Source organism: Pseudomonas sp. fls2-241-TYG-175 (assembly GCF_030209155.1).
GTDB lineage: Bacteria > Pseudomonadota > Gammaproteobacteria > Pseudomonadales > Pseudomonadaceae > Aquipseudomonas > Aquipseudomonas viridiflava.
Map to the genome: position 1 here is coordinate 1 of NZ_JARVSO010000001.1, position 57039 is coordinate 57039.

General features: G+C 59.7%; 52 protein-coding genes (1 of these 52 only partly in view). 22 read left to right on the plus strand and 30 right to left on the minus strand.

The window, feature by feature from the left end; all coding sequences use genetic code 11:
* Nucleotides 1–141: 141 nt before the first annotated feature.
* Nucleotides 142–408, minus strand: coding sequence for a hypothetical protein (locus QRN20_RS00005; RefSeq protein WP_004879734.1), 267 nt, complete (start codon nt 406–408; stop codon nt 142–144).
* A gap of 309 nt (nt 409–717) precedes the next feature.
* Here QRN20_RS00005 and QRN20_RS00010 point away from each other — a divergent pair, with 309 nt between their 5' ends.
* Complete coding sequence (locus tag QRN20_RS00010; RefSeq protein WP_025993662.1) at nt 718–2043, plus strand: sigma-54 dependent transcriptional regulator; 1326 nt, start codon at nt 718–720, stop codon at nt 2041–2043.
* Here the strand turns inward: QRN20_RS00010 and QRN20_RS00015 are convergent.
* The gene (locus tag QRN20_RS00015) at nt 1987–2565 is read right to left on the minus strand and encodes an AAA family ATPase (protein WP_058432678.1); all 579 of its coding nucleotides are present in this window, start codon (nt 2563–2565) and stop codon (nt 1987–1989) included. The genes QRN20_RS00010 and QRN20_RS00015 overlap by 57 nt on opposite strands.
* Complete coding sequence (gene pnuC / locus QRN20_RS00020) at nt 2562–3125, minus strand: nicotinamide riboside transporter PnuC (RefSeq protein ID WP_088235404.1); 564 nt, start codon at nt 3123–3125, stop codon at nt 2562–2564. Before pnuC ends, QRN20_RS00015 begins: the two co-directional genes overlap by 4 nt.
* Nucleotides 3126–3366: 241 nt before the next feature.
* Here pnuC and QRN20_RS00025 point away from each other — a divergent pair, with 241 nt between their 5' ends.
* Nucleotides 3367–4197: an undecaprenyl-diphosphate phosphatase gene (locus QRN20_RS00025; RefSeq protein ID WP_043303878.1), complete on the plus strand. Its 831-nt coding sequence runs from the start codon at nt 3367–3369 to the stop codon at nt 4195–4197.
* Complete coding sequence (locus QRN20_RS00030) at nt 4194–4634, plus strand: DUF1294 domain-containing protein (RefSeq protein WP_122605875.1); 441 nt, start codon at nt 4194–4196, stop codon at nt 4632–4634. Before QRN20_RS00025 ends, QRN20_RS00030 begins: the two co-directional genes overlap by 4 nt.
* Here QRN20_RS00030 and QRN20_RS00035 read toward each other — a convergent pair.
* Complete coding sequence (locus tag QRN20_RS00035) at nt 4629–4973, minus strand: MmcQ/YjbR family DNA-binding protein (protein WP_057408975.1); 345 nt, start codon at nt 4971–4973, stop codon at nt 4629–4631. The genes QRN20_RS00030 and QRN20_RS00035 overlap by 6 nt on opposite strands.
* Nucleotides 4974–5099: 126 nt before the next feature.
* Between QRN20_RS00035 and pcaD the strand changes: the two genes are divergently transcribed.
* The 4 genes from pcaD to QRN20_RS00055 all read left to right on the plus strand — a co-directional run bounded on the left by pcaD (nt 5100) and on the right by QRN20_RS00055 (nt 8983).
* Complete coding sequence (pcaD, locus tag QRN20_RS00040) at nt 5100–5894, plus strand: 3-oxoadipate enol-lactonase (protein WP_122414560.1); 795 nt, start codon at nt 5100–5102, stop codon at nt 5892–5894.
* A 39-nt stretch (nt 5895–5933) separates the two neighbouring features.
* Nucleotides 5934–6893 (plus strand): LysR substrate-binding domain-containing protein, encoded by a 960-nt coding sequence (locus tag QRN20_RS00045; protein ID WP_122491259.1) that lies wholly within the window; start codon nt 5934–5936, stop codon nt 6891–6893.
* Nucleotides 6894–6965: 72 nt separating this feature from the next.
* Nucleotides 6966–7574, plus strand: a complete 609-nt coding sequence (locus tag QRN20_RS00050; protein ID WP_122491258.1) for an FMN-dependent NADH-azoreductase — start codon at nt 6966–6968, stop codon at nt 7572–7574.
* A gap of 338 nt (nt 7575–7912) precedes the next feature.
* Nucleotides 7913–8983 (plus strand): alpha/beta hydrolase family protein, encoded by a 1071-nt coding sequence (locus tag QRN20_RS00055; protein ID WP_096766969.1) that lies wholly within the window; start codon nt 7913–7915, stop codon nt 8981–8983.
* A gap of 33 nt (nt 8984–9016) precedes the next feature.
* Here QRN20_RS00055 and QRN20_RS00060 read toward each other — a convergent pair whose 3' ends face one another.
* The 10 genes from QRN20_RS00060 to glgA all read right to left on the minus strand — a co-directional run bounded on the left by QRN20_RS00060 (nt 9017) and on the right by glgA (nt 23089).
* A complete protein-coding gene (locus tag QRN20_RS00060; protein ID WP_122605873.1) occupies nt 9017–9670 on the minus strand; it encodes a glycosyltransferase family 2 protein in 654 nt (217 codons plus the stop codon).
* Nucleotides 9642–10265, minus strand: a complete 624-nt coding sequence (locus QRN20_RS00065; protein WP_122491257.1) for an SAM-dependent methyltransferase — start codon at nt 10263–10265, stop codon at nt 9642–9644. The genes QRN20_RS00060 and QRN20_RS00065 overlap by 29 nt, the downstream gene beginning before the upstream one ends.
* Nucleotides 10262–11035, minus strand: a complete 774-nt coding sequence (locus QRN20_RS00070; RefSeq protein WP_122491256.1) for a PIG-L deacetylase family protein — start codon at nt 11033–11035, stop codon at nt 10262–10264. Before QRN20_RS00070 ends, QRN20_RS00065 begins: the two co-directional genes overlap by 4 nt.
* Nucleotides 11028–12065: an acyl-CoA dehydrogenase family protein gene (locus tag QRN20_RS00075; RefSeq protein WP_122428732.1), complete on the minus strand. Its 1038-nt coding sequence runs from the start codon at nt 12063–12065 to the stop codon at nt 11028–11030. The genes QRN20_RS00070 and QRN20_RS00075 overlap by 8 nt, the downstream gene beginning before the upstream one ends.
* Nucleotides 12062–14245, minus strand: a complete 2184-nt coding sequence (gene glgX / locus QRN20_RS00080; RefSeq protein WP_122436999.1) for a glycogen debranching protein GlgX — start codon at nt 14243–14245, stop codon at nt 12062–12064. The genes QRN20_RS00075 and glgX overlap by 4 nt, the downstream gene beginning before the upstream one ends.
* 157 nt (nt 14246–14402) lie before the next feature.
* A complete protein-coding gene (locus QRN20_RS00085) occupies nt 14403–14795 on the minus strand; it encodes a DUF2934 domain-containing protein (RefSeq protein WP_004879703.1) in 393 nt (130 codons plus the stop codon).
* A gap of 17 nt (nt 14796–14812) precedes the next feature.
* The gene (locus QRN20_RS00090; RefSeq protein WP_122491255.1) at nt 14813–17596 is read right to left on the minus strand and encodes a malto-oligosyltrehalose synthase; all 2784 of its coding nucleotides are present in this window, start codon (nt 17594–17596) and stop codon (nt 14813–14815) included.
* On the minus strand, nt 17593–19671 hold the full coding sequence (gene malQ / locus QRN20_RS00095; protein WP_004879698.1) for a 4-alpha-glucanotransferase: 2079 nt from the start codon (nt 19669–19671) through the stop codon (nt 17593–17595). The genes QRN20_RS00090 and malQ overlap by 4 nt, the downstream gene beginning before the upstream one ends.
* Nucleotides 19661–21478: a malto-oligosyltrehalose trehalohydrolase gene (gene treZ, locus QRN20_RS00100; RefSeq protein WP_122605869.1), complete on the minus strand. Its 1818-nt coding sequence runs from the start codon at nt 21476–21478 to the stop codon at nt 19661–19663. Before treZ ends, malQ begins: the two co-directional genes overlap by 11 nt.
* Nucleotides 21479–21496: 18 nt before the next feature.
* Nucleotides 21497–23089: a glycogen synthase GlgA gene (gene glgA, locus QRN20_RS00105; RefSeq protein WP_004879695.1), complete on the minus strand. Its 1593-nt coding sequence runs from the start codon at nt 23087–23089 to the stop codon at nt 21497–21499.
* 594 nt (nt 23090–23683) lie between these two features.
* Here glgA and QRN20_RS00110 point away from each other — a divergent pair.
* Nucleotides 23684–24175, plus strand: a complete 492-nt coding sequence (locus QRN20_RS00110) for a GNAT family N-acetyltransferase (protein WP_004879694.1) — start codon at nt 23684–23686, stop codon at nt 24173–24175.
* A 258-nt stretch (nt 24176–24433) separates the two neighbouring features.
* Here QRN20_RS00110 and QRN20_RS00115 read toward each other — a convergent pair whose 3' ends face one another.
* The gene (locus QRN20_RS00115) at nt 24434–24607 is read right to left on the minus strand and encodes a DUF6026 family protein (protein WP_004879692.1); all 174 of its coding nucleotides are present in this window, start codon (nt 24605–24607) and stop codon (nt 24434–24436) included.
* Nucleotides 24608–24918: 311 nt separating this feature from the next.
* On the opposite strand from QRN20_RS00115, the gene gnd reads away from it, so the two are divergent.
* From gnd to QRN20_RS00135, 4 genes are all read left to right on the plus strand, one after another.
* The gene (gene gnd / locus QRN20_RS00120) at nt 24919–25893 is read left to right on the plus strand and encodes a phosphogluconate dehydrogenase (NAD(+)-dependent, decarboxylating) (protein WP_029244568.1); all 975 of its coding nucleotides are present in this window, start codon (nt 24919–24921) and stop codon (nt 25891–25893) included.
* Nucleotides 25893–27425: a glucose-6-phosphate dehydrogenase gene (zwf, locus tag QRN20_RS00125; protein WP_122428734.1), complete on the plus strand. Its 1533-nt coding sequence runs from the start codon at nt 25893–25895 to the stop codon at nt 27423–27425. The genes gnd and zwf overlap by 1 nt, the downstream gene beginning before the upstream one ends.
* The gene (locus QRN20_RS00130) at nt 27418–28248 is read left to right on the plus strand and encodes an HAD family hydrolase (protein WP_162864261.1); all 831 of its coding nucleotides are present in this window, start codon (nt 27418–27420) and stop codon (nt 28246–28248) included. Before zwf ends, QRN20_RS00130 begins: the two co-directional genes overlap by 8 nt.
* 147 nt (nt 28249–28395) lie before the next feature.
* Nucleotides 28396–30216 (plus strand): glycoside hydrolase family 15 protein, encoded by a 1821-nt coding sequence (locus tag QRN20_RS00135; protein ID WP_285359750.1) that lies wholly within the window; start codon nt 28396–28398, stop codon nt 30214–30216.
* Nucleotides 30217–30233: 17 nt separating this feature from the next.
* Here QRN20_RS00135 and alkB read toward each other — a convergent pair whose 3' ends face one another.
* Genes alkB through QRN20_RS00150 form a run of 3 tightly spaced genes read right to left on the minus strand, consistent with a single transcriptional unit; the run spans nt 30234 to nt 31444 of the window.
* On the minus strand, nt 30234–30911 hold the full coding sequence (gene alkB, locus QRN20_RS00140; RefSeq protein WP_122605867.1) for a DNA oxidative demethylase AlkB: 678 nt from the start codon (nt 30909–30911) through the stop codon (nt 30234–30236).
* A 25-nt stretch (nt 30912–30936) separates the two neighbouring features.
* On the minus strand, nt 30937–31116 hold the full coding sequence (locus tag QRN20_RS00145) for a hypothetical protein (protein ID WP_029244573.1): 180 nt from the start codon (nt 31114–31116) through the stop codon (nt 30937–30939).
* Between the two features lie 22 nt (nt 31117–31138).
* Nucleotides 31139–31444: a DUF1883 domain-containing protein gene (locus QRN20_RS00150; protein WP_004879678.1), complete on the minus strand. Its 306-nt coding sequence runs from the start codon at nt 31442–31444 to the stop codon at nt 31139–31141.
* A gap of 167 nt (nt 31445–31611) precedes the next feature.
* On the opposite strand from QRN20_RS00150, the gene QRN20_RS00155 reads away from it, so the two are divergent.
* A complete protein-coding gene (locus QRN20_RS00155) occupies nt 31612–31962 on the plus strand; it encodes a hypothetical protein (protein WP_029244574.1) in 351 nt (116 codons plus the stop codon).
* A gap of 48 nt (nt 31963–32010) precedes the next feature.
* On the opposite strand, the gene QRN20_RS00160 is transcribed toward QRN20_RS00155, so the two are convergent.
* The gene (locus QRN20_RS00160; protein WP_004879674.1) at nt 32011–32292 is read right to left on the minus strand and encodes a hypothetical protein; all 282 of its coding nucleotides are present in this window, start codon (nt 32290–32292) and stop codon (nt 32011–32013) included.
* 455 nt (nt 32293–32747) lie between these two features.
* Between QRN20_RS00160 and galU the strand changes: the two genes are divergently transcribed.
* The 3 genes from galU to QRN20_RS00175 all read left to right on the plus strand — a co-directional run bounded on the left by galU (nt 32748) and on the right by QRN20_RS00175 (nt 36418).
* Entirely contained in the window at nt 32748–33587 is an 840-nt protein-coding gene (gene galU, locus QRN20_RS00165; RefSeq protein WP_122414570.1) for a UTP--glucose-1-phosphate uridylyltransferase GalU, read from the plus strand.
* Nucleotides 33588–33691: 104 nt separating this feature from the next.
* The gene (gene gorA / locus QRN20_RS00170; protein WP_122605865.1) at nt 33692–35050 is read left to right on the plus strand and encodes a glutathione-disulfide reductase; all 1359 of its coding nucleotides are present in this window, start codon (nt 33692–33694) and stop codon (nt 35048–35050) included.
* Between the two features lie 66 nt (nt 35051–35116).
* The gene (locus tag QRN20_RS00175) at nt 35117–36418 is read left to right on the plus strand and encodes a hybrid sensor histidine kinase/response regulator (protein ID WP_029244577.1); all 1302 of its coding nucleotides are present in this window, start codon (nt 35117–35119) and stop codon (nt 36416–36418) included.
* 15 nt (nt 36419–36433) lie between these two features.
* Here QRN20_RS00175 and QRN20_RS00180 read toward each other — a convergent pair whose 3' ends face one another.
* The gene (locus tag QRN20_RS00180; protein WP_058432690.1) at nt 36434–37441 is read right to left on the minus strand and encodes a DNA-binding protein; all 1008 of its coding nucleotides are present in this window, start codon (nt 37439–37441) and stop codon (nt 36434–36436) included.
* A 176-nt stretch (nt 37442–37617) separates the two neighbouring features.
* Here QRN20_RS00180 and QRN20_RS00185 point away from each other — a divergent pair, with 176 nt between their 5' ends.
* The 3 genes from QRN20_RS00185 to ahpF all read left to right on the plus strand — a co-directional run bounded on the left by QRN20_RS00185 (nt 37618) and on the right by ahpF (nt 40937).
* Nucleotides 37618–38577: a site-specific integrase gene (locus tag QRN20_RS00185; RefSeq protein WP_122605863.1), complete on the plus strand. Its 960-nt coding sequence runs from the start codon at nt 37618–37620 to the stop codon at nt 38575–38577.
* Nucleotides 38578–38678: 101 nt separating this feature from the next.
* A complete protein-coding gene (gene ahpC / locus QRN20_RS00190; RefSeq protein ID WP_004879663.1) occupies nt 38679–39242 on the plus strand; it encodes an alkyl hydroperoxide reductase subunit C in 564 nt (187 codons plus the stop codon).
* 132 nt (nt 39243–39374) lie between these two features.
* The gene (gene ahpF / locus QRN20_RS00195) at nt 39375–40937 is read left to right on the plus strand and encodes an alkyl hydroperoxide reductase subunit F (RefSeq protein WP_122605861.1); all 1563 of its coding nucleotides are present in this window, start codon (nt 39375–39377) and stop codon (nt 40935–40937) included.
* Nucleotides 40938–41001: 64 nt separating this feature from the next.
* On the opposite strand, the gene gloA is transcribed toward ahpF, so the two are convergent.
* Entirely contained in the window at nt 41002–41523 is a 522-nt protein-coding gene (gene gloA / locus QRN20_RS00200; RefSeq protein WP_004879659.1) for a lactoylglutathione lyase, read from the minus strand.
* Between the two features lie 154 nt (nt 41524–41677).
* On the opposite strand from gloA, the gene QRN20_RS00205 reads away from it, so the two are divergent.
* Complete coding sequence (locus QRN20_RS00205; RefSeq protein WP_029244582.1) at nt 41678–42229, plus strand: DUF4946 domain-containing protein; 552 nt, start codon at nt 41678–41680, stop codon at nt 42227–42229.
* A gap of 488 nt (nt 42230–42717) precedes the next feature.
* Here QRN20_RS00205 and QRN20_RS00210 read toward each other — a convergent pair whose 3' ends face one another.
* The 9 genes from QRN20_RS00210 to QRN20_RS00250 form a co-directional block, all read right to left on the minus strand.
* Complete coding sequence (locus tag QRN20_RS00210; RefSeq protein ID WP_029244583.1) at nt 42718–43080, minus strand: histone-like nucleoid-structuring protein, MvaT/MvaU family; 363 nt, start codon at nt 43078–43080, stop codon at nt 42718–42720.
* Between the two features lie 483 nt (nt 43081–43563).
* Nucleotides 43564–44649 carry a tetratricopeptide repeat protein gene (locus tag QRN20_RS00215; protein ID WP_162999690.1) on the minus strand — a complete coding sequence of 362 codons (1086 nt, stop codon included), beginning with the start codon at nt 44647–44649 and terminating at the stop codon, nt 43564–43566.
* A 134-nt stretch (nt 44650–44783) separates the two neighbouring features.
* Complete coding sequence (locus QRN20_RS00220; protein ID WP_029244585.1) at nt 44784–46181, minus strand: efflux transporter outer membrane subunit; 1398 nt, start codon at nt 46179–46181, stop codon at nt 44784–44786.
* Nucleotides 46181–49372, minus strand: coding sequence for an efflux RND transporter permease subunit (locus tag QRN20_RS00225; RefSeq protein ID WP_029244586.1), 3192 nt, complete (start codon nt 49370–49372; stop codon nt 46181–46183). Before QRN20_RS00225 ends, QRN20_RS00220 begins: the two co-directional genes overlap by 1 nt.
* A gap of 12 nt (nt 49373–49384) precedes the next feature.
* Nucleotides 49385–50626 carry a multidrug efflux RND transporter periplasmic adaptor subunit MexE gene (mexE, locus tag QRN20_RS00230; RefSeq protein ID WP_058432694.1) on the minus strand — a complete coding sequence of 414 codons (1242 nt, stop codon included), beginning with the start codon at nt 50624–50626 and terminating at the stop codon, nt 49385–49387.
* A gap of 144 nt (nt 50627–50770) precedes the next feature.
* A complete protein-coding gene (locus QRN20_RS00235; RefSeq protein WP_025993700.1) occupies nt 50771–51763 on the minus strand; it encodes an energy transducer TonB in 993 nt (330 codons plus the stop codon).
* Nucleotides 51760–52206: a protein TolR gene (gene tolR / locus QRN20_RS00240; protein WP_122605860.1), complete on the minus strand. Its 447-nt coding sequence runs from the start codon at nt 52204–52206 to the stop codon at nt 51760–51762. The genes QRN20_RS00235 and tolR overlap by 4 nt, the downstream gene beginning before the upstream one ends.
* Nucleotides 52203–52901, minus strand: coding sequence for a protein TolQ (tolQ, locus tag QRN20_RS00245; RefSeq protein WP_029244590.1), 699 nt, complete (start codon nt 52899–52901; stop codon nt 52203–52205). The genes tolR and tolQ overlap by 4 nt, the downstream gene beginning before the upstream one ends.
* A 52-nt stretch (nt 52902–52953) precedes the next feature.
* Nucleotides 52954–55497, minus strand: a complete 2544-nt coding sequence (locus QRN20_RS00250; protein ID WP_285359768.1) for a TonB-dependent receptor — start codon at nt 55495–55497, stop codon at nt 52954–52956.
* Between the two features lie 266 nt (nt 55498–55763).
* Here QRN20_RS00250 and QRN20_RS00255 point away from each other — a divergent pair, with 266 nt between their 5' ends.
* Together QRN20_RS00255 and QRN20_RS00260 are read left to right on the plus strand one after the other, a co-directional pair.
* The gene (locus tag QRN20_RS00255) at nt 55764–56894 is read left to right on the plus strand and encodes an ROK family protein (RefSeq protein ID WP_285359770.1); all 1131 of its coding nucleotides are present in this window, start codon (nt 55764–55766) and stop codon (nt 56892–56894) included.
* A gap of 36 nt (nt 56895–56930) precedes the next feature.
* Nucleotides 56931–57039, plus strand: the beginning of a protein-coding gene (locus tag QRN20_RS00260; protein WP_122428741.1) for a DUF6528 family protein. The gene runs 773 nt beyond the window's last position; the window shows 109 of its 882 coding nt (coding positions 1–109); the start codon lies at nt 56931–56933; the stop codon falls past the right edge of the window.

Consider the following 57039-nt stretch of genomic DNA (forward strand, 5'->3'; position numbering starts at 1 on the left):
CAAAGGTGACCTGAGCCGGGCGCTCGGCTCACTGAGTCCGCAATCTGTGCCATTTCGGAGCGTCTCGGGCGGCATGCCCACGCAGAGCGGTGGGCGCGATCGGTGTCGAGCGCAGCTCGACAGGCCCGATCAAGCAGCGACTCAGGCTGGCATAGTCCAGGGCTTGAGGTCGTACCCTTCGTTACTGATCTCAGCGCGGGCCTGCTCCAGGGCGCTGGCCAACTGCTGCTTGTCCGAGTAGGTGCTGCTCGGAATCTGCTTGCGGCCAATGCGAGTGCTGGTGCGGTCGATAACGGTCAGGCTCAGTTCGCCGTTCCCGTCCTGTGGTGCCCAGGCAACACACTGGAAGGGTTCAAAAGCGTGTCCAGCGATCAGAAGTGCATCGTTGAAGCGCAGTGGGGCGTTCATGGTCAATTCCTCAAAGTGCCCATATCAATTCAGTCACGTCGGCGGGCTTACCGTCCGGCTGGTTACTTGTGTTGATGAACGGGAGGGGCATATGAGTCACACACATTTTTGAAATTTTTTTAATTCCGTTACGGATCACAGTCGTTAAAACAGCGTTACAGCACTAATGACATTTGGTTATTGCCATTAGATGCAAACGGTACAAGGCAGTGTCAAATATTTGCTAATGTAAGGATCGGGCTCGCCAACATACTGTTTATAAAACATTTTTCATAACCTTAATTTGACGCCGGGCGCCAAGGAACCTCTATGCATGAATCGGCCCCAACGCGACGTCTGTTAATTGTTGACCCCTGTGATGATTGTCATCAATTGATCCCTGTCCTGCACGCTGCCGGATGGGCGGTGGACAGCAGTACGCTCGAGTCGGCGCTCAATCTCAGCTGCGATGTCGGTTTGATCCGCCTGATGCCTGACCATTTCGAGCATCCCGAGATGGTCAAGGAACTCATTACTCGCACCAATACCCAATGGATCGCGGTGCTGGCACCGGATGACCTGCGCCGGGAAAAGATCGGGGATTTCGTCTGCGAGTGGTTTTTCGATTTCCATACCCTGCCGTTCGATGTCGCCCGCATGCAGGTCACGCTGGGCCGGGCCTATGGCATGGCCCGGTTGCGGGCGCAGGGTGCGGCCCAGACGTCCAGCAGCGAACACGAGATGCTGGGCGAGAGCAGGCCGATTCGCGAGTTGCGGCGGCTGCTTGGCAAGCTGGCACCGACGGAGTCGCCTGTGATGATTCGTGGCGAACGCGGCACAGGCAAGGAACTGGTCGCACGCACGCTACACGCGCAGTCTCAACGACGTAACAAGCCGTTCGTGGCTGTTAATTGCGGTGCCATCGCCGAACACCTGATTCACGCCGAGCTGTTCGGCTATGAGAAAGGTGCCTTCAACGGCGCTCAGGAACGCAAGGTCGGGCGCATTGAAGCCGCAGACGGCGGCACCCTGTTTCTGGATGAAATCGGCGATCTGCCCCTCGAGACCCAGGCGCACCTGTTGCGCTTCTTACAGGATCGGCAGATCGAACGCATTGGCAGCAGTGAACCGATTCCTGTGGATGTCCGGGTGCTGGCCGCCACCCATGTGGACCTCGAGGCGGCCATACGCAAGAAGCGCTTCCGGGAGGACCTGTATTACCGGCTCAACGTACTGCAGGTCGGTACGGCTCCGCTGCGTGAACGACATGGCGATCTGGCGATGCTGGCCAATCATTTTGCTCACTTTTACAGCCAGGAAACCGGCAGGCGCGCCCGTAATTTCAGTCAGGATGCGCTGATTGCCATGGGCAAGCATGACTGGCCGGGCAATGTGCGCGAGCTGGCCAACCGGGTTCGACGCGGTCTGGTCCTGGCCGAAGGTCGGCAGATCGAGGCTGCGGATCTGGGGTTGCTGGGGGAAGAGGACATTGTCAGCAGCATGGGAACGCTGGATGACTATAAGTCCCGTGCAGAACGGCAGGCCTTGTGCGACGTGCTGACCCGCCACAGCGACAACCTCAGCGTGGCGGCCAAGGTGTTAGGGATTTCGCGCCCGACCTTCTACCGCTTGCTGCACAAGCACCAGATCCGGTGAAGTCGATAGCAATCGGCTGACGGCAGCCATGGCCTGGTCATGGCGTTGTTGCCAGCCGCCTTCGATCAATTCGTAGCGTTGCGCATGCTGATCGAGCCATTGACGGCTGGCGCTGAAAAACGCCTGACGCTCTGCCAGTTCAGGCTGACAGCGTTGTCCGTCGCCGATCCATTCGACGCCCTCGGGAGACAGCAGCAGGTGCAGGTCATAGTGCCTTTTGAGCAACTGCTGTTCGATCCACTGCGGGCAATCCCCGAACAAGGTGCGGCTCCAGAGCATGTTGCTCAGCAAATGCGTGTCGAGAATCAGCAGTGCAGGCCTTGTCGCGCGCGCAGCGTCTTCCCGGTCGAGCTGACCCTGGGCGATGGTGGAAATGTCGTCATAGACCGTGTCGCGACCCTGTTCATCGATGAAGTGACGCACGTATTCATCGACCAGAACACCGCCAAAACGCTTGTGTATAGCCGCACAGAGCCAGCTTTTGCCGCTGGACTCCGGGCCGGTCAGCACCAGAACCTTCATCGGGCCAGTGCCAGATCGTTGCGCCATTCACGCCAGCCTTGAACGGCGAGCAGGGTGAATAGCCCGTAGAGCGCTGCCGTCAGATAGAGGTCCTTGTAGACGAACAGGCCGACGAAAATCACGTCAAGCACGATCCACAGGGGCCAGCACTGCACGCGCTTTTGCGCCATCCAGACCTGCGCCACCAGGCTGAACCCGGTCAGCGCCGCATCCAGCCAGGGTTGCGCGGCATCTGTGAAGTGGGCCATGCCGGCGCCCAGTGCCAGACTGATGACGACGCCAACGGCCAGCCCCGTGGCAACCGAACCACCTCGCAGCGCCGTGACCGCACGCACCGGCAAACTGCTGCCATGGCGTGTCCATTGCAGCCAGCCGTAGACCTGCAATCCGGCGTAGATCGCCTGCAAAAGCATGTCCGAGTAAAGTTTTACGTCGTAGAAAATCCAGATGTAGATCACCACCATGACCAGGCCGATCGGCCAGCACCACGGGTTTTGCTTGACCGTCAGCCATACCGCGATCACGCCGATAGCGGCAGCAAATAGTTCAAGCCCGGACATGGCGGCTCCTTGATAGCGGGATGTGCAGGGCCGGGGATTGTAAGCGGTTCCGGGCGCAAGGGGCAGGGTCTGGTGGCAAGCTCACACCACCAGCAGGCGTTACGCCGAAAGGTCTGCTAGCATTCGGCGTTTTTGCAGCGCTTCTTCAAGCTTCGTTCAGCTTCGCAGCGGCATAGTGGCAGGCTTTTTTCATACGACAATACAAACCAGCGAACCTCGGGTATCGCTGTATGGGGGAATGATGGATCTTTGGACTGCTGCTCAGGCATTGATATTGGGTGTTGTAGAGGGACTGACGGAGTTTTTGCCGATTTCGAGCACGGGTCACCAGATCATTGTTGCGGACCTGATCGACTTCGGTGGTGACCGTGCGGCGGCGTTCAATATCATCATCCAGTTGGGCGCCATTCTGGCAGTGGTCTGGGAATTCCGGCGCAAGATTCTCGATGTGGTCGTGGGCTTGCCCAAACAGCAGCAGGCGCAGCGTTTCACCCTCAACCTGCTGATCGCGTTCATGCCAGCGGTGATTCTGGGCGTGATCTTCGCCGACCTGATCCACCATTACCTGTTCAACCCCATCACGGTGGCGACCGCTCTGGTCATCGGCGGCGTGATCATGTTGTGGGCCGAGCGCCGCGAGCATGTGGTGCACGCCGAGACCGTCGATGACATGAAATGGACCGATGCGTTGAAAGTCGGCCTGGTGCAGTGTCTGGCGATGATTCCGGGTACTTCGCGTTCCGGCTCGACCATCATTGGCGGTCTGCTGTTCGGTCTGTCGCGCAAGGCCGCCACCGAGTTTTCGTTCTTTCTGGCCATGCCGACCATGGTGGGCGCTGCGGTGTACTCGGGCTACAAGTACCGTGACATGTTTCGTCCAGACGACGTTGCGGTTTTCGCCATCGGTTTCATCACTTCATTCATTTTCGCGATGATCGCGGTGCGCGGTCTGCTCAAGTTCATCGCCACTCATAGCTATGCCGTGTTTGCCTGGTATCGCATTGCGTTCGGTCTGTTGATTCTGGCGACCTGGCAGTTCGGCTGGATCGACTGGGCGGCAGCCAAGGCATGACGTCAGCCCGCGAGGCCAGACCGCCAGCCCGGCAGCGCAAGGCACCGGTTCAGGCGCTGCGCCTCAAATTGCTGATTCTGGTGGTGTTGTGCGCACTGCCGGTTTATGGGACGACAATGCTGTGGCTCAGGCAAGGTCTGCTGATTCCGGCGATCGTGATCGCGGTGATGAGCCTGCTGTCTTTCGTGCTGTATCGACACGACAAATTGCAGGCTGGCGAAGGCGGGCAGCGCACCCCGGAAAATGTGCTGCATGCCACCGAACTGTTGGGTGGCTGGCCCGGTGCGTTGCTGGCGCAACAGGCATTTCGGCACAAGACCCGCAAGGTGTCCTTTCAGGTCGTGTTCTGGCTGATCGTGCTGGTGCATCAGGCTTTCTGGATAGACTGGCTGTTTCTGGGCCGTCGGCTTTGGCACTGGGTGCCGCTACCCTTATAGCTTCAGCGCAATCTGCTGGCGCTTGGGCAGCTTGGCCACCACCAGTTGGTGTGAGCGGGTCAGCAGGTCGCGGATCTCATCGTCGCTCAAGGCGTGAGGTTCCGGAATGCTGATCCAGTGTGCACGGGCCAGATACGGGGCAGGGCGAACGCCCGGGCGGTCCACGTAGCCCAGAAACAGATCGGGGTGAACCTTGAAGGACAGGCCCTGACCTACGAGGTCCATGACCGCGAACATTTTGTTGCCCGCGATGGAAAACACCCGTATCCCGCCCCATTTGTAGTCTTCCCGCGCGCCTGGCAAGTCCAGGCAGAAAGTCGCGATGTCTTCGGTTCGCATGGTGCGCTCCTTGCCGTGTGTGGCGACCGGTAAGGTGTTCGATAGTCGCACGGATATTTGATCAGCGGATTGTATGACGTCCCGACACTCATTAGTGTTCAGGTTTCGCTTTCTCTGGAGCTTCGAATGTCTGCCGTGCAACTCGCCGATGGCCCGCTGAATTATCTGCTCGAAGGCCCGCAGGACGCGCCAGTGCTGGTGCTCTCCAACTCGCTGGGCACCGACCTGCACATGTGGGACAACCAGATTGCAGCACTGACCGAACATTTCCGTGTGTTGCGTTACGACACCCGTGGCCATGGGCAGTCGCTGGTCAGCGAAGGCACCTACAGCATCGAACAGAATGGCCGGGATGTGCTGGCCTTGCTGGACGCGCTGAACCTGGACAAGGTGTTTTTCTGCGGGCTTTCCATGGGCGGTCTGATTGGTCAATGGCTGGCAATCAATGCTCCGAAGCGCTTGCAACGCGTTGTGCTGTGCAACACTGCAGCGAAAATCGGCAACCCCGATGTCTGGAACCCGCGTATCGAAACGGTGCTGCGCGACGGCCAGTCGGCGATGGTTGCGTTGCGTGACGCATCGATTGCCCGCTGGTTCACGTCATCTTTTGCGAACGCCGAACCTGCGACGGTCGATGCCATTGTCGGCATGCTGGCGCACACCTCGCCTCAGGGATATGCGGCCAACTGCGCGGCGGTGCGTGATGCGGATTATCGCGAACAGATCGCGTCGATCAAGCTGCCGGTGCTGGTGGTCTGCGGCACCGAAGATGCCGTCACCACGCCTGCTGACGGGCGCTTCATGCTTGAGCGCATCGCGGGGGCACAGATGATCGAGCTTCCGGCCGCTCACCTGTCCAGTGTTGAGGCTGGTGAAGCGTTTACCGGGCCGGTGCTGGCGTTTTTGACTGCGAATCGGTAAGCACTGATACTCGCGCCCTCTGAGCGTGCGAGGTGGCCGGTGTTCGATCTCAATGATCTGTTTTATTTCGTCCAGGTAGTCGAGTGCCGGGGATTTGCGCCTGCGGGGCGCAAGCTGGGTATTCCCAAGTCCAAGCTCAGCCGCCGCATTGCAGGGCTTGAAGAACGGCTGGGCGTCAGGCTGATCCAGCGCTCCACGCGCAAGTTCGCCGTGACCGAAAGCGGGCGTGATTACTACGGGCATTGTGTCGCGATGCTGGTGGAGGCCGAGGCGGCGGAAGAAGCCATTCAGCGTTCCAGATCCGAACCCCAGGGCCGAATCTCCCTGAGTTGTCCGCCTGCCATGGGTGCGATGGGCATCAATGAAACCGTTGCCCGATTCATGGCTGCGCATCCCAAGGTGCAGGTGTATATCGAGAGCACCAATCGCCGGGTCGATCCACTTTCCGAGAACATCGACATCGCCCTGCGCGTGCGCTTTCCGCCACTGGAAGACGAAGGGCTGGTGGTCAAGACGCTGGGCTACAGCGCCCAGCGACTGGTGGCTCACCCGGATCTGGCAGCGCAGATTGGCGTTGATGCCTCGTTCGAGGACCTGGCAAGCCTGCCCACGCTGGACCTGACCTCGGCCACCCCGAATCACCGCTGGTTGCTGGAAAACGGAGCGGGGCAGTATGTGGAAGTGCGTCACTCGCCACGGCTGGTCTGCTCGGACCTGGATGCCATTCTACAAGGTGCCCTGCAGGGTGTCGGCGTGGCGCAACTGCCCGAAATTCTGGTTCGAAGCGCCCTTCAACAGGGACGCCTCATTGAGCTGTTCGACGCCCATCGGCCCAAGTGCGGCGTGATCCATGCGGCGTTTGCGTCCAGGCGCGGGCTGCTTCCAGCCATCCGGGCGATGCTGGATGCGTTCGAAACCTCGTTCAAGGAACTGACTCATAACCCCGAGTCCCTCTATAGTTCTATCAGTAGAACGAATAATCACATTCAGGACGACTAATCACGCATTACGAACAGCGATAGGATGCTCCCCACTTGATCGCACAATGACGATATGACTCGGGAAGCCCTTATGAACATTCTGCACATCGATTCCAGCATTCTTGGTGACCACTCCGCTTCGCGCCAGCTCAGCCGCAGCGTAGTCGAGGCCTACAAGGCCGCACACACTGACAGCGCCGTGACTTATCGCGATCTGGCCAGCGAAGCGCTGAGCCACTTCTCGCCAGCAACCCTCGCCGCCGCAGGTACACCGGTCGAAGGCCGTGACGCTGCCCAGCAGCAGGAAGTCGCAACCAACGAAGCCACCTTGCAGCAGTTTCTGGATTCTGACGTAGTCGTCATCGGTGCGCCGATGTACAACTTTACCATTCCGACTCAGTTGAAGGCCTGGATCGATCGCATCGCGGTAGCGGGCAGAACCTTCCGTTACACCGAAGCTGGCCCTGAAGGCCTGTGCGGCGACAAGAAGGTCATCATTGTTTCGACTTCCGGCGGCATACACGCCGGGCAGCCGAGCAGCGTGGGTCACGAGGATTACCTCAAGCTGATGTTCGCGTTCATCGGCGTGACCGACCTGCAATTCGTTCGCGCTGAAGGCCTTGCGTACGGTGAAGAGCCTCGCGCCAACGCGCTGACTGCCGCGCAGCAGCACATCGAGCAGAAGCTGTTCGCCGCCTGACAGCGTCCTGTTCCGAACAAACTCCACAGCCCGCGCATTGCGCAGGGCTCTGGAGTTTTTTAATGCCCGCCGTTCAGTGAACAATTGACAGCTTTCTTACAGGTAACGCGACGTACGCGGCAGTACACTGCTTGCCTGAACGCTGCATCGGGCCGATTTTTGCGCAGTGGTTGGCAGTTGCAAAAAACAGCGAAGATAGATGGCCCGGCTTATGCACTATTTCTGCAATAGGCACTCTCATTTTCTGTGAGAGCGGGGCGCTGGAGCATGAAGCTCGACACAAGCGCATGAATGGACTGTCCGGCACCTGCCGGGACTTACAAAGGTTGGGCCTTGCCATGGTACGTCTTTGTGCAGTGATGCTGGTTTGTTTGCTGGATAGCCTGATTTCGGTGCACGTTCAGGCTGACGACTTCGTCACCGATAACGTGCTGGCAGACAGCGAATGGAGCGCGGGCTTTCACGAGCTGAGTTTTATCGATCCGCTGGATTCCCAGCCGATGCAGGCTATCGCCTTCTATCCGTCTACCGATCCTGAACAGGTCAGTAACGTGCAAGGTTATCGAGTGGAGGCCGGTGAAGACGCAGCCATCGCTCTGGGGCGGTTCCCGCTGCTCATGCTGTCTCATGGCAATACCGGAACGCCCCTCGCGCTGCACGATCTGGCGACCTCGCTGGCTCGTCAGGGCTTCGTTGTCGTGGCGGTTGTCCATCCCGGCGACAACTACCGAGACCACAGCCGTCTCGGCAGCCTGAGCAATCTTTACGGCAGACCTCTGCAGATTTCAGAGGCCATCAGCGCCGCGCTGACGGACCCCATGCTTGCGCCTTATCTCAGTGCACGTCAGGTGGGTGTGATCGGTTATTCGGCTGGTGGTGAAACCGCACTCATCCTGGCAGGCGCGCAGCCGGACCTGAAACGCCTGCAACAATACTGCACCGAACGACCTACAGACCGCGACGCCTGCAAGACTCAGGGCCAACTGGTGGCAGACCGTGAAGACCTGCATCCGCAGGCTGATCGAAGGGTAGGTGCATTGATGTTGATGGCACCGCTCAGTCTGATGTTTGGCAGGCAGACGCTGGGCGATGTGCACGTTCCGGTGCTGATGTATGCAGGGGACGATGACCAGTTGTTGGCGCTGGACAAGAACGCTGAGGCGCTGGCGCGCAAGTTGCCGCAGGCGCCGGATTACAAGCTGCTGGCCGGGGCAGGGCACTTCGTGTTCATGGCACCCTGCACCGACGACCAGCGGGCAACCATGCCCATGGTCTGCAACGATCGCGAAGGCGTTGACCGGGCAGACATCCACCGCACCCTGAGCGCCGAAGCGGTCAGGTTCTTCACTAGCACGCTGGGCGCGTCAGATTCAGACAATTCCGGGATGCAGACGGCGAATCACCAATAGGTTTCGTTTTGCTCAACGCAAGACAGAGATGCGTCAGGGATTCAACGACCGCAGGTAATCCCCGAATCCGCCTCGCGCCTTGGAGTCCAGTCGGGTGCTGGTCGTAACCCGCGGGCGGCAGCTCCAGGCGATGCGTGCACCGCACAGTTCCAGTTGGCGAACCAGATGCACGTCTTCGTGGCACGCCAGTGCGGGGAATCCACCTGCACGCAGGTAGGCCATCGAACTGACGCCGAGGTTGGCGCCGTGGATGTGGCGATGCCCGTCGCGGTGTTGGTAATGCGCGTTGTAAGCGGTCTGTGCCGCAACAGAAACTCCCTGATCCCAAGAGCCGGGCGTCACTGTGCCACAGACCGCGTCGGCATCCAGCGCCAGCTGTTCGGCGAGCCAGTCGCAGGCCACGCTGCTGTCGCCATCGGTGCAGGCCAGCCAGCGGGCACCTCTGTCGAGCAGAAAGGCGGCACCCTGCGCGCGGGCCTGGCCGACGTTGCGCGCCTGGATGTCGAGGGTCATGACGCCATAGAAACGGGCGATCTCTGCCGATTGATCAGTGCAGCTGTCGAGCACTACCAACACCTCGACCTGTTCGCAGTTCAGACTCGGGTGCGCCGCAGCCATCAGGACCGTTTCCAGGCACTGGTCCAGCAACCGCTCTTCGTTATGTACCGGAATCAGAACGCCGATCATCCGCAAATTCCCTTCTTGCTACAGATATGTCATCGCGACTCCAGAGATCCAGCAGGAAATCCTGTTCGTGATGACTGAAAAGTCGGTGCATGGAGAGCCGCTCGTTCAACACGTCGTGGACGCGCTGTGCGTTCAATGGACAATCGTCGATGTCAGGCCGCCAGTGGCAGGCGAGGATCTGGCCGTCCGGCGTGAGCGCTTCCAGCGCGCAGTCGATCCAGCGGTGCAAGTCTTCCAGGTCCAGGTAATACCCCAGTTCGCTGAGCACAATCAGGTCGAACCGGCCTTCCGGCCATTGCTGCGGCAGGCGCGCCTGCACCACGCGAGCGTGGGGAGCGTCGATCAGTCGCCCGCGAGCCAGCTCGACGGCGCGCTGCGAGGTATCACAGCACAACAGCGCATCGCAGCGTGTGGCCAGTCCGGCGCTGAGTTCGCCATTGGCACAACCGGGTTCAAAGACAGCGGCGTAGTGTTCGTTGGGTAGCGCAGCCAGGCACAGCGCCCGCTTGCGTCGCTCGTACCAGCGTTGCTTGAACGCCCACGGATCGCTGTCGTTGCGAAAAAGCTCGTCGAAATAGCTGTCGGCCACGCTCATGTGAAAACCACTTCAAAAGGTTGCAGCAAACGCTCCAATACGCTGTTCGGCAATACCGGCAACAAACCGATGCCGGGGTCGCCCTGCAACTGGCTGGCAAAGGCATGGGCAGCGTCACGCTTGCGAGCGATGGTTTGCGGGTCCAGCAGCACCTTGCGCGCCCGATCCCACGGCAGACGTTCGTCTTCCGGGTCGGCCCAATGCCAGGCCCAGATCGGGATTTCATGCAGCTGCGCGCCAGTGCTCGCACAGGCACGTGCGGCGGCTCGGCCAACCGCCTCATGATCCCCGTGACCGTCTTTCGACCATGTGGCAAACACCACATCGGTCGGGCAAAGGTGCTGTTCGAGAAGCGCCACCAGACGGTCCTCATCGCTGACGACGTCGCCGTCCTGAAACCCGCCACGAATCCACTCCAGTCGGTCCTGTGGGATCTCCAGACGCTCGAGCGCCTCGGCGCTTTCCTGTGGCCGGATCGCGCTCAAACGCTGCACGGGCCATAACGGCGAGCCAGGGTGACTCGCGGTGCCGTCAGTCACCGAAATCAGCAGCAGCGTGCGCTCCAGTTGCGCCAGCTGCCGCATCAGGCCGCCGCAGCCCAGCACTTCATCGTCAGGGTGGGGCGCAATGATGACCGCCCTGCAGTTGGGCGGCACCAGCAGGTCAGCCGTGATTGCCGCCAGCGCACCCAGTTTCTTCGAGGCGTTCCAGGCTTCCAGCGGCGTGCCGCGACCCGAACCGTCCTCACTGACAACAAAACCTTCACTCATGATCGACGGCCTGTTTGAGCAGCGACCAGGTACTGGCAGCCGCGAGATGAGTACGCACCTGTTCGCCAAGCGCGGCGAGGTCCCGTTCGGCATGGCTCTGGCGCAGGAACACCGGAAGATCAGCGCTCAGGCGAGCAAAGTGCGCATCCTTGCAGTAAGGGCCTGCACCCAATGCACGACCTGCGTGCTGAATGACCTGCTCGGCGCACTGTTCGACGACTGCGCGACAGCGCCTGGCAAGTAACTGAGCGTCGCCAAGCGGCGTGCTATCGATCTCGACAGCCGCTGCCTGTAACACGCTGGATGCACCATGAAGCGCTGTATCCACTGCGCCCAGATGCGCCAGCGCATGGGGATCGTCGCGCTTGCCCGGCTGTTGCAGCAATCGTTGTGCGATGGACCGAGAGGCGCCATACCAGCAGGCCGCGATACCAATGCCGCCTTGCCAGAAGCCTGCTCTGTTCAGGTAGTCGCCGGGAGTGCCGACCAGATATCCGGTGGCCTGTTCGAACAGCACGTCGACACTGCCGGTCGCGGCCATGCCGACGGCGCGCCAACCGTCGGTGCCGATTGTCACGCCCGGCTGGTCCAGCGGCACTGCCACCAGTTGCTGACGCTGATGGTCGTCCCATACGGTGATCAGGGCATGGCTGAGCGCCGAGGCGCCCGAGCACCAAGCCTTGCGTCCATTGAGTCTCAGCGAATCGTCTTCGCCGCTGAGAAGTACCCGGGCTTGCGGCGGCTCGGCCGCCCACATTCCCCAGGTACTGAAGTGTTCAGGGGGCGGGGCACCCAGTTCCGCCATGATTGCCATTGCGTCCGTGTGCCCCTCGTACAACTTGCATAACCCCAGATCATGGCCTGCAACGCAGGCCAGTGCCTGCCAGCGCTCAAGCGTCTGGCCGCTGGCAGGCAGGGGGATCCGGTCGAGCCCTTCGTTGACCATTGCCTGCAAGCACTCGCCCAGCGCACGCGTATCGGCATAGCCGTGCCTGCGCCAGTCGAGAAACTCACTCAAGGCTTGGGTCATTGCTGATCTTCACGCTTGAGTTCGAACAGCAGCAGCGAGCGAGGGGTAACGGTGTATTCAGTGCCGAAACTGAATTGCTCTTTGCTGCGTGCGTCGTCCTGATTGGTATCGATCAGGCAGGTGTAGTGCGTGCCTTCCGGTACTTCCGGCAGGGTGAAGTTGACGCCATCATGGTGCGCGTTGACCACCAGCAACAGCGTGGCATCTGCGCCCGGACGGCGAATACCGGTTTCCTGTGCGCGGCCATCCATCAACATGCCCAGGCAACGGCCATTGCTGTCGTGCCATTGATCGACGGTCATTTCGTTGCCGTCCGGCGAAAGCCAGGTCACGTCCTTGACGCCGATTTCCTCGTTGTAATCGCCCACCAGGAAGCGGCTACGACGCAGGATCGGGTAGCTCTGACGCAGTTTGATCACGCGGGTGACGAACTTGAGCAGTGCTTCGCCGTCGCCATCCAGATCCCAGTTCACCCAGCCAATTTCGCTGTCCTGGCAGTAGGCGTTGTTGTTGCCGTGCTGGGTACGGGCAAACTCGTCACCGGCGACAATCATCGGCGTGCCCTGAGCAAGCAGCAGCGTGGCGAAGAAGTTGCGCATCTGACGCAGACGCAGCGCGTTGATTTCCGGGTCTTCGGTCGGACCTTCGACGCCATGGTTCCAGGACAGGTTGTTGTTGCTGCCGTCCTGGTTGTTTTCGTCGTTGGCCTCGTTGTGCTTGTCGTTGTACGACACGAGGTCGTGCAACGTGAAGCCGTCATGCGCGGTGATGAAGTTCACCGACGCCTGAGGGCGACGACCGCGCTGGTTGAACATGTTCCCGGAGGCTGTCATGCGTGCAGCGAAGTCGGCCAGTTGGCCTTCATCGCCTTTCCAGAAGGCGCGAACGGTGTCGCGGAACTTGTCGTTCCATTCCATCCAGCCCGGCGGGAAGCCGCCGACCTGATAACCGCCGGGGCCACAGTCCCATGGCTCGGCAATCAGCTTGACCTGACGCAGGACCGGATCCTGACGGCAGGCAACCAGGAAACTGTGACGCTCGTCGAAGCCATCGTGGTAGCGACCCAGAATGGTTGCCAGGTCGAAGCGGAAGCCGTCGACATGCATTTCCGAAGCCCAGTAGCGCAGGGAGTCGGTGACCATCTGCAGGACGCACGGGTGGCTCAGGTCCAGCGTGTTGCCGGTGCCGGAATCGTTGATGTAGTAGCGCTTGTCATCCGGCATCAGGCGATAGTACGACGCGTTGTCGATACCGCGCATGGACAGGGTAGGGCCCAGCTCGTTGCCCTCGGCGGTGTGGTTGTAGACCACATCCAGAATCACTTCGAGCCCGGCATGGTGCATGTGCGCAACCATTTCCTTGAACTCGGCGATCTTGCCGTGTGCCAGGTAACGTGGATCAGGGGCGAAGAACGCGATGCTGTTATAGCCCCAGTAGTTGGTCATGCCCTTTTGCAGCAAGTGCTGGTCATTGACGAACGCATGGATCGGCAGCAGCTCGACCGACGTCACGCCCAGTTTGCGGATGTGATCGACCACGTCGGCTGATCCCAGGCCCGCGAACGTACCGCGCAGCTCTTCCGGGACCGATGGATGACGCATGGTGAAACCGCGCACGTGGGTCTCGTAGACGATGGTCTTGTCCCACGGGATGCCGACGCGCTGGTCACGGCCCCAGGTGTACGCCGGGTCGATGACTTTGCTCTTGGGCACGAAAGGCGCGCTGTCACGCTCGTCGAAGCTCAGGTCGCCGTCGGGGTGGCCGATGGTATAGCCGAACAGGGCTTCCGACCATTTCAGCTCGCCGACCAGTTGCTTGGCGTACGGGTCGATCAGCAGCTTGTTGTGGTTGAAACGGTGGCCATTCTGCGGGTCGTACGGTCCGTATACACGGTAGCCGTAAATCAGGCCCGGGTGAGCATCCGGCAGGTAGCCATGGTAGATCTCGTCGGTGTATTCCGGAAGCTCGATGCGTTCCAGTTCCACTTCGCCCGAGGCGTCGAACAGGCACAGCTCAACCTTGGTGGCGTTGGCCGAGAAGATCGCGAAGTTGACGCCCAGGCCATCCCAGCTGGCACCGAGCGGGAAGGGAAGTCCTTCACGGATACGTGACGGGGTACTGGCAGGGTTTTCTGGTGTGGCCGAACTGTCATCTGCCGCTGTTGTGGACTTCGTATTCATGGTGCCTTCCTGACGTCGAATGATTTTCTAAGCGGCCGAAACCGTTATCGAAGCCGAGCGGGCTTCAACACTGAAGTTAAAGTTTGGAGTTACCGCAGGCCTCACCGGGAACCGGATGAAGCCTGCGACAATGGACTTGTGTGAAGACAGAAGAGTTTCAAGTATTCGATGGCTTGCGTGGTTTCTTCGGTGCAGGCTTGGCTGGTGCGTCACCCGAAGCGGCCACAGGAGCCGGTTTAGGCTTGGCCGGGGCTTTTGGCTTGGGAGCCGCTGCCGGCTTGGACGCTGCGGGTTTGGCAGCAGGCTTGGCATCGGGTACTGCCTTGGCTACCGGCTTGGCCGGGCCTTTGGCGGGTGCCTTGGCGCTGTCGACTTCCGGCAGTTTGGGCTTGTTGGATTTGCGCGCAGTGCTCTTGTCCGGAGCCAGGGCCTCTGCTTCCGCCAGCTTGCGCGCCATTTCCCAATGGCGTGCATCGTGGCCGGAAGGCTTACCTTCGGACTCCCAGATCTGATAGGCAAATTCACGGATTCTTTTTTCGTCGGCACTCATCTCGACACTCCCAGGTATTACATAGTTTGAATAAGCAAATTGACGGAAAATTCTTCTAGCGCTGCGCTGAGCGGTATTTCCCCATCACTCATCACGACGACGTCGGAAAAGAGGCCTTTCCACTGCTGATCTGAATCTGCAAACGGCACGCTGATACGTGTGTCGCCCCATTGAGCAGGATTAATGAATGGAGCCTGCGCAGTGCCCAATAGTTCACTGCTTATGCGCGGCACCACCACGATTGCACGCTCGTTCGCCGTTACCCGCGCGAACGCCAGTACCCTTTCGGCATGACTGCCTTTCACTTCCAGAGGAAGGTATTCCCCCTCGCTGAACAGCGTCGGATGCGCGGAACGCACGTTGAGCGCCGCTGCAATCAGCGCCTGTTTGATCCGGCCGTCATGCCAGTGAGTCAACAGCTCGGGTGCGCTGACATTCTCTGTCAGAGCCTGTTGCCGAGCAGCGTAGTCCACAGGCCTGCGGTTGTCCGGGTCGACAAGACTGAAATCCCAGAACTCGGTGCCCTGATACAGATCAGGCACACCGGGCACCGTCAAGCGTAGCAAGGTTTGCGCCAGACTATTGAGCGCACCGGCAGTGGCAATGCGATTGGCGGTGGCACTCAGGGACTGGCGCAGCGCGAGGGCTTCAGGGGCCAGCAGGATGCGTTGCAGAAACTCTCGGCACGCCGTTTCATAAGGCTGGTTCGGCGCGCTCCAGCTGCTTTGCAGCTTGGCTTCACGCAGGGCCTTTTCCTGCCATTGCACCATGCGCTTTGCATAGTCTTCGTGAGCGTGCTCGCCTTCCAGATCCAGCGGCCAGCTGCCCAGCAACGCCTGATAGAGCATTAGCTCATCACCCGCGCTGATCACAGGCTCTTCACCTTTGAGCGGCATTGCCAGCTGGCGCCAGCGCTCTACCTGCTCGGCGTACCAGTCAGCACATTCGCTGAGTACCGCCAGACGTGTACGGGTGTCTTCGCCGCGCTTGTGATCATGGGTCGCAGTGGCCAGCAGATTGTCCGGGAATGTCTCGATGCGCTGGATGCATGCCTTGTGAAACTCTTCAACCGGCGCACTGAAATGTTGCGGATGGAAGCCTACATCGTTGCGCGACAGCAGTACGGCAGAACGATAGAACGAGGTGTCTTCCACCGATTTTGCCGCCACAGGGGAGGTCAACTGCTGGAAGCGCACGCACGCGTCCTTGTACAGCTTGCGCAGGTGGCCACGCGGCAGCTTTCTCCACGGCTCGCCGCCCAGCCAGCGCGCGAGATAATCCAGCACAGGCCAGTCACCTTCGTTGAGGCTTGAGCGTGCACCTTCCATGGCCTGCTGGAAGAATCGCTCGTCTTCTGCCGAACGCCCGCAGACGGTGATGTAGGTGCGGTACACCGGGAAGTTCACGATCAGAGCCAGCAGTGCGCGGCGAATCGCCCCCAGCGTCAGGTCACGGCTCATCAGGTCGCTGCGCGCCACCTGCAGCAGCGACTGCGCAACGTTTTCGAAATCACCCGCCAGCGTGCCATGCAGCACCAGATCACGCGCCACCAGCACTTCCTCATCGAAGTTGGCAGTACGTTCACTCAGGCGGCTCCACAGCGCGCCCAACGGGGCTTCACCCTTGGGGTCGTGTTGCAGCAGCGACACCTGGTTCATGAATTCGTAGCCAGTCGTGCCGTCCACGCTCCAGTCTTCGCGCAGGGGTTCGTCAGGGCCAAGAATCTTTTCTACAAAAATCGGCAGATGATTCAGTCTGGCTTCGGCCGGTCGCTGGCTCAACAGACCCTGGACGCGACGATGTAGCTTACGTCCGTAACCGCGTGGGTTGGCCAGGCCGTCGATGTGGTCGATACGCAGGCCGTCGATGAGGCCGTCGGCGATCAGTTGGAAGATCTTGCCGTGGGTGGCCTCGAAGACATTCGGACGCTCGACACGCAAGCCGCCCAGCTCGTTGATGTCGAAGAAACGCCGCCAGTTGATGTCGTCACCGGCGGTGCGCCAGCTCGCCAGGCGATAGTACTGACGCTCCAGCAACTGGTGAAGACGATCAAAACCTTCAGGCTGACTGGAGTCGAATCGGGCAATGACCTGTTCGATGGCCTTGAGCACCTGCGGATCGTTCGCCAGTTCGGCGAGCTCTGCCTTGGCCTGACGTGCTCGTTCGTACGCTTGCGGATACTGATTCAGCGCTGCGAAACGCTCACCCAGTTCTTTCAGTTTCGGGTGGTCAGTGTGCTGTAACAGCGAGTCATAGGTTGTTGGGCAGATCGGGAAGTGGTGCTGATAATGCTCGATATGAAAGGCACCGCGCTGTGCATCGAAGCGCAGCGGAATTTCGCCTGCCTGCAGCACCGTGCCGTAATCGCTGCTCAGAAACGGCAGAAGCAGCTGACCGGCGAGCAACGGATCCGGTGAATTCCACTGGATGTCGAAGAAGTCGGCGTATGGACTGCGACGTCCCCACTCAAGCAGATCGAGCCACCACGGGTTGTCTGCACCGCCCACTGCCATGTGGTTGGAAACGATGTCCAGGATCATGCCCATCCCATGCTCACGCAGGGCCGCCACCAGACGGAGCAGGGCGGGCTCGCCGCCCAGCTCGGGATTGATGATGGTCGGATCCACCACGTCGTAGCCGTGCATGGAGCCTGCGCGCGCCTTGAGAATCGGCGACGCATAGAGGTGGCTGATGCCCAGACTGGCAAAGTACGGCACCAGTGGCACCGCATCATCCAGGGTAAAGTCTTTGTGAAACTGCAGACGTTGTGTGGCTCTCAATGGTTGTAAAGGGCGATTCATTGGTCACGCTCCGCAGCTTGCAGCCGGGATTGGGACAGCAATTCCAGTCGTCGAGCAGCATCTTCAGTATCAAGGAGTGAGGCGGCATCGCCGGGTAGGCGTCTGCGCCAGTTAGGGTGGCTGTCGATGGTGCCGGGCAGGTTGGCCTGCTCCTGAACGCCCAGCGCGTCTTCTATGGGCAGCAGCACCAGCGGCGCACGGGTGTGGCCCAGGTAGCGGATGCTGGCATCGATAATCTGCACCGGGTCTTCAGTGTGTTCATCGAAGCCGTCATTGCTCTGGCTCAAGGCCCGACGCAACGCGTTGTACTCACGCGCACGCTCTTCACGCCAGTGCTGTTCGCTTTGCGCGTCCACATGCCCCAGTCGCGCGTTCCATTCGATGTCCAGTTCGCTGAGCCAGCCGGCCAGCGTCGGCAGGTCGTGGGTACTGGTGGTTGCCAGTGCCTCATCGGACCAATCCAGAATCGGCTTGAAGGAACCGTTGTTCTGTTCGAACAACAGCACGCGCATGCCCAGCATCTCGCGGGCGCTGAGTTTTTCGCTAAGGCCCTCAGGCACCGTGCCGAGGTCTTCGCCGAGCACGATCGCCTCATGACGCAGCGACTCCAGGCTCAGCAGACGCAGCATGTCGTCCAGCGGAAAATTCAGGTAAGCGCCTTCGCTGGGTGGCGAGCCTAGCGGTATCACCCAGAGGCGTTGCAGGCCCATCACATGGTCGATGCGCAGACCGCCCGCATGGGCAAAATTGGCGCGCAGCATTTCAATGAAAGCGCGGAAACCATTGCGCTTCAGGCCGTCGGGAGAAAACGCCGAGATGCCCCAGCTTTGGCCGGCGCGATTCAGGATGTCAGGCGGCGCGCCAACCGTGAGGGCCGACAACAGTTCGTCCTGACGGCTCCAGGCCTGGCTGCCGCCGCCATCGGCACCGACGGCCAGATCGGCGATCAGGCCGACGCGCATGCCACTGCTGCGTGCAGCGACCTGGGCACGCTCAAGACCGCGAGCAATGAGCCACTGGGTAAAGGCATGAAAACTGATCTGCGGGCCATGTTCAGCTGCGAATGCCGACACTGCCGGGTTGCGGGGATCTTTCAGCTCATCGGGCCACTCGTGCCAGTTGTCACTGATGCCCATGCCCGGACATTCGGCGCGCAAGGCTTCGAATCGGCAATGGTTTTCCAGCGCTTCACCACCACTGTGGCGGAAGCTGTTGAAGTCTTCGTGCAGAGGGTGCGAACCGGCGCTGAATGCTTCGTACAAGGCGTGCAACGCTTTCCACTTGGCGGCAGCAGCGGCGGGCCAGTCGATCAGCGGCAGGGCCTCAAGGCGTTTCAGCTCATCGGCAACGCCGGCGTCTTCGATTGCCTGACGCCAGGCCCGTTCGCCCAGAATGGCGCCCGGCGAGGCGTAAAGGCTGTTGAGAAACAGTCGGCTGGAAGGCGAGTAAGGGCTGTAGCGATGCGGATCGCTGGCGAACATGGCATGAATCGGACTGATCGCCAGCGCATCGGCGCCTCGTTCGCCCGCTGAGCGGACCAGTGATTCCAGTGCCTGTGTATCACCGAAACCGCCATCACCTTCGCGCCGCAATCCGTACAGCTGGGCCGTGAGGCCCCATGCACGAGGCTTGCGTGTGTCGGTGGCCATGGACATGCTGAAACAGGTCTTGGGCGCGACGGCGATGGTCAGGTGTTGCCCCTCGATGTCCAGTTGCTGATAACCCGGCGGCGCGAGGGCGGGCAGCTCGGCGTTGGCAGTCAGTCTGGCGTCCAGTGATGAGCCGTCTTCCAGATGCAGGGTAAAGGGCGTCTCGGGCTTGAACCAGGCGGACAGGTCCAGCTTGCAGTCTTGATCGACAGTCAAAAGCGGCGGTGCGCCGGCGCCCTCGCGGGCAGCCTGCAAGCGCTGCAGGCTGGCATCGATGGCTTCGCTGCCATCGGCCGGATAGCCCAGCGCTTCGAGAACCTTGCGCAACACATCGTGGCTGACAGTCTGTGGACGAGCGTTGGCATCGACCCAGTGCACCGACAGGCCTGCTTCGGTGGCAAGCCTTTCCAATTGCTCATTGCTCATCCTGTTCCTCCAGAACATCACGGCCTGTCAGGCTGACAATCGCCGTGTAAGGATTGAGGATGCCTTGATGTGAAAGTTCGGACGATTTTGGCTGCGTGGAGAAAATCACTCTCGCACCTTTCTGTTGCGAAGCGTTGACAGCTTCCCCGCTCAGGTTCAGGTCGATGCGCAGCACACTGCCGTCGCCCATGCGCCAGGAGGCGCTGACGGCATGATCCGCCAGAATCCTGGTGCCTATCGCGGTGGCACCGGGCAGGCGTGGAATGATTTCTTCCTTACGCAAGGCCAGCAATTGTTTATAGAGCGCCAGCCAGTTGCGATGATCCAGTCCTGCGTCCGTTTCCAGGTCCAGCGCTGCAAAAGCTGGGCGCGAGGCTTCGAAGGTTTTCGGATCATTGGGGTCGGGAATGTGTTCGCGACGCTCTGGATCGGCGAATGCGGCAAAATCGGCAAATTCATTGCGTCGACCTTCGCGCACCAGATCCGCCAGTTCACCATGATGACTGGTGAAGAACAGAAACGGCTCGCTGGCCGCCCATTCATCACCCATGAACATCAGCGGAATCATTGGCGACAGCAGCAACAGAGCGGTGGCCGCCCTGAGTGCAGGAGCGGGGCAGAGTTGCGGCAGGCGCTCGCCGAGCGCGCGGTTACCGATCTGGTCATGGTTCTGCAGGAACAACACAAATGCGCTGGGCGGCAGATGGCCGCTGGGCTCGCCGCGTGTGTGGCCGTGTCGGGTCTGTTCGCCCTGATACACGAAGCCCTCGCTCAACAGGCGGGCCAGCTTCTGTGTCGGCTCCTGTGCAAAATCCGAGTAGTAGGCGTCGGTTTCGCCGGTCAGCAGCACATGCAGCGTGTTATGCCCATCGTCATCCCATTGGGCGTCAAAACCCTTGTCGGCGAGCAGGCTGGCCTGGTTGAATTCGTTTTCCAGATTCAGCCACACGTGTCGACCTGGTTCGATCTGTTCACGTACACGTTCGGCGAATTCGGGCAGGAACGTTTCGTCGCGGATCGCGTGCACAGCGTCCATGCGCAGACCGTCAAAACGGTATTCGAGCAGCCACATCAGTGCGTTGTCGACGAAGTATTCACGTACTTGCGGACGTCGGAAGTCGATGGCGTCGCCCCATGGCGTGTGCAGGTCGCTGCGGAAAAATTCCTTGGCGTAACTGCCCAGATAATTGCCATCCGGCCCGAAGTGGTTGTAGACGACGTCCAGAATGACCGCCAGACCGTGCCCGTGCGCCGTGTCGATCAGGTGCTTGAGCTGCTCGGGCGTGCCGTAGGAGGACTGCGGCGCATACGGCAGCACGCCGTCGTAGCCCCAGTTGCGGTCGCCGGGAAATTGCGCCAGAGGCATCAGTTCGATGGCGGTCACACCAAGGTCGGCCAGGTGTTGCAGGTGTTTTTCAACGCCTGCATAGCCTCCCAATGCTCCAACGTGCAGTTCATAAATGACTGCTTCGTGCCAAGGGCGGCCATTCCAGTCGGTGTTTTTCCACTGGTAAGCAAGCGGGTCGACGACAACACTGTGTGAGTGAACGTCGTCAGCCTGAGCGCGGGAAGCGGGGTCGGGGACCTTGAGCTCCCCGTTGATGTTGAACTGGTACCGGGTGCCCGCCTTGCAGCGGGCCTCCAGAGCAAACCAGCCTTCAGGCTCAGAGGTCATGGCCAGTGACTGACCATCCTCCAGTTCAAGCGTGACCTCGTGGGCATCCGGTGCCCAGAGGGCAAACCGGGTGAGTTCGGGATTTACCAAAACGGCGCCGTGGCGCCAGCTGTTTTCTGTGCGCAGAGGCATCCATTGACCCCTTTTTCCTTAGTAGTGAATTGAAGCACCCGCATTTTTCTTCAACAGATCGCGATACAGTTCTGCGTAGGGCTCTACCGCTTGATGCCAGTTGAACGGGGCGGCCATGGCGCGGCAGCGCATGGCATTGAGTAACTCTGGGTGAGCGAATACCTGGAACGCGCGGTTCAGGGCTTCGGTGTAGCTTTCCACGGTCGATTCGTTGAACAGGAAACCTGTCACGCCGTCTTCGATGGTGTCTGCCAGACCGCCTGTGTTGCGGGCCACCGGCAGCGAACCGAAGCGCTGGGCGTACATCTGGCTCAGGCCGCAAGGCTCGTAACGGGAAGGCATGAGCAAGAAGTCACTGCCTGCGAACATGCGTCGGGCGTCGGTTTCGTTGAAGCCGATACGCACACCGATGCGACCCGGGAAGCGCGTTGCGAGCGCACGCATGGCGTCTTCTTCTTCAGGCTCACCGCGACCGATGATTGCAATCTGGCCGCCATTGTTGACGATGTGCTCGGCCACGCCGATCGTCAGGTCCAGGCCTTTCTGGTACACGAGGCGCGAGACGACTGCGAACAGCGGGCCGGTCGAAGCGTCGAGGTCGAACAGTTCACGGACGTAGTCGGCGTTGATCTCTTTGCGCAGCCATTCATTGGGTGCGAAGTGGCAGATCAGGTGTTCGTCGGTGGAGGCGTCCCAGCTGGCGTCGATGCCATTGGGAATACCGCTCAGCTGACCCTTCTCGGCCTTGCTCTGCAGGAAACCTTCCAGGCCGCAGCCGAATTCGGGGGTGGTGATTTCCCTGGCGTAGGTCGCGCTGACCGTCGTGATGTGGTTCGCGTACGCCATGCCTGCCTTGATAAACGACAGCTTGCCGTAGAATTCCATGCCTTCGGCCTGAAGGGCTTCGTCAGGGATGCCGAGCTCGCGGCTTGAACCGGTGCTTACAGTGCCCTGGTAGGCCAGATTGTGAATGGTGAAGATGCTGGGCGTGGTCTGGCCGCGCCATTTCATATAGGCGGGGGCCAGTCCGGCCGGCCAGTCATGGGCGTGAACCAGTTCAGGGCACCACTGCGTTTTCACTGCACCTGCTGCAAAGTCAGCTGCGGCAAGTCCGAGACGCGCAAAGCGGATGTGGTTGTCGGACCAGTCACGGCCGTGGCGATCGGCGTAAGGCGTGCCTTCACGCTCATACAGTTCAGGGCAGATCAGGACATAAATGACCAGACCGTCCTTCATGTCCATCCGCCCAACCTTGCACGCAGGCAGCCCGGCATAGCCGCCCAGCTGGCTGATGATATGAATAGGGTTGCCGCTATTGATCACTTGCGGGTAGCCGGGTATCAGCACACGGACATCGTGCAGGTGACGCATGGCTCGCGGCAAGGCAGCAGACACATCGCCCAAACCCCCGGTTTTCACCAGGTCAGCCAGTTCTGAAGTCACAAACAGGACTTTGCGTTTGTTGACCTGGGAAAGTGTGGGCTGTGAAGTCGAAGTCGGCAGTTGCAGCAGTGGAACGCTCGTCGTAGCGAAAACCGGCAGATGAGTCAGCTCGCTGGCCGGCTGATTAAAACTCTCTCCCTTCTGGGTTTTGACAGCGGCGCTAATCATCGTTTTCTCCCGTTAAAACAGTGTTGGTGCATCACATGATTTTTATTGGCCATTTCCTATGGCCGGGTACGTGCACCTGCACTACGCAAAAACAGTACCGACTTGGACTATACATAGCAGCGATGCAACGTGATGGAGGCATTGCGGGCAATAAGCCAACAGCATAGGCGCTCTATTCACCTGACCCGGCGCTTTTGGAGAAGTTTCGAGTATTTTACCGGCGGTCGTCTGGAGCAAGGCTTGGCGGCCTGTTTGCGGGCATCGCCGGTGCAATGTCTGCGCTTTTTCAGGGCGGCGTTCGACGAACTTATCGGGTGATGACCGGCCGTCGGATTGTTCGACAATCAACGGGATCCCATTCGTTTCGTGAAAAATGCCCAGGCCTTTTCTGCTTTTTCCGGCTGAATGGATGCACGCTGCCTTTTCCAGGTGCAGGCAATGGTCAATTCACGAGTACCAGAAGAAACTTCCTACATCTGTGCTGGAACATTTTGGAGCAGGGCGGGATAGAATCACGGTCCTTTGGCCTGCCATTGATTGCGCAGGCCTCATCGTAAACGCTGTATGAAGACTCATTGGTTGACGGGGATGGAAATGGAAGGCCCAGAGGTGTTGGTACTGCAGGCGAGTTACACCAATCCGGTACACGCAGCTGCGATCGGGTTCGTCTTGAACGAATATGCGCTGGATGCCATGGGTACGGGCAAGCCGTTGTCGAGCGATACGCGCCAGCAATTGGCGATCGAACTGGCCAAGCGGCCTCATGCATTCAGCGTTCTGGCATTCATCGCCGGTGAGCCTGTGGGGCTGGTGAATTGCTTCGAAGGCTTTTCCACCTTTGCCTGTCGTCCCCTGGTCAATATCCACGACGTCGCGGTCATTGCCGAGCACCGCGGTAAAGGCATCAGCCAAAAAATGCTCGCCAAGGTCGAAGAAATTGCGCGCCAGCGCGGGTGCTGCAAGCTGACGCTCGAGGTGCTGGAAGGCAACGATGTCGCGCAGGCAGCGTATCGCAAGGTCGGTTTCGACAGCTATCAGCTGAACCCGGAAATGGGCCGCGCCATGTTTTGGCAAAAAACGCTGTAATCGCGGCGACGCAGCCAGATCAGGGCTTCGCACAGCGCTCTGACGCGGTGGCAGTGTTTCTGGCGTTGCGAAATGTGTCTGGCCCGCGAAACCGAACTGGCGCAAAATGTGCGCACTGTCTGATCCGGAAAAGCTTTGGGACCGTTGATTACGGCTGCTTGCCGGCGTAGCCGGACAGGAAGAGCGGGGAGGGGATCAGGCGGGCAAGCCAGCGGATCGGGCTTGCCTCGGGGCGGTCATTGCGCAGGGGGTGAATCTTCAGAGTTGAAGAGCTGTACCGGAAGAGGTCAGCTGGGTTTGCTGAAGCATCATGCTCAGATGAGCGACCTTCTTCTGCAGTTGCTCACGTTCTTCTTTCAACGCACGCAGTTCGTCGCGGCGGATTGTCACATACAGGGTTTGTGGTGCCAGTGCTGGTAGTACAGTGCCCATTGCTCACCTCGCAAATGGTGGATTCAACCTGGAAAGGTCCGTGGCAATGACTATCAATCCCTGAGTGGCCGCTGCTAACCTCTCTATCGGCACAGATTCTGATTTCTTTTGCGTTAAATTGGAACTTTTTTATTTTTCATGGTCGCGAACGTTTATCGATCGCGACAAAATGCACTCACTGGCAGCACCGCTGTTGTCACGTCCCTCAGGGGAACCGACGTTCTGTCTCGCTTGACTAACCAGCATGCTCACTGACTGTTGAAGCGCTGGACGACAAGTGAGGCCCCTTTTACGAGTTTAGGAGCAACTTCATGCAACTTGGGATTATTGGACTGGGCCGCATGGGCGGCAATATCGCACGGCGTTTGATGCTCGATGGTCACACCACCGTGGTGTATGACCGTGACGAAGCGTCACGCAGCGCCCTGGCCAATGAAGGCTCGACGCCAGCGGCCGATCTGGCCGAACTGGTGGGTGCCCTGCAGGCGCCGCGTGCAATCTGGGTCATGCTGCCAGCGGGCGCACCGACCGAGGACACGATTCAGATCCTGAGCCAGTTGCTTGAGCCCGATGACGTGATCATCGACGGCGGCAACACGTTCTATAAAGACGACATCCGTCGTGCGCAGGAACTCACCGACAAGGGGCTGCACTACGTGGACGTCGGTACGTCCGGTGGTGTCTGGGGGCTGGAGCGCGGTTACTGCATGATGATCGGTGGCGAGAAAGCGATCGTTGATCGTCTCGACCCGCTGTTTGCCACGCTGGCGCCCGGCATGGGCGATATCCCGCGCACCAGGGATCGCAATTCGACCGATCACCGTGCCGAGCATGGCTATATCCATGCCGGCCCTGCCGGTTCAGGTCACTTTGTGAAGATGATCCACAACGGCATCGAGTACGGAATGATGCAGGCCTTCGCGGAAGGCTTCGATCTGCTCAAGCAGAAGAACTCCGAACACCTGCCAGCCGAACAGCGCTTTGACCTGAACACTGCAGACATCGCTGAAGTGTGGCGTCGTGGCAGCGTCGTCTCGTCCTGGTTGCTGGACCTTACAGCTGACGCACTGGCCACCGATCCACAGCTGGATGCGTTCTCCGGCTCGGTTGCCGACAGCGGTGAAGGCCGCTGGACCATCGAGGCCGCCATCGAGCAGGCTGTTCCGGTTCCTGTATTGTCCAGCGCGCTGTTTGCGCGATTCCGCTCCCGCCAGACCAGCTCCTACGCTGACAAGATGCTGTCGGCCATGCGCTTTGGTTTCGGTGGTCACAAGGAACCCAAGTAATGGGCCTGTCACGCGGCACATCCGAGCAAAAAGCCGACGTCGCACCGCCAACAACGCTGTTTCTGTTCGGTGCGCACGGGGACCTTGTCAAACGCCTGCTGATGCCGGCGCTCTACAATCTGGCGCGTGACGGTCTGGTTGACTCAGGCCTGCACATTGTCGGTGTCGATCACAACGCGATCAGCGACGCCGATTTTGCGAAGAAGCTTGAAAACTTCATTCGTGACGAATCTGCCGCGAAGGTCTCCGAGTCGGGCAAGGATCCTCTGGACCCCGAATTGTGGGGCAAGCTTGCCGAGCGAATCAGTTATGTGCAGGGCGACTTCCTGGATGACTCCACTTATCTGGACATCGAAAGCAAGATAAAGAGCACCGGCTCTGCCAACGCGGTGTTCTATCTTGCTACGGCACCGCGCTTCTTCAGTGAAGTGGCGGCGCGTCTGGGGTCGTCCGGTCTGTTGAAGGAAACCGAAGACGGATTTCGTCGCGTGGTGATCGAGAAGCCTTTCGGCTCCGATCTGGCCAGTGCGGTGGAGTTGAACAATTGCCTGCTCAAGGTGATGAGCGAAAAGCAGATTTATCGCATCGATCATTATCTGGGCAAGGAAACGGTGCAGAACATTCTGGTCAGCCGTTTCTCCAACGGGCTGTTCGAGTCGTTCTGGAACAACCATTACATTGACCATGTGCAGATCACTGCTGCGGAAACGGTTGGCGTTGAAACCCGTGGCAGTTTCTACGAAAACACCGGTGCTCTGCGCGACATGGTTCCCAATCATCTGTTTCAGCTGCTGGCGATGGTTGCCATGGAGCCACCGGCCGCCTTTGGTGCCGATGCCGTGCGCGGCGAAAAGGCCAAGGTGGTAGGGGCGATTCGTCCCTGGAGCGAAGAAGAGGCATTGGCCAATTCGGTACGCGGTCAGTATGCGGAAGGTGAGATGTCCGGCCGCAAGGTGCCGGGCTATCGTCAGGAAGACCGCGTTGCAGCTGACAGCACCACGGAAACCTACGTGGCGCTCAAGGTCATGGTCGACAACTGGCGCTGGGTAGGCGTGCCGTTCTACCTGCGCACCGGCAAGCGCATGAGTGCGCGCAGTACCGAGATCGCCATCTGCTTCAAGCCCGCGCCCTATGCGCAGTTCCGCGATACCGAGGTGGATCGGCTCAAGCCGAACTATCTGCGCATCCAGATTCAGCCCAACGAAGGCATGTGGTTCGATCTGTTCGCCAAGCGCCCTGGCCCGACGCTGGAGATGGAAGACATCGAGCTTGGTTTTGCCTACAAGGACTTCTTCGAGATGCAGCCGTCGACCGGCTATGAAACGCTGATCTACGACTGCCTTACTGGAGATCAGACGCTGTTCCAGCGTGCTGACAATATCGAAAACGGCTGGCGCGCCGTGCAGCCGTTTCTCGATGCCTGGGCCAAAAAGCCCGAGGTCACGCTGTACGAGGCCGGCAAGGATGGTCCTGAAGTCGGTGACGAGTTGTTGAGCCGGGATGGTCGTGAATGGCGGGAACTTAATGTCTGAACACACTGATGTGTCTGTGTCCGAACGGTCTGTACGTTTTCTGCTTTCCGATATCGATGGTACATTGCTTCGCCCCGATCACAGCCTGAGTCAGGCCAACATCGACGCCGTGCATGATCTGCAACTGGCGGGTGTCCATTTCACCCTGGCCAGCAGTCGACCGCCGCGTGCGATGCGTGAAGTGATCGAGGCGCTGGGCATCGAGCTGCCAACGGTTGCGTTCAACGGCGGGACCATTACCCACGCTGATGGCCGCCTGCTGGCGGCGCACCGCATCGACCCGTCGGCAGTACGCACCTGCCTTGATCTCTTTGCGACCCAGAAAGTCTCGATCTGGGTGTTCGCCGATGACGACTGGCTGCTGCTCGATCCCGAGGGCGACTATGTCGAGCATGAGCGCGATGCGCTGGGCTATGAGCCGGTTCGGGTGAGCAGCTTCGAGCCCTATCTGGATCGTGTCGACAAGATTGTCGCCGCGAGCAAGGACTTCGAACTGCTGAAGACGCTTGAAACACGTCTGAATCCACTCATCGACGGGTTGGCGCTGGCGGCGCGTTCGCAGCGTTATTACCTGGATGTCACGGCGCTGGAAGCGAACAAGGGCTCTGCGCTGGTTGCTCTGGCCGACTACCTGGGTGTTGACCTCGCGCACACGGCAGCCATCGGCGACGGCGGCAACGACGTGGCGATGTTTCACAAGGCCGGTGTTTCGATTGCGATGGGGCAGGGCGAGGCCAGTGTGCTGAGTCAGGCTGACCATGTCACCGGCAGCAATGTCGAGGATGGTGTCGCAACCGCTATCAGGCGTTACATCCTGGGCTGACAACGTCGCTGCCCGCTGGGGCGGCGATGCTGTATCTCACCTGTCTGTATTTCTTGTCTGTATCTCCCTTGTCTGTATTTAACTTGCGTGGGCTTCACAAGAGCGGGTATTCATGACGGCAACTGTTCATAAATCAGAGCATTACGAATGGCCGCATTGATTGAAGACTACGCACTGCTGGGAAATTGTCAGACTGCCGCGCTGGTATCACGCGATGGGTCGCTGGACTGGCTGTGCTTCCCGCGTTTCGACTCTCCTTCCTGCTTCTCGGCCTTGCTGGGCGACAGCGACCACGGCCGCTGGAAGATCGCGCCACACGCAGAAATCGTTTCCGTCGAGCGGCGTTACCGCAACGGAACGCTGATTCTGGAAACCGTGTTCGAAACCCGTGAGGGTCGGGCAATGCTGGTCGATTTCATGCCCATGAACACGTCCGGGCATGTCGTGCGCAATGTGGTCGGTCTGTCCGGAGAGGTCGCGTTCGACATGGATCTGGCCATTCGCTTCGATTACGGCAGCAGCGTGCCCTGGGTCGAGAAGAAGGATCCGCACACGCTGACAGCTGTCGCAGGGCCGGAAATGCTCGTGTTGCGCAGTCCGGTACCGCTGCTCCCTCAGGATCATCACACCGCCAGTCACTTCAAGGTCGTCGAGGGCGAGAGCAAGGTATTCACCCTGGCGTACCAGGCGTCTTATCTGCCGGTTCAGGCGAGCATCGATACGGTGCACGCGCAGGAAGAAACCGAGCGCTACTGGCGCGAGTTTTCGGATCGCTGCCCAGACGTCGGCCCCTGGACCGATCAGGTCAAGCGCTCGCTGATCACGCTCAAGGCGATGACCTTCGCCCCGACTGGCGGAATCGTGGCTGCCGTCACGACCTCGCTGCCCGAGCAACTGGGTGGTGAACGCAACTGGGATTACCGCTATTGCTGGCTGCGGGATGCAACCATGACCCTGCTGGCCTTCATGAACCTGGGCTACTTCGAGGAGGCGACGGCATGGCGCAACTGGCTGCTGCGCTCGGTGGCAGGCAACCCGGAACAGATTCAGATCATGTATGGCGTGGGCGGTGAGCGACGCCTGGCCGAATATGAACTGCCCTGGTTAAGCGGTTATGAGGGCTCGCAACCCGTGCGTATCGGCAACGGCGCTGCCACTCAGGTTCAGCTGGATGTGTATGGCGAAGTGGCTGATGCCATGATTCAGGCACTCAAGGGCGGCATGCCACGTCATCCCCGCAGCGTCGCGATTTCCAAAGTGGTCATGCCGTTTCTGGAAAAGGTCTGGCATCGGCCAGACGCCGGGATCTGGGAGATCCGCTCCGAGCCTCGACACTTCACCCACTCCAAGGTCATGGCTTGGGTCGCGTTCGACCGTAACGCCACGCAGATCGCTCAAGCGGCCGAGAGCGACGAAGACCGCGCGCTGGCCAGGCATTACCGGCACGTGGCTGATGAAATCCACGCCGACGTCTGCAATAACGGCTTCGATGCGCAGCTGAACAGTTTCGTGCAGACCTACGGTGCCAAAGAGGTCGATGCCAGTCTGCTGCAGATTGTGCTGACCGGTTTTCTGCCTGCCGATGATCCACGTGTGATCGGCACAGTGGCCGAGATCGAGCGCACGTTGATGCAGGATGGTCTGTTGCTGCGCTACGACGGCGAGCGGAGTGTGGATGGCGTGTCGGGCAGCGAGGGCACGTTTCTGGTCTGTTCGTTCTGGCTGGCCGATGCCTACGTGCTACTGGGCAGGGCCGACGAAGCGGCGGCCTTGTTTGGCAGGCTTTGCGACCTGTGCAATGACGTCGGCCTGCTGGCCGAGCAATACGACCCGAAGGCTGGGCGTATGCTCGGGAATTTCCCGCAGGCGTTCAGTCACATCGGCATCATCAATACCGCGCTGAACCTTCACGGGACGGTGTGTCCTGCCAGGGCGCGTACTTCCGGCGGGATCGACGGCTGCGTCTGATTATCACTGCTGAAGCGTCAGCCGGCCTTGCGAAAGGTCAGGTTGATGCGCTGCTCGCCTAGCTGGGGATGCACGGCTGGCTTGACGGGCAGTATCCCGTGAAAGCGCAGTCGATCTTCGCCGCCCCAGACCACCACATCGCCATGAAACAGCGATATACGCTCAGGCCTGTCGCTGCGCTGCAGGCCGCCGAACTGGAATATGGCGGGAATACCCAGTGATACGGACACGACCGGCCAGCGGTGGTCGTGTTCGTCCTTGTCCTGATGCAGGGACATCTTCGCACCGGGAACGTAGCGATTGATCAGGCAGGCATCGGGCACAAAGTCGGCGAAGCCGGCCTTCTGCGCGGCGTCTTGAGCCAGTTCCAGAAAGATGTCAGGCATTGAGGGCCAGGGCTGGCCGGTTTGCGGGTTTTTGTGGCTGTAGCGATAGCCGTGAGGATCGGTAACCCAGCCCAGCGAGCCGCAACTGCTCAGCGCCGCTGACATGGTGTGGCCGCCAGGTGTGACCATGTGCCTGAACGGCGCCCCGGACAGCGTTTCATGCAGTGCGGGCAATAACCGTTCGATGAGCGGCAGGGCAAGGCCGCGAAACAGCCATGACTGTGGACCTATCTGCAGGGTGGACGCGGGCTGGGGCTCTTCACCGGCAAACAGATCGAAGGTAGCGGAAAGGTCGGTCTTGCGCTGCATGATCGGATTCAATACCTGCTACGGTCTACAGAGCCTTGCTGACTTTGACGTCGCTGATCTGGTCGTCGCCGTGGCCGTGCATCTTCTCCAGCGCAGCGCGGGCTTCTTCGACGGATGCAGACTGCAACTGGGCGAATTCAAAGCGGCGCTCGCCGTTGAGTTTGTAGCTGACGGCGTATTTGGTGGTGCGAGCGGGACTGTTCATGGCGATTCCTTGTATCGGCGTATCAGCGCAGGCTGGAGGTCGAGCGACGTACGATCTTGATGGAATGGGTGAAGGCCGGTTTGCGACCCGGATTGGCATCCGGCTTGCGTCCGGTGGTGTCGATGGTGATGTTCCAGAAACCGGTGCTTGGCGCTGCGATCTTGGCCGGAAACGTATCGAACGCACCGCCGTGATAAGTGTGACGACCGCCGTTCTTGAAGGCGCGAAAATTGGCGTCGTTCATCAGGCGGATATTACAGAGCTGTGAGCACTGGATGACGACCAGATCGTCCTCGTTCAGGTGCTCACGCTGGTGTACGAATTTCATGTAAAACTCCGGGGAATGTCTTTTTCTGAAAAATCAAAACGATAGCATGCGGCGTAGGCCAATTGACGTCAAAGAGCGGTTAATTGTGCTCTTTATGGACAAAAAAGCGTTTCTCGGGAATTTAATCGGGCCCATGCTGGTCGTACCACCTTTATTTGGAGGATTGTATGAAACTGGCAGTTGTAATCCTGGCACTGGCAATGACTGGCTGCGCGACGGTGAATGACATCGAGCATACGCCTGCCACCATGAGCGTGATCTCGGGCAAGAACCCTCAGGAGTACGCAGACTGTTTCATCGAGAAGATCAGCAGCAGTCGCGCGACGCCTTCTGTAGAGCCTCATCACGAAGGACTGCGCCTGATTGTCGCGCAGAAAATGAGCAAGTCACCGACCGCCGTGATTGACGTTGAAACCCGCTCGGGAGGCAGCTCGATCAAGGTCTATGAGCGTCTGGCCAATGTGCCGATCCGCTTTCGCGACGTTCAGCATGCTGCAGAGGCCTGCATATCGGGTTGATAGAGGCCGCCCGCCGAGCCTGATGCCGAGGCGGGCTGAATCAACGGCTTACTTGCAGACGACCAGAACGCTGCGGCTTTTGTAGTTGCCGACATCCACGCCCAGGGTCTTTTCGCTTTCTGCCGGCTGTGGCGTGCCGTCGGTGCCGACGATCTCGTAGCCGGTGCCTGCGCACGAGGCGTCGGCTTTCTCATAACAGCTCGCCCAGGACATGGCTTCGCCCGAGCAGTCGATGCTCAGCCCCTGCTTGCCGTTTTTCAGATAGGTGTTGGATGCGGTGGCACAGCCGGTGAGGCCCAGTACGGCAATAATGGACAAAAGTCTGATCATGTTTTTCGCTTCAGAAGAATAAGGCCAGCGGACTGGCGGATGCGGTGTTTGGACTGGCGAGCGGTGCCATCGTTCCGCCATGTTTCAAGGATAAATACAGCGCGTCACTTTTCTGCCATCGCGCTGGAAGCCGCTTCGTCAGGAGCTGAGAAGTGACCGATGGATTCATTTATCGGACGCACATATCTCGGCTACGCTTGGGCAGATCATGGTCTGCATGCATCGTCGGTAAACTGGCGGTGTGTGGTCTGGGCACGCAGTTCAATGCAAACGCCATGCCTGCGCAAGGGCTCGGCAGGTTGTGTTCGATGGTCGCTATATAAGCGTTTTTGCGGAACTATCTGCGCTCATGTGCCTCTACCATGACATCCTACGGCCTGTGGCGGGCATTGTAAGGTGACTGCCGCCTGATTAGACTGCGCCGTTAACACCAACAGCCCTTATCAAGGACTTTTATGATCAAGAAATGCTTGTTCCCAGCAGCCGGTTACGGCACTCGCTTTTTGCCAGCGACAAAGGCCATGCCCAAGGAAATGCTGCCGGTGGTCAACAAGCCACTGATCCAATACGGTGTAGAAGAGGCCCTTGCTGCAGGCCTGAAAGAGATTTCCATCGTAACCGGTCGCGGCAAGCGCGCCTTGGAAGACCATTTCGATATCAGCTACGAGCTCGAGCACCAGATCAAGGGCACCGACAAGGAAAAATACCTGGTCGGTATCCGTAAGCTGATCGACGAGTGCAGCTTCTCCTACACCCGTCAGACCGAAATGAAAGGCCTGGGTCACGCGATCCTCAGTGGTCGCCCACTGATCGGCAACGAAGCTTTTGCTGTCGTTCTGGCGGATGACCTGTGTGTCAACCTGGACGGCGACGGTGTTCTGGCTCAGATGGTCAAGCTGCATAATTACTATGGCTGCTCGATCATCGCCATTCAGGAAGTCGATCCGCAGGAGACCAATAAGTACGGCGTTATTGCGGGCAAGGAAATTGAAGATGGTCTTTTCCGTGTTACCGATATGGTCGAGAAGCCAGATCCAAAAGACGCGCCTTCCAATTTGGCGATCATCGGCCGTTACATCCTGACGCCGGATATCTTCGAAAAAATCGAAAACACTGCTCCGGGCAAAGGCGGTGAGATTCAGATCACTGATGCTCTGATGAAACAGGCCGCTGAAGGTAAGGTATTGGCCTACAAATTCAAGGGCCAGCGTTTTGACTGCGGCGGCGCCGAAGGTTACATCGAAGCAACCAACTTCTGCTTCGAGCACTTCTACAAGACTGGCAAGGCTTACTGATTCATCTGCCTGCCGTGTTTCAAGTCAAGGCCACCTTCGGGTGGCTTTGTCATTTCTGACTGGCCGCCAAGCGGTTATGCTGTGCCCCTGCTAAGGAGACATTGATGGCTTACGATTTCGATCTGTTTGTAATTGGCGCGGGTTCAGGTGGCGTCAGGGCGGCACGTTTTGCTGCCGGTTTTGGTGCAAAGGTGGCGGTTGCCGAAAGCCGTTATCTGGGCGGGACCTGTGTCAACGTCGGGTGCGTTCCCAAAAAGCTGATGGTCTACAGCTCGCATTTCTCTGAGGATTTCGAGCACGCCAAAGGCTTTGGCTGGTCACTGGGCAAGGCGAGTTTCGACTGGCCGACCCTGATCGCCAACAAGGATCGCGAGATCAACCGCCTCAACGGCATCTATCGCAAGTTGCTGGTCGACAGCGGCGTCACGCTGCATGAAGGTCACGCAAAGATCGTGGGTGCGCAAAAGGTCGAGATCAACGGCCAGACCTACAGCGCCGAACGTATTCTGATTGCAACCGGCGGCTGGCCGCAGATTCCTGATGTGCCGGGTCGCGAGCATGCCATTTCCTCGAATGAAGCTTTCTTCCTCAAGGAATTGCCGAAGCGCATCGTAGTGGTGGGCGGCGGTTACATTGCTGTCGAGTTCGCCTCCATCTTCAACGGTCTGGGCGCGGAAACGACGCTGGTTTACCGGGGTGAAATGTTCCTGCGTGGTTTCGACGGCAGTGTGCGCACGCATCTTCACGAAGAACTGCTCAAGCGTCACATGGATATCCGTTTCAACAGCGACATCGAGCGTATCGACAAGCAGGCTGATGGCACGCTGAAGTTGAGCATGAAAGGCGGCGGCACGCTGGAAACCGACTGTGTGTTCTACGCCACGGGCCGTCGTCCGATGCTCGATAACCTCGGGCTGGACAGCGTCAATGTCAAGCTCGACAAGCACGGCTATATTGAAGTCGACGAAAACTACCAGAGCAGCGAGCCATCCATTCTGGCGATCGGCGATGTCATTGGTGGTGTGCAACTGACTCCGGTCGCGCTGGCCGAAGGCATGGCGCTGGCCCGGCGCCTGTTCAAGCCGGAGCAATACCGTCCGGTGGATTACAACCATATCCCGACGGCGGTGTTCAGCCTGCCCAACATCGGTACGGTGGGTCTGACCGAAGAGGCGGCGATCGAGGCTGGGCATGAGGTGCAGATCTTCGAAAGCCGTTTCCGGCCGATGAAGCTCACGCTGACCGACGATCAGGAGCGCACCCTGATGAAGCTGGTGGTCGATGCCAAAACCGACCGCGTGCTGGGTTGCCATATGGTGGGGCCGGATGCGGGCGAAATCGTGCAGAGTCTGGCGATTGCGATCAAGGCGGGCGCGACCAAGCAGGTGTTCGACGACACCATTGGTGTGCATCCGACCGCTGCAGAAGAGTTTGTCACCATGCGTACACCGGTTAAACGCTAGATCAGGCAATGTCCGGGACTCAGGATGAGTCCCGGAGTGACATAGACCAAAGGAAGGACCCCTCCAATGAACAGGCAAAAACCGACGTCCGTGATGCCCTTGCATTCGACCGGTCACGAACAGGGCTCCCTGCAGCAGATCGATGTGCTGCGCGAGAGCGAGCGTCAATTCAGATTACTCGCCGACAACATGAGCCAGCTGGCCTGGACGGCTGATCCCCGTGGCCATGTTCAGTGGTACAACGAACGCTGGTATTTGTATACCGGGTCTTCGCTTGAGGCAATGCGAGCGCTGGGCTGGCGTTCCGTTCTTCATCCCGAGCACCGCGAGCGCGTCATGGCCCGTCTGCAATACTGCTTTGCTACAGGCTCCATCTGGGAAGACACTTTTGCATTGCGTTCCAGGGACGGCGCTTTCAGCTGGTTCCTCTCGCGGGCATCGCCAATGCGCGACGAGCAGGGTCACATCACTTACTGGCTGGGCACTCACACCGATATCACGGCTCAGGTGCGGGCCGAAGAAGCGCTTCGCGAGCTGAACGAAAATCTGGAGCAGCGGGTTGCCGAGCGTACTCAGGAACTGGCGCGTGCCAATGAGTTGCTGCAGATCGAGATCAGCGAACGGGCGCAGGCCGAAGAGGTGTTGCGTCACGCGCAGAAGATGGACGCCGTCGGCCAATTGACTGGCGGCATTGCTCACGACTTCAACAATATGCTGACGGGCGTGCTGGGTGCGCTGGATTTCATCAGGCGCCGGGTTGCAGCGGGTCGTCTCGATGATGTCGAGCGCTACGTCAATGCTGCGATTGCGTCCGCCAATCGCGCCGGAGCGCTGACCCAGCGGTTGCTGACGTTCGCCAGGCGTCAGGCGCTCAATACCTGTGCGGTTGATGTCAATCGGATGGTTCGCTCCATGCAGGAACTGCTGCAGGGCACGTTATCCGACCGAATCTTCCTGTATTTCGAATTCGATGAGGCTTTGCGGTTGATCCGCACCGATGAGCATCAGTTGGAAAACGCCTTGTTGAATCTGGTCATCAATGCGCGCGATGCAATGCCGGGCGGCGGTCGGTTGCAGGTGCTGACTCGGGCCGTAACCATCAGTAAGCCGCAGGGTGCGCTGCCACCGGGCGAGTACGTTGTCCTCAGCGTTGCGGATGATGGCTGCGGTATCAGTCAGGAGGTGATCGATAAGGTGTTCGATCCGTTCTTCACCACCAAGCCTGTCGGCCAGGGGACAGGGCTGGGATTGTCGATGGTCTACGGCTTCATCAGGCAGACCGGCGGGCATGTGCAGATCGAAAGCGCTGAGGGGCAGGGGACTCGTGTCGATCTGTATCTGCCCTGTGAAACGGACTCACTGAACTGAACGTCCTCTCATGCCTCAGGGTGCGGTCGGTTTCTTCCGGGTCGAACTGACCTTGGGAGATGGCTCGCCAGCAGCTTTCAGAGCTTCCAGCGCCACTTCCTTTTTGATCAGCAGCAGCTCCAGCACCCGGTTCTGCTGCTGAGCATCCTTCAGGCCTTGCTTGAGGTCGACAGTGTCTTCCTGAAGGTTTCGTACCTTTTCCTCCAGCAGGGCGCATTGGGTCTGACCTTGCTGGTGTTCCCTCATCGATGCTGCGGCTTGAGCGCCGGCCTTGTCCGTCAGGTCCTTCTGAATATTCAGGTCGCGTTGTGTGCTGCGAGTCTCTGCCAGCAATCGTTCGTTGTCGCGGTTCAGGCGGGTGATGTCTTCCTGTCGAATGCTCAGGCTCTGCTGTGCCTGTCTCAGCTCCATCTGTAACTGCTGGACCTGACCTTCATGGCGTTGCTGCTCATGCTCGCGCTGCTCCCGGATCGAATTGCGATAGTGCTCCAGCGCATCGCGCGCATGCTGATGCTTTTCTTCAAGGGAGCGGATCTGCTCATTCTTGTCCAGCAGGCGGGAATCCAGGTCCGAGTTGGCTTGAGTCAGTCGGGTGTTTTCGCTTCGCACGGTGAGCAGGGTTTCTTGCAAGTCGAGCAGGGCAGTGGCTTGTCGCTCCAGCGTCTGATCCTTCTGCTGGATCTGCTCACTCAGATCTTCCGTTTTCTTCTGCGCCGCCGAGAGCGCTTCCTGCAAGGTTGCGCACTTGGCGGCGTGGTCCACGCATAGCAGGTCAATGCGTTCCTGCGCCTGTCCCTGCAACCGGTCGGCAAGATTGGCAACTAGCTCTGTCAGCTCTTCATTGATATCGGGCGCAGGTGAATGAGCGGCTTCAAGCTCCTTCAAATACCGATGGATGGTGGTTTTCGACCCGGTATTGCCCATTTCGATACGTACTGCATCAATGCTGGGGTTTTCACCGCGGGCGAGCAGGGCGGACCTTGCCTTGAGCACCAATGCCTTGTTTACGCCGCCCCGTGCCATGTCTGCTCCTACGATTTCGTACTGTGGTATGTACCCTGTATTTACATACTATATCGATTAAGAAATAACGTCATTATGAGAATTCAATGGCACGGGATATTGGCGTATTATCCCGTGTCAGACGCCCTGGACGATGATTTGCGCTCCCGGCCGGTACACCTACGCAGGTTTTGCTCATGAATGATGTCGATCGTTATCTGGAAGCGGCCACCCGAGACAACACGCGCCGCAGCTATCGGGCTGCCATCGAGCACTTCGAAGCGACGTGGGGCGGATTTCTGCCGGCGACCAGCGAGAGCGTGTCGCGATATCTGGCGCAGTACGCGGGTGAGCTGTCGGTCAATACCTTGAAGTCGCGCCTGTCGGCGTTGTCTCAGTGGCATTCCAGTCAGGGGTTCGTCGATCCGACGCGCTCACCTGTCGTGCGCAAGGTGCTCAAAGGTATTCGCGCCCTGCATCCGGCGCAGGAAAAGCAGGCCGAGCCCTTGCAGTTGCATGATCTGGAGCGGGTTGTCACTTGCCTTGAGGTCGAAGCGCTTCAGGCGCAGGCCCGTAACGATCAGCCCGCACTGTTGCGCTGTCGACGGGACACGGCGTTGATCCTGCTGGGGTTCTGGCGGGGATTTCGCAGCGACGAGCTGTGTCGTCTGCAGATTCAGGACGTCAAAGCGATTTCCGGTGCGGGCATCAGCCTTTATCTGCCCCGTAGCAAAGGTGATCGGGAAAACGCAGGCAGGACTTACCAGACGCCGGCCTTGCAGCGACTGTGTCCGGTTCAGGCTTATATAGACTGGATCAACTGTTCGGCACTGGTGCGCGGCCCGGTATTCCGGGCCGTGGATCGCTGGGGCAATCTGGGCGAGGAGGGGCTGCACGCCAACAGCATCATTCCTGTGTTGCGTCAGGCGCTGAGCCGCGCCGGGATTGCCGCGCAACAGTACACCAGCCACTCGCTGCGTCGTGGTTTCGCGAGCTGGGCGCACCGTAGCGGCTGGGACCTCAAGTCACTGATGGCCTATGTGGGCTGGAGGGACATGAAGTCCGCGATGCGTTACATTGAGGCCGCACCATTTTTGAGCTCTCCCGAGAGCCAGAGCGGCCTGAAGGTTTCTTCTATTGATAAGCCGCTTCCATAGCGAAAAGCAATCAGTGACATCAGGTTTGCCAATGAGCCTTTGTCATCGATCATGCGTAAGCTTCACTTCATCGAAATCACAACCCATCAGGAGATATACCGATGCCTATCATCAACAGCCAGGTAAAACCGTTCAAGGCAACTGCTTACAAGAACGGCTCTTTCGTTGACGTTTCGGATGCCGACTTCAAAGGCAAGTGGTCTGTCGTATTCTTCTACCCGGCCGACTTCACCTTCGTTTGCCCGACCGAACTGGAAGACCTCGCTGACAACTACGCTGAGTTCCAGAAGCTGAACGTTGAAATCTACAGCGTTTCGACTGACACCCACTTTGCCCACGCTGCATGGCACAACACCTCGCCTGCAATCGGCAAGATCCAGTACACCATGATCGGCGACCCGACCCTGACCATTTCGCGCAACTTCGACGTGCTGATCGAAGAAGCCGGTCTGGCTGACCGCGGTACTTTCGTGATCAACCCTGAAGGTCAGATCAAGATCGTCGAGCTGAACGATGGCGGCGTAGGCCGTGACGCTTCCGAGCTGCTGCGCAAGATCAAGGCTGCTCAGTACGTTGCTGCTCACCCGGGTGAAGTCTGCCCAGCCAAGTGGAAAGAAGGCGAGGCCACTCTGGCTCCGTCTCTGGACCTGGTCGGCAAGATCTGAGTCGTATGAATCGGCTAGGGGCGTTGAGCTCTTGAGCAAGTAAACCGCATCGCCCCAAAAAACGCCCGGGCGGTCACCGCCTGGGCGTTGTTATTTCTACTCTCTGAAAATTTTGTCAAAGGAAGCCGCAACATGTTGGACGCCAATCTTAAAGCCCAGTTGAAATCTTACCTGGAGCGGGTCACTCGCCCCATCGAGATCGTCGCGTCCCTTGATGACGGCGCGAAGTCTCAGGAAATGCTTGCACTGCTCAACGATGTGATCAGTGTTTCCAAAGACGTCACCTTGAATGACAGCGGCACCCATGCGCGCACGCCATCGTTTTCGCTGAACAGCCCTGGCCACAATATCAGCCTGCGTTTCGCTGGTATCCCAATGGGTCACGAATTCACCTCGCTGGTCCTGGCGCTGCTGCAAGTCGGCGGCTACCCACCCAAGGTCAGTGCGGAAACCATCGAGCAGGTTCGCAATCTTCAAGGCGAATTCAAGTTCGAAACCTATTTCTCGCAGTCCTGCCAGAACTGCCCGGACGTTGTCCAGGCGCTGAACCTGATGGCAGTGCTGAACCCGAACATCAAGCACGTCGCAATCGACGGCGCGCTGTTCCAGGACGAAGTTACCGATCGCAAGATCATGTCGGTGCCAAGCATCTACCTGAACGGCGAGCTGTTTGGTCAGGGCCGCATGGGCCTGGAAGAAATTCTGGCCAAAATCGACACCGGTGCAGGGGCTCGTCAGGCCGAGAAACTCAATGCCAAAGAGGCGTTCGACGTTCTCGTGGTTGGCGGTGGCCCTGCCGGTTCGGCAGCTGCTGTTTATGCTGCACGTAAAGGCATTCGTACCGGTGTTGCCGCAGAGCGTTTCGGTGGTCAGGTGCTCGACACCATGGCCATCGAGAACTTCATCTCGGTCCAGCACACCGAAGGCCCGAAGCTGGCTGTAGCGCTCGAAGAGCACGTCAAGCAGTACGAAGTCGACATCATGAACCTGCAGCGCGCCGACAGGCTGATTCCAGGCGCAGCCGGTGAGTTGCACGAAGTGAAGTTCGCCAGCGGCGCGAGCCTTAAGGCCAAGACCGTGATTCTCGCCACCGGCGCACGCTGGAGGGAGATGAATGTTCCGGGCGAGCAGCAATACCGCAACAAGGGCGTGGCGTACTGCCCGCACTGTGACGGTCCGCTGTTCAAGGGCAAGCGCGTTGCAGTGATCGGCGGCGGTAACTCCGGCGTTGAAGCGGCCATCGACCTGGCGGGCATCGTTTCTCACGTGACCCTGCTGGAGTTCGACGTGCAGTTGCGTGCTGACGCGGTTCTGCAGCGCAAGCTGCACAGTCTGCCGAACGTGACCGTCATCACCAGTGCGCAAACCACTGAAGTGACCGGTGACGAGCAGAAGGTCAACGGCCTGCGTTACAAGAACCGCGTGACTGGTGAAGAAATCACCGTGCCGCTGGAAGGTATCTTCGTGCAGATCGGCCTGCTGCCTAACAGCGAATGGCTCAAGGGCTCCATCGAGCTGTCGCCGCGTGGCGAGATCGTGGTCGATTCGCGCGGTGAGACTTCGATACCCGGCGTTTTCGCTGCCGGTGACGTGACTGTGGCACCGTACAAGCAGATCATCATTGCTCTGGGCGAGGGTGCCAAGGCTTCGCTGAGTGCCTTTGACCACCTGATCCGTACGTCCGCGCCAGCCTGACAGGCCGCTGCTTAATAAAAAACCCCATGAGCGATCATGGGGTTTTTTCGTTTCTGGCGCAGGGTTACAGCGGCGTTGGCTGAATGATCTCGACCCAGTAGCCATCCGGGTCCTTGATGAACGCCAGGCTGTTCATGCGGCCATCGGACAGACGCTTTTGGAACTTCACGTTCAGCTTCTCGAAGCGTTCGCAGGCAGCGACTACGTCCGGAACCGACACGCAGATGTGGCCAAAGCCGCGCGGGTCGCTGTTGCCGTCGTGATAAACGGCCGAGGGGTCATTCTCGGTGCCGTGGTTGTGGGTCAGTTCCAGGATGCCTGGAATCGACTTCATCCACTCGTTACGAGCGGCATCATCGGCCGGAATCGCCTTTTTGTCGGTCAGTGCCAGAAAGTAGAGGCTGAACTCGGCTTCCGGGAAGTCGCGCTTCTCGACCAGGCTGAAGCCCAGCACGCGGGTGTAGAAATCCAGCGACGCAGTGATGTCTTTGACACGCAGCATGGTGTGGTTGAACACGAACTGCTGTGTAGCGGCTTCGGGTTCGGCGGTCACGCCTGGAATGGAATTGAGGTCTTGCAGGCTCATGAGTGTCTCCAACATGGGTATTAATGGTGCCAGATGATACGGAGCGGGGCGGCCTGTGCCAAACGCCTGCCGGGATAAAAGACCCTGGCCCCTTGCGAGTCGCTGGCGACAGGCTCAGACTTTCCGGTCAATCATTCCGATGGCCATGACCACCATGATTTTCCCGCAATGCCGATTTTCGCTCTTGAGCCTGTGCCTGCTGGCATGCAGTGCACCTGTGCAAGCCGCCGACGTGATGATCATCTGGCCCGCAGGCTGGGAGGTGGAGTCTTTGCCGGCAGCGGCGGACGCTCCCTCTCAACCTTCCGTGCAGGTCAGACAGCGTGCCGTCAAAAACGATCAGTCGGGTAATCCGCTGATGGTCATGGAGCTGACCCAGACACGTCTGGCGCCCGGGCATGAAGTCAATGTGCAGGGCGTTTTGCTGGAAATGCGCAAGGCGGTCCAGGTGAATTTCGCCAAAAGCGGTTTTCAGAGCGTCTGTACTCACGTACGCGATTCAAAGCTCAGCGTCGTCCCAGCGCTGGAGACTACCTGCACGGTCACCCAGAACGGCGTACACGTGCTCACGCAGACGCTGGTAGCGGCGGCCAACAAGGAAAAGGCATGGTCGTTGTCGTATGCCGGGTCGGCAGAGGGTTACGCGGCCAACAAGGATGAGGCATTGCAGATTCGGGAAAGCCTGCGTCTGGATGGGGAGCCTTGAGGGGAGGACTTTTCTGCAGGCAAAAAGAAGCCCGCCGAGGCGGGCATGGGGCGCTATTCCTTTAGCGGCCTTCACTATGGAACAGGGCATGTGAAAAATCTGTGAACCTCTTTCACGTTCGTCGCCTGACGCACACGCACCGCTTTTCGAGTGCCGCAAACGTTTGGCGTTAATTAACTACTGTGCCGCTACAAAGCTGACTGTTGGCTGAACAATGACTCGAAACTTTCAAGTTATAACTGTGAGCTGAATCGTATGAGCGCCAGCTGAAATATTGGCGTCATTATTTTGTTTGCGGTGATGCCGGACGTTCATATATGTACGGGTCAGTTCAGTCAGTGTTGTTTGGGGGGGGACGCTTCGGTGGGGTGACAAGTCTGCTGCACGCCAGCGCGATACTGATACAGACGACTGACAATAAGCCGGCCCTGCCTTTACCGCTAATAAAAAGCCCTGCGAGTGCAGGGCTTCCGGGTGCATAGTTGTGATCAGGCGCGAAGCCATGAATCAACAGTATCGACACCGTATTGCTCTTTCCAGGCTTTAAGGCCCCGGTGATTGCCGCCCTTGGTTTCGATCAGTTCACCGGTATGCGGGTTCTGATAAACCTTGACGACGCGTGCGCGGCGGCGCTTGGGGCCGGCGGGTGCAACCAGTGAGGTAGAGCTGCCCGGGTCCAGGATGGCAATGATGTCGCGCAGGCTTTTACCGTAGCTACCCATCAGTTCCTGGAGCTTTTGCTCGAATTCAATCTCCTTCTTCAGGCCGGCGTCATTCTTCAGGGCTTCCAGCTGTGCCAGCTGCTCCTGAAGGGCTTTTTCTGCTGCTCGAAACTCGGCAAGTCTGGACAAATAACACACTCCGACAATGTCATGGCTGTTGCCAGCCCAATAAAGCGATAAGACAAAACTGTTTGGCTGATCCGCTCGTACGGTCACTGCCCCTTACCCGCGTTATCCGCAAAAAATAAGCCTTCCTGGCTTGCCGTTACGCAGATAGAGGGTAGTTACAACTGTGTAGCGGACAAATAATGCACCTTTTTTTTGAGTTAGAAAATAGTCTTGTTGAAATTGACAAGAACCAACTGTGCGCAGCAGTTGTTTGTCGTGGGCGAGCCGTGTGTTATCCGGGGAAGCGATGTGTAAGTTATTTCTGATAATAGCTGTCGTCTGAAACTGGCGGACGAATCGCTGGCGCGGCAGGACATACGAAATGTCTGACAGACAAATACGAGTTCTCCATACATGTGTGGGAATTGTCTGAAAGCACCGCTGCAAAAGGGCTGGAGCGGCGAACGGCATGGCCATTTGCCGGATGCCGCTCAGCCCTTTGGCCTACAGCCCCTGCTGCAGGGCGGGGTCGTCAGGGTTCAGTTGTTCCAGCTCCGCCAGCAGGATCTGTACGTTCTGCAACTGGCCATTTTCCTTCCAGTACTGGATCAGCAGAACCCGTGCCCGACGGTTCGCCGGATCGTTCTGAACGATCTGCACCAGTTGTTTCTGGGCTGCTTCAAGCTGATCCAGGTCATGCAGCGCGACAGCCAGGTCGTAGCGGTAGTCGTTGTTCTGTGGTGCAAGCTCCGACGCCTTGGCCAGGCTGAGCAACGCGAACTCACCTTGCCCATGGTCCACCAGCCACATGCCCAGCGCATGTTGCAGCAGCGCCGAGTCGGGATGGTGCTCCAGCAGTCCGGCGAACAGGCTGCGCGCTTTCTCGGCCTGGCCTTTCTTGTCCAGCAGCTCGATGTGGGCCAGCGCAGCCTCGATGTTCTGGGGATCCAGAGCAGTGGCACGTTGCAAGGCTTTGAGTGCAGGTTCGAGATCGCCGGTCTGCAGGTAGAGCCTGGCGAGTTGCAACTGGTTGTCCACGGTTGCGGGCTGGCTTTCGAGGGCTTCCTGGAATGCCTCGGCGCTCTGCTGCAGCACGGCGAAATACAGCCCCAGGTCGTCGGGTGACAGGCCCAGCAGCGCGCTGGTCGCGCTGAATCTGACCGATTGCTCCTTGTCATCCAGCATCGGACCCAGCAACAGACTGCGCTGACTGCTGGATACCAGCTTGACGCTGGTGGCGATGGCCGCCTGGCGTACCTCGACCGACTCGTCCTTGAGGCTGGCGTCAATCAGCTTCAGAGCTTGCGGACTAGGGTAATTACTCAGTTCGGCAAGAAGGCTGACCCGGTGCGCATCGGAAAGGTCCGTGCGCGCCAGTTGCTGATACAGCACGCGCGCCGCGCCAGGCTTACCCTCATGTGCCTGCTTCAGTGCCTGTGTATAGGTGTGGGCCAGATTGGCAGGCGTGCTTTGCGTGGGCACATTGCGCCATCCCCAGAACAGCGCGGCGACGAGCAATACGGCGAGTACAGCGATCACGCCGCTGATCAAGCGACGGCGTTTGACGGATTGGGGAGATGAGCCGGGCATACCGATATCCATTGCTTGGCGGCTTGCAGCTTCGTGGAGTCGCTGGTCAGTGTCAAACGGCGAGGGTACTCGAACGGGCAAAAAAATGCCCCGCCTCTGAAAGAGGCGGGGCATGGCAGACCCGGATGTGGCGGTCAGGCCTGAGGCTGCCAGCCACCACCCAATGCCTTGTAGATGGCGACGATCCCGCGATACAGCTCGATCTCGGCCTGAGCCTGGGAGTCTTCGGCAGCCAGACGTTCGCGCTCGGCGTCCAGCAGAACGAGGAAATCAGCCGTTCCTTCACGATACTGAACGTTGGCCAGACGGGCTGCGGCACGGCTGGATTCGCTCTGGCGGATCAGAGACAGCAGTCGCTGCTGGCGCTTGTCGTAATCGCTGAACGCATTTTCCGACTCCTCCAGTGCAAGCAGAACCTGTTGCTCGTAGTTGGCCAGCGCCCCTTCGGCATCGGCATTGGCGCTGCGGATCTGCGCCCGAACACTGCCCAGATCAAAGGCTGCCCAGGTGATGCTCGGACCGAGCGTCCAGGCTTTGGCCGCTGACGAGCCGATCTGCGAGCCGCGTCCTGCGGTAAAACCGAGGAATCCGCTCAGGCTGACCCGAGGGAACAGGTCAGCGGTTGCCACGCCGATGCGTGCGGTCGAAGCCGCCAGCTGGCGTTCCGCAGCCAGCACATCCGGACGATTGCGCAGCACCTGGGTCGGATCGCCAATCGGCAGCGCCTTGGCGATGGCTGGCAATTTGGTCGGGCTCAGGTCCACGCTCAGGTTTTCCGGCCGCTCACCCAGCAAGGTGGCGATGCGGTTGCGCTGACGATTCTGTTCGGCCTGCAGTTGCGGCACTGTCGCCTCAACGGCAGCGAGTCGTGCATCGGCGCGCACCACATCCAGTTCATTGCCGACACCGGCGTCGCGCAACTGCGTGGTGACGCCCTGAGAATCCTGCTGGTTTTTCAGGTTGTCCCGAGCAATGGCTTCGCGTAACTGTGCGCCACGCAACTGCCCGTAGGCGTCGACCACCTCGGCGATCAGCGTGACTTGCAGTTGATAGAGGTTGGCCTGTGCGGCCGCTTCATCGGCGTCGCTGGCTTCCAGCTGGCGCTGAATACGTCCGAACAGGTCCAGCTCCCAGGCCATGTCCAGACCCAGGTCATAACGCTCGGTGTTGACGCGTCGGTCAGTCACGCCAGGCTGCTGACCCTTGCCCAGATCGCTGCTGGCCCGGCTGGTCACCACCGGCATGGCGTCGTTGGCCACGTCGTCGCGAATGGCGCGTGCCGCTTTCAGGCGGGCAAACGCGACGCGCAGATCCCGGTTGCCATTGAGTGACTGAGTGACCAGTTTGTCGAGGGTCGGATCGTCGAACTGCTTCCACCACAAGGCATCGGCCTTGGTCCGGTCGTAGTTGCCCTGGGCGGCAGCGGCGAGTTTCGCCGGTGCGGTCTCAGGCGCCTTGTAGTCCGGGCCGACGGCACAGGCCGCCAGCGCCAGAACCAGCAGGCTCGGAACGAAGAGTTTAAGCGCGCTCATCAATGCATCTCCGCAGGCAGTGTTTGCAGTTTCTGCGCCCGTGCGGCCTTGCGGGCCTCCTGACGCTCGACGAAGTTACGGATCAGCACATAGAACACGGGGGTCAGCAGCAGGCCGAAGAAGGTGACGCCGAGCATCCCGGAGAACACCGCTACACCCATGGCATGACGCATTTCGGCACCGGCGCCACTGGACAGCACCAGCGGTACGACACCCATGATGAAGGCGAAAGAGGTCATCAGGATCGGGCGCAGACGCAGGCGGCAGGCTTCCAGCACCGCATCCAGCGGGCTCATGCCTTCTTCCTGTTTGTCCTTGGCGAACTCGACGATCAGGATCGCGTTCTTGCAGGCAAGTCCCACCAGTACGATCAGGCCGATCTGGGTGAAGATGTTGTTGTCGCTACCGGCAATCATTACCCCGGCGATCGCCGACAGCAGCGTCATTGGCACGATCAGGATCACCGCCAGCGGCAGGCTCCAGCTTTCGTATTGGGCGGCCAGTACCAGGAACGCCAGCAGTACGCAGAGCGGGAAGACGAACAGCGCAGTGTTGCCCGACAGAATCTGCTGATAGGTCAGGTCGGTCCATTCGTAGACCATGCCATTGGGCAGTTCTTCCTTCAGCAGCTTCTCGACGGCCGCCTGGGCCTGGCCGGAGCTGTAGCCCGGTCCGGCAGCGCCGTTGATCTCGGCCGTGATGAAGCCGTTGTAGTGCATCACGCGGTCGGGACCTGCGGTGTCGGTGACCTTGACGAAGGTCGCCAGCGGGATCATTTCGCCCAGGTTGTTGCGCACCTTGAGCTGACCGATCTGGTCGGCATCCTGACGGAACTGTTGTTCAGCCTGAACGTTGACCTGATAGGTACGACCGAAGCGGTTGAAGTCGTTGGCATACAGCGAGCCCAGGTAGACCTGCAGGGTGTCGAAGATATCGCTGATCGCCACGCCGTGGGTCTTGGCCTTTTCGCGGTCGATGGACGCATCGACCTGCGGCACGTTCACGGTGTAGCTGGTGAACAGACCGGCCAGCTCAGGCACGCTGCGGCTCTTGGCGATGATGTTCTGGGTTTCCTTGTACAGCTCGTCGTAACCCAGATTGCCCCGGTCTTCGATCTGCAGGCGGAAGCCGCCGATGGTACCCAGACCCTGCACCGGAGGTGGCGGGAAGATCGCCATGTAGGCTTCCTGAATTGAAGCGAACTGGCCGTTCAACGCGCCGGCGATGGCATTGGCCGACTGGCTCGGGTCTGTGCGTTCATCAAAAGGCTTGAGTGCGACGAACACCACGCCGTTGTTCGGGCTGTTGGTGAAGCCGTTGATCGACAGGCCCGGGAAAGCAATCGCGTTTTCCACGCCTGGCTGTTTCAGGGCCAGGTCAGACATGCGCTTGATGACTTCTTCGGTCCGGTCCAGGCTGGCCGCATCCGGCAACTGGGCGAAGGCGACCAGGTACTGCTTGTCCTGGCTGGGCACGAAACCGGTAGGTGTGCTGGAGAATCCCATCCAGGTCAGCACCATCAGGCCTGCGTACACCAGCAGGGCGATGCCGCTGCTGCGAATCACACGTGCAACCGTGCCGACGTAGCCATGGCTGGCTCTCTCGAAGAAGCGGTTGAACGGACGGAACAGCCAGCCACCCAGCATCCTGTCGAGGAAGCGCGAGAAGCGGTCCTTCGGCGCATCGTGAGCCTTGAGCAGCACCGCGGCCAGCGCAGGCGACAGGGTCAGCGAGTTGAACGCCGAGATCACGGTCGAGATGGCGATGGTCAGCGCGAACTGTTTATAGAACTGCCCGGTAAGCCCGGAAATGAACGCGGCAGGTACGAACACCGCACAGAGCACCAGTGCCGTGGCGATGATCGGCCCGGTCACTTCGGCCATGGCTTTATGTGTCGCTGCGACCGGTTCGAGCCCCAGCTCGATGTTACGCTCGACGTTCTCCACCACCACAATGGCGTCGTCCACCACGATACCGATCGCCAGTACCAGCCCGAACAATGACAGCGCGTTGAGCGAGAAGCCGAACAGGTGCATTACTGCGAATGTACCGATCAGCGAGACCGGCACCGCGACCAGCGGAATGATCGACGCGCGCCAGGTTTGCAGGAACAGGATCACCACCAGCACCACCAGAATCAGTGCTTCGAACAGGGTGTGGATCACCGCCTCGATGGAGCCGCGCACGAAGATGGTCGGGTCATAGACGATGCTGTAGTCCATCCCCTCGGGGAAGCCTTTTTTCAGCTCGGCCATCTTGGCCCGCACATCGTTGGAGATGTCGATTGCGTTGGAGCCCGGACGCTGGAAGATCGGCAATGCCACGGCGGGCTGGTTATTCAGCAAGGAGCGCAGGGCGTACTGGTTGGAACCCAGTTCGACACGAGCCACATCTTTAAGGCGCGTGATTTCGCCATCGGCACCGGCGCGGATCACTACGTTTTCGAACTCTTCCTCGGTGACCAGACGGCCCTGCGTGTTGATCGACATCTGGAAGCTGGTGGCATTGGGTGAGGGCGGCGCGCCCAGCTGGCCGGCAGCAACCTGACGGTTCTGTTCGCGGATCGCGTTGACCACGTCGGTTGCGGTCAGGTTGCGTGAAGCGGTCTTGTTCGGATCGAGCCAGACCCGCAGCGAGTAATCGCCCATGCCGAACAGTTGCACGTCGCCCACGCCGCCCAGTCGCGCCAGCTCATCCTTGATGTTCAGGACGGCGTAGTTGGACAGGTACAGCATGTCGTAGCGTTTATCCGGCGAGGTCAAGTGCACGACCATGGTCAGGTCGGGCGAGGCCTTGTCCACTGTGATACCGATCCGCGTCACCTCTTCAGGCAGCTTGGGCTCGGTACGCGTCACGCGGTTCTGCACCTGCACCTGGGCGTTGTCCAGGTCGGTGCCCAGCGCGAAGGTGATAGTCAGGGTCAGCTTGCCGTCGGCAGTGGCCTGCGACGACATGTACAGCATGTTCTCGACGCCGGTGATGGCCTGCTCCAGTGGCGAGGCCACGGTTTCTCCGATCACCTTGGGGTTGGCGCCCGGGAAGTTGGCCCGTACCACGACGGTAGGTGGCACGACTTCCGGGTATTCACTGATCGGCAACTGGAACAGCGAGATGGCACCGGCGATCAGGATCAGCAGTGACAACACGGCGGCGAAGATCGGCCGCGAGATAAAGAATTTTGAGAAGTTCATCGAACGAGTCCCTTAGCCGCGAGGCGCAGTGGCGCTGGCGAGTTTGGCGGTCGCATTGGGCGCCGACTGTTGCGGGTTGCTGGCTTCAAGGGCCTGACGTTGCTTGAGGAGCAGGGCGAGGGTGTCGGCACTGGCCATCGGCGTAACTTCAGGGTCCACAGGCTGGCCGGGACGTACACGCTGCAAGCCTTTGACGACGATGGTGTCGTCCTTGCCCAGCCCGTTGCGCACGATGCGCAGGCCTTCGATTTTCGGACCCAGCTCGACCGGGCGATAGGCCGGCTTGTTGTCCTTGTCCATCACCAGCACGAACTTCTTGCCCAGGTCGGTGCCGACGGCTTCATCGTTGATCAGCACGGCGGAGTAGGTGCCGCTGCCGACCAGCTTGAGACGTGCGTAAAGACCGGGGGTGAAGCTGCCATCGGTGTTGTCGAACACGGCGCGGCCGCGGATGGTGCCGGTACGCGGGTTGACCTGGTTGTCGACGAAGTTCATCTGACCCAGGTGCGGGTTGCCGTTCTCGTTGGACAGGCCCAGGTAAACCGGGGTGGTCTGACCGCGCTGACCCTTGCGGGCCAGTTCGGTGTACTTGAGGAATACACGCTCGTCGGCGTCGAAGTAGGCGTAGACCTTGTCAGTGGAGACCACGCTGGTCAGCGCTGTCACATCGGCCGTCACAATGTTGCCGGCAGTGATCTCGGCACGGCTGACGCGGCCGGTAATAGGCGCGGTCACACGGGTGAAGCTGAGGTTCAGGCGGGCCAGATCCAGTTGCGCCTGAATCGCGGCGACGCCGGCCTTGGCTTCCTGCGCGGAGGTGGTGCGCGAGTCTGCCAGTTCGGCGGAAATGGCATTGTTGGTGCGCAGACGCTCGCCGCGCTGGGCTTCGTTGTCGCTGCGTACGGCCACGGCCCGCGCTTGCTGCAGCTGGGCTTCGAGGCGGCGTACTTCAGACTGGAACGGACGCGGGTCGATCTGGAACAGCAGGTCGCCTTTCTTGACCAGCGAGCCATCGGTGAAGGCCACCTGATCGATCTGGCCGGAGACGCGCGGACGAACTTCGACGGTTTCCGGTGCTTCGAGGCGGCCGGTGAACTCGTCCCACTCGTTGACGGGTTGTTCCAGCACCTTGGCGACGCTGACCTTGGCGGCTGCGGGGGCCTGAGTGGCCTCAGGTGCGCGACCACAGGCGCTGATCACGACCAGTGCGAGGGCAGTGAGGGGATAGCGCAGATGAGCGAGTGTCTGGGGCATGGGAAGTTCCGCCGAAAGTAAAGGATGGGCGGATTCTGTTGCGCGCAGGGTGTTATTAACGAATCGAATAAATCGAAGGTTACTATCATCCGTAATGATGAACGTCATCTTCGCCGCCAGCCCTACACACGCTGCTGCGCAACCTCACTGAGCATTCTGCAGCCGGTAACGAAACGTGTTGCGCACGCCGATGACCTTGACCGGGTGGCCGTCGGCAACTTGCGGGCTGTAGCGGAAACCGGCGGCGGCCTTGAGAGAGGCTGCGCCGAAGTGGGACGCATCGCACTGCCCCTTGACCAGTCGTGCTGCCGTCGTTGTGCCATCGGGCATCAGGTCGTACTCCACCGTGCAGTCACCTTCCAGCTCGTTTTCAAGTGCTGACGCCGGGTAGTCGGGAGCAGTCTTGGTCAGCGGCAGGTACTGTTTGCCAGCGGTTGCGGCGACATCGGTCGCGGGTCCGGGTACCGACGGCGCAGGTTTCGCCTCGGTTGCGGCCGGGGCTGTGTTTGAGCTGGCAGGTGCTGGCGTTGAGGCTTTGGCGGGCGCAGCGGGGGCTGGGTGCGGCGCTGGTTTGGACGGTTGTCGTGGCGGTTTCTGTCGCGCCTGAATATCAGCCTGTTCTGCCAGTCGGCTGGCTTCGAGCTGAGCCTGTTGTCTGGCGGCCTGTTCTGCCACCGCCTGTTTCTGTTGTTCGGCCGCCTGCTGACGTTGCGCCTCTGCAGCGCGAGCGCTTGCTGCCGCAGCGGCCGCAATGGCGGGGTCCGCAGCCAGTCCGGTGTGGATTACCACCGTCTGCCTGTCCGGCTCGGCTGTCGAGGGGGCAGATGCCGTGCTGCCGAGCCACGCCGCCAGAAAATGCACGGCCACCACCAAAGGGATGAGCAGCAATGCCGCGCGTGCCGATGCAGGCACAGGATCGCTTGCCGGTGACGTGCGTAGCGGGGCGACCAGCCTGAGGTCGGGCCTGATTGTCAGGTAGCTGACAGGCGCGGCTTTCCATGCGCCATCGTTACCTTGAGGGTTGAAGCGACAGCGCACGCCCGATTCGGCTAATTGATTGCTGGCCGCAGTGAACGAGATGCCCATGTCGGGAAGTGGGGATGCGGTGTGCATCGCGTGTTTCAGAGCGGTCTTCATGGCGCGGTATCCGGAGTTTGTGAGATCAACCCGACATTGGGCACACCGGCCTGCTGCAAGGCGCCCATCAACTCCATGATCCGCCCGTAGCTGACAGCACGGTCGCCGCGAATCAGCACGGCGGTATTGGCCTGGTCGCCGAGCGCATCGTGCACTTGCTGACCTACGGTGGGCAGCGCCAGCTGGACACGCGGGTCCTCGCCGCGATTCAGGTAATACAGGCCTTCGGCGTCGATGCTGATAACCAGCGGCGGGTGATCCGGTGCGTCGATCGCCTGCGCGCCGAGGCGCGGCAGGTCAACGTGCACCCCCTGAGTCATCAGTGGCGTGACGACCATGAAAATCACCAGTAGCACCAGCACCACATCAATGAACGGCACGACGTTCATTTCGCTGGAAATCCTGCCCCGTGATACTGCGTGGAACGAGCCTTTCTGATTCATGCGCTTTCCCTCGAGGCCATGTGCAGATGACTGCGGGCATGCAGGCTGGTCAGCAGCAGGGTGTGCAGCTCTTCGGCCAGGTCTGCCAGCCGGGTCTGCAAATCGGCGACCTTTTTCGACAGGAAGTTGTAGGCGATCACTGCAGGAATGGCGGTGAACAGACCGATTGCGGTGGCCACAAGCGCTTCGGCAATCCACGGCGCCACTGTGGCGAGCGTCGCCTGCGCCGTGGCCCCGAGTGCCTGAAACGAACCCATGATTCCCCACACCGTGCCGAACAGGCCGATATAGGGACTGACCGAGCTGATAGTCGCCAGGATCACCAGGCGACGATTCAGGCGCATGCCTTCGCGCGACAACGCCAGACGCAGAGCGCTGCCCACGGCGTCCATGGTCACGATCGGATCGGTGTTGGCGTGGGTCAATTGGCAGAAGTGGCGGAAGCCATCGCGAAACACCTTGCCTGCGCCACCGGGCTGGTCGGGCAGTTCCTTGTACAACTGGTTGAGGTCGGTGCCTGAATGAAAGCGTCGCTCGAAATCGGCCAGTTCACCGCTGTCGCGCCGCAGATCGTAGCTGCGAAGAAAGATCAGTAACCAACTGACCGCAGAGGCCAGCAACAGGATAAACATGACGGTCTGGGCAACCGGACTGGCGCCTTCGATCAAGCTGACAATGGACATGGACGATTGCATCGACAGGTATCTCCGTGGTGTTCAGGTGTGGAAAGCGAGGCAGCAGGGCGCGTCAGAGTTTGACTTTCATGCCGACCCAGAAGGACTGCCCGAAGCTGTTGCGCTCAAGCAGGTTGTTGTCCGCGTCGCGGATCAGACGCTTCTGGTCGGTGAGGTTTCGCCCCTCGGTGTAAAGGGTCAGGTTGGCGTTGAGCGCGTAGCTGACCTGGGCATCCAGTTGCCCATAGCGCTCTTCGAACTTGTCCTGGCGTGGGTTCTGAACGCTGAGACTGGTGCGCCGGTCGCCGACCACGGCGTAGCTGATCTGCGACTTGAGATCGCCGATGCCGTACATCAGCGTGGCGTTGTATTGCTGCTTGGGCGCGCCGACCAACTGGCTCGCCCGGCGCGTCGAGCCGTCGGCCATTGGCACATTCATCGACCCGTCGAGCCAGGTGCTGTTGAGCTTGAAACCCAGCCCGTCGAACGGCGCGGGCAGAAAGGCCAGGCGGTCCTTGATCAGGTTGATCGACACGCCACGGACCTGCGCCGTCGAGGTGTTGAGGGGTTGCGAGATCGTGGTCTGAATACCCGTGCTGTCTGTGCTGCTGGAGCTGCCGACGAAGATTTCGTTTTTCAGGTCCTTCTGGAACAGCGCCATGGACAGCAGCGCGCCCTGGCCGAAGTAGTAATCGGCGGCCAGATCGTAGTTGTTGGACGTGATGGGTTTGAGGCTCGGGTTGCCACGGTTGATGCTGATAGCGCCGTCCACCTGACTGACGCTGTTCAGCGGCACCACGTATTCCGGATTTGGCCGACCCAGTGACTGGCTGTAACCCGCACGCAGGCGCACCGAGGGCGTCAGGTCGTAGAAGGCGCTGAACGAGGGCAATACGTTGTCGTAGCTGCCGGAGTTGCTGCTGGGGTTGAGTGTGCCGCTGTTGTTCTGAAAGGCCGAGGAATCGAAGCGGGTGTGTTCATAGCGCGCGCCACCGAGCACTTCGAAACGCTCGCCGCGATACCTGAGCAGACCGAAGCCTGCGGCAATGTCTTCCTGATAACTGAGGTCGTTCTGGGTGCTGAGCAGCATGCTGTTGGCTTGATCGAGCCGAAACAGTCCGGGGTTGTCGGCGAAGAAACGGTTGGTTGCCTTGTAGTAATCGCCCGCGTTGCTGAACGAGCTGGCAGGGAGGCTAGCTGCGCTGGTGGGCAGGAAGGTCTGTTGATCGATGTCCTGAGTGACCTCCATGCGTCGCCAGCTTGTGCCCACCTTGGCACCCAGTCCCCGGTCCTGCGGGTCGGTATTGAAACCGTAGGCTCCTTGCCATTCCTTGATGGTCTGCTGGCGCTCCAGCTTTTCCGGCTGAATGTTGAACAACTGATAGTTCGATGGCGTGTTGGCCGCCGAAGGGTTGGCGGGCGTGATGGTGGACATGTCGCGATTGTCGGCGTCCTGGCTCGTCAGGTCGTACTGGTAGCCGAAATTGGAGCCGTAAGCCGAGCGGAATTCAAACTGGCCGTCATCCTTGCGCTCATAGGTGCTGCGGGCCGCGTAGAGTTTGCTGGTCAGGCGCTGTTGATCGGCAGGCTTGAAGTCGACGTCCCAGATGGCCAGATCCGTTGCCGTGGTTTCCGGGAAGTAGTCAACGCGATAGCGATTGCGGCCCTGGGCATAGCTGCCGCTGACATCGGTGATGTTGCGCGGCGAGCGACCTTCAAGAATGTTCAGGTAGCGGTATTCGTCCGATTCGTAGCTGTAGTGCGCGCCGAGCAGCGATGAGTAAAGGTTTTCGCTGGGCTTGTATTCCAGGCGGCCCAGCAGACTCCAGCGATCCAGCCGGTTGGTGTACTGCGCCTGATCACGACGGTCCACCGACGGCGTGCCGGCCGCGCTGTAGTTGACGGTACGGATGTCCTTTTCCTGATCGCGACTGCGGTCGGAGAAACTGCCCGCCAGCATGTAGCCGAATTGTTTGTCCTCGCCGAAGCGGTCGTTGACTCTGCCGTCGATGATCGCGGAAGGGCTGGAAGGCCCGCCCGGTACGCTCATGTTGCTGTAGTGGCCGACCTTGGCGTCGGCAACGGCCTGAAAGCCGCTGTAGTCGAATGCGCTGATCGGCTGCAAATCCACGATCCCGGCAATCGCCGGTTGCAGGTCGGGCGTCAGGCTCTTGTAGACCGCCACACGTTTGAGGGCGACGCCGGGGATGGCTTCCAGGTCGGTCTGTCGGCCCAGCGCGAACCAGCCATCAGGAATCATCGCGCCGTCGAAGGTGGTCGTCGTGAAGCGCGAGGGCAGGCCGCGTATGGAGACGAAGCGACCTTCGTCTTCATCGAATTCGGTGGTCACGTCCGGGAGACGACGCAGGGAGTCGGCCACGTTCAGGTCGGGCTGCTGGCCCAGTTCATCGGACGAGATGAAGTCGGCGACCTGAGACGTGTTGCGTTTGGCGCGAATTTCCTCGCGGTTCTGTTTGACGTACCCCGTGACCGTGACGCTTTCCGCCGCTGGCGTATCGCTTTTGCCGGATGAATCCTGGGCAACTGCAGGGGTGATGAGGGTAAGCAGCACAGCGCCGGAAACAAGCGGGTAACAGGCACGGGTTCTGGTCATCATGGTGAAATCTCGTGGAGGCCGAAGAGGTCTGGCTTTTTATTTACGCTTAAAGTGTTAAATAAAAATGACTGGCTGTAATCGGTTGGAGATTTCATCAGGATTTGATGCGCGCCGTGTTCATAGGCAGGGCTGAAAAGGCTTTTGCTAAAGGTCTGCCTGGGCAGGCAGCTGCGTACGTTCGAAATCCAAATATTGTCATCAGATTTAAACATTAAGTGTGAAAATATGCGTCGTACTCACACGCACTCTGACAAAGGAGACGTTTCTTGCCCAATCGCACGCTCAATGAAGGGATTCACGTATCGGATAACGAGCGGTTCATTCTGGATGTCATCCGGCGTGAAGGCAGTATCAGCCAGTCCCGTGTCGGTCAACTGAGCCAACTGACCCAGCAGTCGACGCACCGGATCATCAGCGCGCTGCTGGCGCGCGACCTGTTGCAGGCCGGGCCGCCTGCCTCCGGTGCAGGACGCGGCAAGCCTTCGCCCAGCCTTCAATTGGCAGCCAGAACCGTTTTCAGCGTCGGCATCGCGATCAATACTGATTGCGCCATCCTGTCGTTGACCGCGCTGGATTGCGAACTGGTGGAGGAGGTGCGCTTCCGGTTTCCGCCGCTGAGTCGCCAGACCACGCTGGAGCGGTTGAGCACGGCGCTGGACAGGGTCTGTGTCCGCAATGGCGTGGACAAGGCGAGCCTGATCGGCGTCGGGTTCTCGATCAACGGCTACTTCGTCGCCAACCGTCGGCAGATCAACGCGCCGGAGCCGTTACGCGACTGGTCATTGATCGATCTGCAGCCACTGCTGGAAGAAACCTTCGGCCTGCCGGTCTGGATCGAAAACAGCGTCAGCGCGGCTGCCGTAGGCGAGAGCCTGTGCGGTGCCGGACGCTGGGCGCGTTCCTTTGTGTACCTGGGGTTCAACTACGGTTTCGGTGGCGGCCTGGTAATCGAGGGCAAACCGTTTTTCGGTGCCAATGGCAACGCTGGCGAACTCAGTTCGATACTGACGCGCGAAGAGCAGGAGGTGCGTCCGGCCCTGCGTTACCTGCTGGAAATGCTTCAGGAGCAGGGCGTTGACGTCGATTCCATCGAAGACATTTCGTTGCGGTTCGACCCTCGGTGGCCAGGCGTTGATGCTTGGGTCGACCGGGTGATGCCTTGCCTGAACCGCATCATCAACTCGCTCAGCGGCATTCTCGATCCTCAGGCCATCGTGTTTGGCGGGCAATTGCCGGTCGCGCTTGGCGAAGCGCTGATGGCGCGAGTCGAATACTGGGGCGGCGACCGCTACGGCATCACGGCCACACGACCCAGTCTGGTGATGGGGCAACAGAGTTGTGACGCCGCCGCCCGCGGCGCGGCGCTGATTCCGCTGCGGGCCTGCTTTTTCCTGTAAGCGGTTTTTCGTCTGTCCGGTCCATGAGGTTCAATAATGCGAACGCTGCACTGCCTGCTCATATTTCTGCTGACTGCCACAGCGACTGTCGCCCGGTCGGCCGAAAGACTGTATGCCTGCGGAGACGATCAGGTTCGCGAGTACC

Coding starts and splice junctions, on each gene's coding strand:
- QRN20_RS00005 (WP_004879734.1), bottom strand. CDS start 408: ATGAACGCCCCACTGCGCTTCAACGATGCACTTCTGATCGCTGGACAC.
- QRN20_RS00010 (WP_025993662.1), top strand. CDS start 718: ATGCATGAATCGGCCCCAACGCGACGTCTGTTAATTGTTGACCCCTGT.
- QRN20_RS00015 (WP_058432678.1), bottom strand. CDS start 2,565: ATGAAGGTTCTGGTGCTGACCGGCCCGGAGTCCAGCGGCAAAAGCTGG.
- pnuC (WP_088235404.1), bottom strand. CDS start 3,125: ATGTCCGGGCTTGAACTATTTGCTGCCGCTATCGGCGTGATCGCGGTA.
- QRN20_RS00025 (WP_043303878.1), top strand. CDS start 3,367: ATGGATCTTTGGACTGCTGCTCAGGCATTGATATTGGGTGTTGTAGAG.
- QRN20_RS00030 (WP_122605875.1), top strand. CDS start 4,194: ATGACGTCAGCCCGCGAGGCCAGACCGCCAGCCCGGCAGCGCAAGGCA.
- QRN20_RS00035 (WP_057408975.1), bottom strand. CDS start 4,973: ATGCGAACCGAAGACATCGCGACTTTCTGCCTGGACTTGCCAGGCGCG.
- pcaD (WP_122414560.1), top strand. CDS start 5,100: ATGTCTGCCGTGCAACTCGCCGATGGCCCGCTGAATTATCTGCTCGAA.
- QRN20_RS00050 (WP_122491258.1), top strand. CDS start 6,966: ATGAACATTCTGCACATCGATTCCAGCATTCTTGGTGACCACTCCGCT.
- QRN20_RS00055 (WP_096766969.1), top strand. CDS start 7,913: ATGGTACGTCTTTGTGCAGTGATGCTGGTTTGTTTGCTGGATAGCCTG.
- QRN20_RS00060 (WP_122605873.1), bottom strand. CDS start 9,670: ATGATCGGCGTTCTGATTCCGGTACATAACGAAGAGCGGTTGCTGGAC.
- QRN20_RS00065 (WP_122491257.1), bottom strand. CDS start 10,265: ATGAGCGTGGCCGACAGCTATTTCGACGAGCTTTTTCGCAACGACAGC.
- QRN20_RS00070 (WP_122491256.1), bottom strand. CDS start 11,035: ATGAGTGAAGGTTTTGTTGTCAGTGAGGACGGTTCGGGTCGCGGCACG.
- QRN20_RS00075 (WP_122428732.1), bottom strand. CDS start 12,065: ATGACCCAAGCCTTGAGTGAGTTTCTCGACTGGCGCAGGCACGGCTAT.
- glgX (WP_122436999.1), bottom strand. CDS start 14,245: ATGAATACGAAGTCCACAACAGCGGCAGATGACAGTTCGGCCACACCA.
- QRN20_RS00085 (WP_004879703.1), bottom strand. CDS start 14,795: ATGAGTGCCGACGAAAAAAGAATCCGTGAATTTGCCTATCAGATCTGG.
- QRN20_RS00090 (WP_122491255.1), bottom strand. CDS start 17,596: ATGAATCGCCCTTTACAACCATTGAGAGCCACACAACGTCTGCAGTTT.
- malQ (WP_004879698.1), bottom strand. CDS start 19,671: ATGAGCAATGAGCAATTGGAAAGGCTTGCCACCGAAGCAGGCCTGTCG.
- treZ (WP_122605869.1), bottom strand. CDS start 21,478: ATGCCTCTGCGCACAGAAAACAGCTGGCGCCACGGCGCCGTTTTGGTA.
- glgA (WP_004879695.1), bottom strand. CDS start 23,089: ATGATTAGCGCCGCTGTCAAAACCCAGAAGGGAGAGAGTTTTAATCAG.
- QRN20_RS00110 (WP_004879694.1), top strand. CDS start 23,684: ATGGAAGGCCCAGAGGTGTTGGTACTGCAGGCGAGTTACACCAATCCG.
- QRN20_RS00115 (WP_004879692.1), bottom strand. CDS start 24,607: ATGGGCACTGTACTACCAGCACTGGCACCACAAACCCTGTATGTGACA.
- gnd (WP_029244568.1), top strand. CDS start 24,919: ATGCAACTTGGGATTATTGGACTGGGCCGCATGGGCGGCAATATCGCA.
- zwf (WP_122428734.1), top strand. CDS start 25,893: ATGGGCCTGTCACGCGGCACATCCGAGCAAAAAGCCGACGTCGCACCG.
- QRN20_RS00130 (WP_162864261.1), top strand. CDS start 27,418: ATGTCTGAACACACTGATGTGTCTGTGTCCGAACGGTCTGTACGTTTT.
- QRN20_RS00135 (WP_285359750.1), top strand. CDS start 28,396: ATGGCCGCATTGATTGAAGACTACGCACTGCTGGGAAATTGTCAGACT.
- alkB (WP_122605867.1), bottom strand. CDS start 30,911: ATGCAGCGCAAGACCGACCTTTCCGCTACCTTCGATCTGTTTGCCGGT.
- QRN20_RS00145 (WP_029244573.1), bottom strand. CDS start 31,116: ATGAACAGTCCCGCTCGCACCACCAAATACGCCGTCAGCTACAAACTC.
- QRN20_RS00150 (WP_004879678.1), bottom strand. CDS start 31,444: ATGAAATTCGTACACCAGCGTGAGCACCTGAACGAGGACGATCTGGTC.
- QRN20_RS00155 (WP_029244574.1), top strand. CDS start 31,612: ATGAAACTGGCAGTTGTAATCCTGGCACTGGCAATGACTGGCTGCGCG.
- QRN20_RS00160 (WP_004879674.1), bottom strand. CDS start 32,292: ATGATCAGACTTTTGTCCATTATTGCCGTACTGGGCCTCACCGGCTGT.
- galU (WP_122414570.1), top strand. CDS start 32,748: ATGATCAAGAAATGCTTGTTCCCAGCAGCCGGTTACGGCACTCGCTTT.
- gorA (WP_122605865.1), top strand. CDS start 33,692: ATGGCTTACGATTTCGATCTGTTTGTAATTGGCGCGGGTTCAGGTGGC.
- QRN20_RS00175 (WP_029244577.1), top strand. CDS start 35,117: ATGAACAGGCAAAAACCGACGTCCGTGATGCCCTTGCATTCGACCGGT.
- QRN20_RS00180 (WP_058432690.1), bottom strand. CDS start 37,441: ATGGCACGGGGCGGCGTAAACAAGGCATTGGTGCTCAAGGCAAGGTCC.
- QRN20_RS00185 (WP_122605863.1), top strand. CDS start 37,618: ATGAATGATGTCGATCGTTATCTGGAAGCGGCCACCCGAGACAACACG.
- ahpC (WP_004879663.1), top strand. CDS start 38,679: ATGCCTATCATCAACAGCCAGGTAAAACCGTTCAAGGCAACTGCTTAC.
- ahpF (WP_122605861.1), top strand. CDS start 39,375: ATGTTGGACGCCAATCTTAAAGCCCAGTTGAAATCTTACCTGGAGCGG.
- gloA (WP_004879659.1), bottom strand. CDS start 41,523: ATGAGCCTGCAAGACCTCAATTCCATTCCAGGCGTGACCGCCGAACCC.
- QRN20_RS00205 (WP_029244582.1), top strand. CDS start 41,678: ATGATTTTCCCGCAATGCCGATTTTCGCTCTTGAGCCTGTGCCTGCTG.
- QRN20_RS00215 (WP_162999690.1), bottom strand. CDS start 44,649: ATGCCCGGCTCATCTCCCCAATCCGTCAAACGCCGTCGCTTGATCAGC.
- QRN20_RS00220 (WP_029244585.1), bottom strand. CDS start 46,181: ATGAGCGCGCTTAAACTCTTCGTTCCGAGCCTGCTGGTTCTGGCGCTG.
- QRN20_RS00225 (WP_029244586.1), bottom strand. CDS start 49,372: ATGAACTTCTCAAAATTCTTTATCTCGCGGCCGATCTTCGCCGCCGTG.
- mexE (WP_058432694.1), bottom strand. CDS start 50,626: ATGCCCCAGACACTCGCTCATCTGCGCTATCCCCTCACTGCCCTCGCA.
- QRN20_RS00235 (WP_025993700.1), bottom strand. CDS start 51,763: ATGAAGACCGCTCTGAAACACGCGATGCACACCGCATCCCCACTTCCC.
- tolR (WP_122605860.1), bottom strand. CDS start 52,206: ATGAATCAGAAAGGCTCGTTCCACGCAGTATCACGGGGCAGGATTTCC.
- tolQ (WP_029244590.1), bottom strand. CDS start 52,901: ATGCAATCGTCCATGTCCATTGTCAGCTTGATCGAAGGCGCCAGTCCG.
- QRN20_RS00250 (WP_285359768.1), bottom strand. CDS start 55,497: ATGATGACCAGAACCCGTGCCTGTTACCCGCTTGTTTCCGGCGCTGTG.